At 67.7% G+C, this 54,258-nt stretch carries 42 protein-coding genes and 2 pseudogenes (1 of these 44 cut by a window edge); 20 read left to right on the plus strand and 24 right to left on the minus strand.

Translation table 11 applies throughout. The features are described 5' to 3' along the window. The 6 genes from BN10_RS02635 to BN10_RS02660 form a co-directional block, all read left to right on the plus strand. A protein-coding gene (locus BN10_RS02635; RefSeq protein WP_010849612.1) for a DivIVA domain-containing protein crosses the window boundary here: on the plus strand, window positions 1-797 show its 3' portion. It extends 379 nt beyond the left edge of the window; only the last 797 of its 1,176 coding nucleotides appear in the window; its start codon lies off the left edge, out of view; its stop codon occupies window positions 795-797. Between the two features lie 174 nt (window positions 798-971). Then, on the plus strand, window positions 972-1,622 hold the full coding sequence (locus tag BN10_RS02640; RefSeq protein ID WP_010849613.1) for a TraR/DksA family transcriptional regulator: 651 nt from the start codon (window positions 972-974) through the stop codon (window positions 1,620-1,622). Window positions 1,623-1,690: 68 nt separating this feature from the next. After that, window positions 1,691-2,179 carry a signal peptidase II gene (gene lspA, locus BN10_RS02645; RefSeq protein WP_233354245.1) on the plus strand — a complete coding sequence of 163 codons (489 nt, stop codon included), beginning with the start codon at window positions 1,691-1,693 and terminating at the stop codon, window positions 2,177-2,179. After that, the gene (locus BN10_RS02650; protein WP_010849615.1) at window positions 2,172-3,107 is read left to right on the plus strand and encodes an RluA family pseudouridine synthase; all 936 of its coding nucleotides are present in this window, start codon (window positions 2,172-2,174) and stop codon (window positions 3,105-3,107) included. The genes lspA and BN10_RS02650 overlap by 8 nt, the downstream gene beginning before the upstream one ends. Window positions 3,108-3,194: 87 nt before the next feature. Continuing rightward, window positions 3,195-6,785, plus strand: coding sequence for a DNA polymerase III subunit alpha (gene dnaE, locus BN10_RS02655; protein ID WP_010849616.1), 3,591 nt, complete (start codon window positions 3,195-3,197; stop codon window positions 6,783-6,785). After that, window positions 6,782-8,905 carry a S9 family peptidase gene (locus BN10_RS02660; protein ID WP_010849617.1) on the plus strand — a complete coding sequence of 708 codons (2,124 nt, stop codon included), beginning with the start codon at window positions 6,782-6,784 and terminating at the stop codon, window positions 8,903-8,905. Before dnaE ends, BN10_RS02660 begins: the two co-directional genes overlap by 4 nt. 12 nt (window positions 8,906-8,917) lie before the next feature. On the opposite strand, the gene BN10_RS17165 is transcribed toward BN10_RS02660, so the two are convergent. Both BN10_RS17165 and BN10_RS18200 read right to left on the minus strand, forming a co-directional pair. Further along, window positions 8,918-9,115, minus strand: coding sequence for a universal stress protein (locus BN10_RS17165; RefSeq protein ID WP_010849618.1), 198 nt, complete (start codon window positions 9,113-9,115; stop codon window positions 8,918-8,920). A 19-nt stretch (window positions 9,116-9,134) separates the two neighbouring features. After that, window positions 9,135-9,947 (minus strand): annotated as a pseudogene (locus tag BN10_RS18200) (universal stress protein); the annotation flags it as partial. Between BN10_RS18200 and mtnA the strand changes: the two are divergent. From mtnA to BN10_RS02690, 4 genes are all read left to right on the plus strand, one after another. Then, window positions 9,861-10,886 carry an S-methyl-5-thioribose-1-phosphate isomerase gene (gene mtnA / locus BN10_RS02675; RefSeq protein ID WP_010849619.1) on the plus strand — a complete coding sequence of 342 codons (1,026 nt, stop codon included), beginning with the start codon at window positions 9,861-9,863 and terminating at the stop codon, window positions 10,884-10,886. The pseudogene BN10_RS18200 and the gene mtnA sit on opposite strands and share 87 nt — an antisense overlap. 57 nt (window positions 10,887-10,943) lie before the next feature. Next, on the plus strand, window positions 10,944-11,585 hold the full coding sequence (locus BN10_RS02680; protein WP_198013991.1) for a SatD family protein: 642 nt from the start codon (window positions 10,944-10,946) through the stop codon (window positions 11,583-11,585). Continuing rightward, window positions 11,582-12,349: a hypothetical protein gene (locus BN10_RS02685; RefSeq protein WP_010849621.1), complete on the plus strand. Its 768-nt coding sequence runs from the start codon at window positions 11,582-11,584 to the stop codon at window positions 12,347-12,349. The genes BN10_RS02680 and BN10_RS02685 overlap by 4 nt, the downstream gene beginning before the upstream one ends. Window positions 12,350-12,439: 90 nt before the next feature. Continuing rightward, window positions 12,440-12,811: a VOC family protein gene (locus BN10_RS02690; protein WP_010849622.1), complete on the plus strand. Its 372-nt coding sequence runs from the start codon at window positions 12,440-12,442 to the stop codon at window positions 12,809-12,811. A 9-nt stretch (window positions 12,812-12,820) separates the two neighbouring features. Here the strand turns inward: BN10_RS02690 and BN10_RS02695 are convergent, their stop codons facing one another. Genes BN10_RS02695 through recC form a run of 4 tightly spaced genes read right to left on the minus strand, consistent with a single transcriptional unit; the run spans window position 12,821 to window position 22,132 of the window. Continuing rightward, window positions 12,821-13,447, minus strand: a complete 627-nt coding sequence (locus BN10_RS02695) for a class II aldolase/adducin family protein (RefSeq protein ID WP_010849623.1) — start codon at window positions 13,445-13,447, stop codon at window positions 12,821-12,823. Continuing rightward, a complete protein-coding gene (gene recD, locus BN10_RS02700; protein WP_010849624.1) occupies window positions 13,444-15,354 on the minus strand; it encodes an exodeoxyribonuclease V subunit alpha in 1,911 nt (636 codons plus the stop codon). Before recD ends, BN10_RS02695 begins: the two co-directional genes overlap by 4 nt. Next, on the minus strand, window positions 15,351-18,737 hold the full coding sequence (locus BN10_RS02705) for a UvrD-helicase domain-containing protein (RefSeq protein ID WP_010849625.1): 3,387 nt from the start codon (window positions 18,735-18,737) through the stop codon (window positions 15,351-15,353). The genes recD and BN10_RS02705 overlap by 4 nt, the downstream gene beginning before the upstream one ends. After that, window positions 18,734-22,132, minus strand: a complete 3,399-nt coding sequence (recC, locus tag BN10_RS02710; protein ID WP_010849626.1) for an exodeoxyribonuclease V subunit gamma — start codon at window positions 22,130-22,132, stop codon at window positions 18,734-18,736. The genes BN10_RS02705 and recC overlap by 4 nt, the downstream gene beginning before the upstream one ends. Window positions 22,133-22,204: 72 nt before the next feature. Here recC and BN10_RS02715 point away from each other — a divergent pair, with 72 nt between their 5' ends. The 3 genes from BN10_RS02715 (at window position 22,205) to BN10_RS02725 (ending at window position 24,137) form a co-directional block, all read left to right on the plus strand. Then, on the plus strand, window positions 22,205-22,720 hold the full coding sequence (locus BN10_RS02715) for a peroxiredoxin family protein (protein WP_040752346.1): 516 nt from the start codon (window positions 22,205-22,207) through the stop codon (window positions 22,718-22,720). Window positions 22,721-22,782: 62 nt separating this feature from the next. Next, the gene (locus BN10_RS17665) at window positions 22,783-23,025 is read left to right on the plus strand and encodes a GTP cyclohydrolase I (protein WP_010849628.1); all 243 of its coding nucleotides are present in this window, start codon (window positions 22,783-22,785) and stop codon (window positions 23,023-23,025) included. Next, window positions 23,022-24,137: an NAD(P)/FAD-dependent oxidoreductase gene (locus BN10_RS02725; RefSeq protein WP_010849629.1), complete on the plus strand. Its 1,116-nt coding sequence runs from the start codon at window positions 23,022-23,024 to the stop codon at window positions 24,135-24,137. The genes BN10_RS17665 and BN10_RS02725 overlap by 4 nt, the downstream gene beginning before the upstream one ends. A gap of 586 nt (window positions 24,138-24,723) precedes the next feature. Here the strand turns inward: BN10_RS02725 and BN10_RS16630 are convergent. Beyond that, entirely contained in the window at window positions 24,724-24,870 is a 147-nt protein-coding gene (locus tag BN10_RS16630) for a hypothetical protein (RefSeq protein ID WP_156917111.1), read from the minus strand. 427 nt (window positions 24,871-25,297) lie between these two features. Further along, window positions 25,298-25,915, minus strand: a complete 618-nt coding sequence (locus tag BN10_RS15495) for a helix-turn-helix domain-containing protein (protein WP_198013992.1) — start codon at window positions 25,913-25,915, stop codon at window positions 25,298-25,300. Between the two features lie 102 nt (window positions 25,916-26,017). Between BN10_RS15495 and BN10_RS02735 the strand changes: the two genes are divergently transcribed. Further along, window positions 26,018-26,803, plus strand: coding sequence for a hypothetical protein (locus tag BN10_RS02735; RefSeq protein WP_010849633.1), 786 nt, complete (start codon window positions 26,018-26,020; stop codon window positions 26,801-26,803). Window positions 26,804-26,835: 32 nt separating this feature from the next. Here BN10_RS02735 and BN10_RS02740 read toward each other — a convergent pair whose 3' ends face one another. From BN10_RS02740 to BN10_RS02780, 8 genes are all read right to left on the minus strand, one after another. Then, window positions 26,836-27,183, minus strand: coding sequence for a HepT-like ribonuclease domain-containing protein (locus BN10_RS02740; RefSeq protein ID WP_010849634.1), 348 nt, complete (start codon window positions 27,181-27,183; stop codon window positions 26,836-26,838). Beyond that, complete coding sequence (locus BN10_RS16635; RefSeq protein WP_010849635.1) at window positions 27,180-28,295, minus strand: nucleotidyltransferase domain-containing protein; 1,116 nt, start codon at window positions 28,293-28,295, stop codon at window positions 27,180-27,182. The genes BN10_RS02740 and BN10_RS16635 overlap by 4 nt, the downstream gene beginning before the upstream one ends. Window positions 28,296-28,345: 50 nt before the next feature. Further along, window positions 28,346-31,966 carry a MobF family relaxase gene (mobF, locus tag BN10_RS02755; RefSeq protein ID WP_051369608.1) on the minus strand — a complete coding sequence of 1,207 codons (3,621 nt, stop codon included), beginning with the start codon at window positions 31,964-31,966 and terminating at the stop codon, window positions 28,346-28,348. A gap of 201 nt (window positions 31,967-32,167) precedes the next feature. Next, window positions 32,168-35,650 carry a DUF4020 domain-containing protein gene (locus BN10_RS02760; RefSeq protein ID WP_010849637.1) on the minus strand — a complete coding sequence of 1,161 codons (3,483 nt, stop codon included), beginning with the start codon at window positions 35,648-35,650 and terminating at the stop codon, window positions 32,168-32,170. Window positions 35,651-35,672: 22 nt separating this feature from the next. Beyond that, a complete protein-coding gene (locus tag BN10_RS02765) occupies window positions 35,673-39,023 on the minus strand; it encodes a DEAD/DEAH box helicase family protein (protein WP_010849638.1) in 3,351 nt (1,116 codons plus the stop codon). A gap of 9 nt (window positions 39,024-39,032) precedes the next feature. Beyond that, window positions 39,033-40,112 carry a PDDEXK family nuclease gene (locus BN10_RS02770; RefSeq protein ID WP_010849639.1) on the minus strand — a complete coding sequence of 360 codons (1,080 nt, stop codon included), beginning with the start codon at window positions 40,110-40,112 and terminating at the stop codon, window positions 39,033-39,035. Between the two features lie 3 nt (window positions 40,113-40,115). Further along, entirely contained in the window at window positions 40,116-41,267 is a 1,152-nt protein-coding gene (locus tag BN10_RS02775; RefSeq protein WP_010849640.1) for a restriction endonuclease subunit S, read from the minus strand. Next, window positions 41,264-42,718, minus strand: a complete 1,455-nt coding sequence (locus BN10_RS02780; RefSeq protein WP_040750848.1) for a type I restriction-modification system subunit M — start codon at window positions 42,716-42,718, stop codon at window positions 41,264-41,266. The genes BN10_RS02775 and BN10_RS02780 overlap by 4 nt, the downstream gene beginning before the upstream one ends. A gap of 182 nt (window positions 42,719-42,900) precedes the next feature. On the opposite strand from BN10_RS02780, the gene BN10_RS02785 reads away from it, so the two are divergent. The 3 genes from BN10_RS02785 to BN10_RS17940 are packed head-to-tail and all read left to right on the plus strand — an operon-like array spanning window position 42,901 to window position 44,548. After that, window positions 42,901-43,122 carry a helix-turn-helix transcriptional regulator gene (locus tag BN10_RS02785; protein ID WP_040750850.1) on the plus strand — a complete coding sequence of 74 codons (222 nt, stop codon included), beginning with the start codon at window positions 42,901-42,903 and terminating at the stop codon, window positions 43,120-43,122. Window positions 43,123-43,130: 8 nt separating this feature from the next. Then, window positions 43,131-44,423, plus strand: coding sequence for a site-specific integrase (locus tag BN10_RS02790; protein WP_233354248.1), 1,293 nt, complete (start codon window positions 43,131-43,133; stop codon window positions 44,421-44,423). After that, window positions 44,420-44,548 carry a hypothetical protein gene (locus BN10_RS17940; protein ID WP_267878866.1) on the plus strand — a complete coding sequence of 43 codons (129 nt, stop codon included), beginning with the start codon at window positions 44,420-44,422 and terminating at the stop codon, window positions 44,546-44,548. The genes BN10_RS02790 and BN10_RS17940 overlap by 4 nt, the downstream gene beginning before the upstream one ends. A gap of 13 nt (window positions 44,549-44,561) precedes the next feature. Here BN10_RS17940 and BN10_RS17670 read toward each other — a convergent pair whose 3' ends face one another. From BN10_RS17670 to glnA, 3 genes and pseudogenes are all read right to left on the minus strand, one after another. After that, window positions 44,562-45,002, minus strand: coding sequence for a hypothetical protein (locus BN10_RS17670; protein ID WP_010849645.1), 441 nt, complete (start codon window positions 45,000-45,002; stop codon window positions 44,562-44,564). Window positions 45,003-45,102: 100 nt separating this feature from the next. Next, a pseudogene (locus BN10_RS18205) lies at window positions 45,103-45,465 on the minus strand (HNH endonuclease); the annotation flags it as partial. A gap of 186 nt (window positions 45,466-45,651) precedes the next feature. Continuing rightward, window positions 45,652-47,076, minus strand: coding sequence for a type I glutamate--ammonia ligase (glnA, locus tag BN10_RS02800; RefSeq protein ID WP_010849647.1), 1,425 nt, complete (start codon window positions 47,074-47,076; stop codon window positions 45,652-45,654). Window positions 47,077-47,258: 182 nt separating this feature from the next. Between glnA and BN10_RS02805 the strand changes: the two genes are divergently transcribed. Next, complete coding sequence (locus BN10_RS02805; protein ID WP_010849648.1) at window positions 47,259-47,705, plus strand: RDD family protein; 447 nt, start codon at window positions 47,259-47,261, stop codon at window positions 47,703-47,705. 76 nt (window positions 47,706-47,781) lie between these two features. Here BN10_RS02805 and BN10_RS02810 read toward each other — a convergent pair whose 3' ends face one another. Beyond that, window positions 47,782-48,516: a DUF4191 domain-containing protein gene (locus BN10_RS02810; RefSeq protein WP_010849649.1), complete on the minus strand. Its 735-nt coding sequence runs from the start codon at window positions 48,514-48,516 to the stop codon at window positions 47,782-47,784. A gap of 67 nt (window positions 48,517-48,583) precedes the next feature. After that, a complete protein-coding gene (gene lipA, locus BN10_RS02815) occupies window positions 48,584-49,603 on the minus strand; it encodes a lipoyl synthase (protein WP_010849650.1) in 1,020 nt (339 codons plus the stop codon). Between the two features lie 99 nt (window positions 49,604-49,702). On the opposite strand from lipA, the gene BN10_RS02820 reads away from it, so the two are divergent. Beyond that, a complete protein-coding gene (locus tag BN10_RS02820; RefSeq protein ID WP_010849651.1) occupies window positions 49,703-50,335 on the plus strand; it encodes a hypothetical protein in 633 nt (210 codons plus the stop codon). A 38-nt stretch (window positions 50,336-50,373) separates the two neighbouring features. On the opposite strand, the gene lipB is transcribed toward BN10_RS02820, so the two are convergent. Further along, entirely contained in the window at window positions 50,374-51,006 is a 633-nt protein-coding gene (gene lipB / locus BN10_RS02825) for a lipoyl(octanoyl) transferase LipB (RefSeq protein ID WP_010849652.1), read from the minus strand. A 68-nt stretch (window positions 51,007-51,074) separates the two neighbouring features. Then, window positions 51,075-51,809, minus strand: a complete 735-nt coding sequence (locus BN10_RS02830) for a Type 1 glutamine amidotransferase-like domain-containing protein (RefSeq protein ID WP_010849653.1) — start codon at window positions 51,807-51,809, stop codon at window positions 51,075-51,077. A 72-nt stretch (window positions 51,810-51,881) separates the two neighbouring features. Between BN10_RS02830 and BN10_RS15500 the strand changes: the two genes are divergently transcribed. After that, window positions 51,882-53,423 (plus strand): protein kinase domain-containing protein, encoded by a 1,542-nt coding sequence (locus BN10_RS15500; protein WP_010849654.1) that lies wholly within the window; start codon window positions 51,882-51,884, stop codon window positions 53,421-53,423. Between the two features lie 62 nt (window positions 53,424-53,485). On the opposite strand, the gene BN10_RS02840 is transcribed toward BN10_RS15500, so the two are convergent. After that, on the minus strand, window positions 53,486-54,258 hold a 773-nt coding region (locus BN10_RS02840; protein WP_084310887.1), incomplete at its 5' end, for a 2-oxo acid dehydrogenase subunit E2.

A 54,258-nucleotide genomic window follows, 5' to 3' on the forward strand; every position in this document is an offset into this window, starting at 1 on the left:
ACGAGCGGTCCGCCTGGGACCAGCAGCAGGCAGAGCGCGCGCAGGCTGGCGAGCAGCAGGCAGCCCACGACGAGCACGTGGCCATGTTGCGCGAGCGCGCCCAGGAGGCGCAGCAGGAGGCGGAGCAGCGCATTCAAGAGGCGCACGCTCGGGCCGAGCAGGCCGAGCGTGAGGCCGAAGAGCGAGTCGCTGCTGCTGCCCAGCGGACGGCAGAGGCGGCTGCTGCCCAAGCCTCGGGTGGCGAGGGTATGGGCGCCGCTGCCCAGGTCGGTGCTGGCGCTGCGGGTGCTGGCTCTGCCGCCGGAGTCCTGGCCCTGGCGCAGCGCCTTCACGACGAGCACGTTGCCGCGGGCGAAAGCCGCCGTGACGAACTCATCAACGCCGCGCAGACGCGCCACGACACGCTGATCTCCGAAGGTCAGAGCCGACACGACGAGCTCATCGCCACCGGTCAGCAGCAGTACGACGAGTTCCTGTCGACCGGCCAGACCAAGCACGATGAGTTGCTCGCCGCCGCCCAGTCGCGTCATGACGAGCTCATCACCGAAGCTCGCGAGCGATCGACGGGGATGGTCCACGAGGCCCAGCAGCGCAAGGCCTCCATCCTCGACGAGCTGACCAGTGCCAAGAACCTCCTCGAGCGCAAGATCGAGGAGTTGCGCAGCTTCGAGAAGGACTACCGCTCACGCCTGAAGGGCTTCATCTCCGAGCAGCTCGAAAAGCTCGAGCACACGGCCGTCGACCCGGCCGCGAACCAGGCCGAGGGTGACGCGGAGGACGACGCACAGCAGTCCTGACGTCAGCCACTTGCGCAGGGGTGGGGCATTTGCCCCACCCCTGCGGGTGTCTGCGGGGTGGGCTTCGTCCCACTTTGGTGTGTTCGCGTTGTGGCTGCGTTGGCGGACCCGTATCTTGTGCCGAACTGCACTTGCCCGCCACCACGTCATCGACGACGAAATGAGGATCCAGGGATGGTTGCCACGCGAGTCATGGCCGCGGCCAAGTCGGCTGTCTCGTCGGCCCGCAGGGCCGTGAGCAAAGCATCCGCTCCGGCCAAGCAGGCGGCGCCGGCCAAAAAGGCTGCCACCGCGGCGAAGAAGGCCGCGCCGGCCAAGAAGGCTGCTACCGCGAACAAGGCGGCGCCCGTGGCTCCGGCCAAGAAGGCGGCTCCCGCGGCCAAGAAGGTCGCCCCGGCGAAGAAGGTCGCCCCGGCGAAGAAGGCGGAACCCAGATCTCTGGTCGTCCTCGAGGACGAGACACCGTGGACCGCCGCCGAACTGAAGGCCATCCGGGCCGAGATCGAGGCGCACATCGCCGAGCTGCAGGCAGAGATCGACCAAGCGGAGTCCGAGATCGTCGACCTCATGCGTGACTCCGGCGACGGTGCCGGTGACGACCAGGCGGACGCGGGCGCCAAAACCTACGAGCGTGAGCAGGAGCTCGCGCTGGCCGACAACGCCCGAGAGGTGTTGCGCCAGAACGAACACGCGCTGGAGCGGATCGCCGACGGCACCTACGGTGTCTGCGAGTCGTGCGGCAAGCCGGTGGGCAAGCTTCGACTCCAAGCCTTCCCTCGTGCGACGCTGTGCATGCCATGCAAGACGAAGCAGGAACGACGCTGACCCCTTCCGATCCCATCGACTCGCGACCGGCCTCGGCAACTGCCAGGGGCCGGTCCGGTCTGTATGCCGTGCTCGGGTTCTTCGCGCTCGTCACGCTGGTCGCCGATCAGGCGAGCAAGATCTGGGCGCTGGACACCCTTGAGCCGGGCGTCGCCAAGCCCTTCATCGGCCAGTGGATCCAACTCCACCTGATCCGCAACAGTGGTGCCGCCTTCTCCCTCGGCAACAGCATGACCTGGGTTCTCACCATCTTGTCGGTGCTCATCGTCGCCGCGATCCTCGCGTCGTTGAGGCGCATCACGACGGGCGCCTGGGCCGCGACGATCGGCCTGTTGCTCGGCGGGGCGGCCGGCAACCTCGTCGATCGCGTCTTCCGCGCTCCGGGTCTGTTCCGCGGCCACGTCGTGGACTTCCTCGACTACTTCGGTCTGTTCATCGGCAATGTCGCCGACATCGCGATCGTCGTGGCTGCTGGCCTGGTCGTCATCCTCTCTTTCCGCAGCCCTCACCCGGGGGACAAGGGTGAGCCAACGGCATACCGGAGTGACGATGACTGACCGACGCACCATGCTCGTCCCGGATGGTCTGGCCGGCGAGCGGGTCGACGCGGCGATCTCCCGCCTCTTCGGGCTCTCCAGATCACGAGCGGCCGACCTCGCCACCGACGGCGAGGTGAGCGTCAACGGCTCCACCGTCTCGAAGTCACACCGGGTCCACGCCGAGGACCTGCTCGAGGTCGTCCTCCCGGGGACCGAGCCCAGTGTGACCCTCGAGATCGTCGCCGAACCGGTCCCCGGCATGCGGATCGTCCACGACGACGACGAGATCGTCGTCGTCGACAAGCCAGTGGGCGTGGCCGCCCACCCCAGCCTGAACTGGACCGGCCCCAACGTCCTGTCCGGGCTCAAGGCCGCGGGTTACCGGATCAGCACCAGTGGCGCAAGCGAGCGCCAGGGCATCGTGTCGCGCCTCGATGTGGGCACGAGTGGCCTCATGGTCGTCTGCAAGAGCGAGCGGGCCTACACGGTGCTCAAACGGGCCTTCAAGGAGCGCCGGGTCGACAAGACCTATCACGCGCTCGTGCAAGGCCTGCCCGATCCCCTGGTGGGCACCATCGACGCGCCCATCGGGCGCAAACCCGGTGCTGAGTTCAAGTTCGCCGTCATGGACTCGGGCAAGCCCTCGGTGACGCACTACGAGCTGATCGAGGCCTTCCGTTTCGCCAGCCTCCTCGAGGTCAAACTCGAGACCGGGCGGACCCACCAGATCCGCGTCCACATGGCCGCGATCAAGCATCCGTGCGTGGGTGACCCGCTCTACGGAGCCGACCCGAATCTGGCCAGGCGGCTCGGCCTGGAACGGCAGTGGTTGCACGCCATGGCCCTGGGTTTCGAGCACCCCGGCTCCGGCGAATGGGTCACCTTCGAATCGTCCTACCCGGCCGACCTGGACGAGGCGCTGGAGCGACTGGCGGCCGCCCACTGAGCCCCGCGGCATACCTCAGTCGCCCCATCCGTCACAGCGCGGCGAGGCGGTGAAGGCTGTCGGGGGAGCGACCTAGGATGGCTGGCGATGTCCGCGATCCCCGCCTCCGAGAACTTCGTGCACCTGCACGTCCACACCGAGTACTCCATGCTCGACGGCGCCGCGCGGATCGGGGACCTCTACAAGCGCGCGGCCGAGATGGGGATGCCCGCGATCGCGACAACTGATCACGGCTACCTCTTCGGCGCCTACGACTTCTGGAAGAAGTCCAAGGACACCGGCGTCAAGCCGATCATCGGCGTCGAGGCCTATGTGACGCCGGGGACGCACCGCACCGACAAGACGCGCACGTTGTGGGGGGACGAGCGCACTGCGCGGTCCGACGACGTCTCCGCGGGCGGCGCCTACACGCACATGACGATGTTGGCCACCGACAACGCGTCGATGGCCAACCTCTTCACGATGAGTTCGCTCGCGAGCCTGGACCAGGTCTACGCCAAATGGCCCCGCATCGACCGTGAGCTGCTCCATCGCTACGGCAAGGGGATGATCGCGACGACCGGCTGCCCCAGCGGTGAGATCCAGACACGCCTGCGGTTGGGTCAGTACGACCTGGCCCGGGAGGCAGCGGCGGAGTTCCGCGACATCTTCGGCGCCGAGAACTACTTCCTCGAGCTCATGGACCACGGCAACAGCATCGAGCGCCGCACCCGCGAGGACCTCATGCGCCTCGGCAAGGATCTCGGTCTGCCGCTGCTGGCGACCAATGACCTGCACTACGTCAAGCCCGAGGACGACAAGGCCCAGGACGCACTGCTCTGCATCAACTCGGGCAACACCCTGCTCGACCCGGGCCGGTTCAAGTTCGAGGGCACGGGCTACTACCTCAAGTCGCCCGCGGAGATGCGTCATCTCTTCCGGGAGCTGCCGGAGGCCTGCGACAACACCCTGCTCATCGCCGAGCGGTGCGAGGTGTCCTTCACCGAGCAGGAGGGGCGCTACATGCCGCGCTTCCCCTGCCCCGAGGGAGAGGACGAGCAGACCTGGTTCGTCAAGGAGGTCAACGCCGGGCTGCGCCGGCGCTTCCCCGAGGGCGTGCCGGAGTATGCCGCGACCCAGGCCACCTTCGAGATCGACGTCATCGTCTCCAAGGGGTATGCCGGCTACTTCCTCGTCGTCGCCGACTTCATCAACTGGGCCAAGGACAACGGAATTCGGGTCGGACCGGGCCGTGGATCGGGTGCCGGCTCGATGTGTGCCTACGCGATGGGGATCACCGACCTCGACCCCGTCCCGCACGGCCTGATCTTCGAGCGTTTTCTCAATCCCGAGCGCATGTCCATGCCCGACTTCGACGTCGACTTCGACGAGCGCCGCCGTGGCGAGGTCATCCAGTACGTCACCAGGAAGTACGGCTCCGAGCGCGTCGCGCAGATCGTCACCTACGGCACGATCATGGCCAAGCAGGCGGTCAAGGACTCCGCGCGGATCATGGGTCACCCCTTCGCGATGGGGGAGAAGCTCACCAAGGCGATGCCGGCCGTGGTGATGGGCAAGGGTGTCTCGCTCGCCGACCTCTACGACCCCGAGGCCAAGAGGTATGCCGAGGGCGTCGAGTTCCGCGGCGTGGTCGCCGAGGACCCGGCGGCCGGCGAGGTCGTCGAACTGGCCAAGGGCATCGAGGGCCTGAAGCGGCAGTGGGGCGTGCACGCCGCGGGCGTCATCATGTCGAGCGAGCCCCTCATCGATGTCATCCCGATCATGCGCCGGCTGCAGGACGGCCAGGTCATCACCCAGTTCGACTACCCCAGCTGTGAGTCCCTCGGCCTGGTCAAGATGGACTTCCTCGGCCTGCGGAACCTCACGATCCTCGACGACGCACTCGAGAACGTGAAGGCCAACCGGGGCGAGGACATCGACCTCGACGCCCTGTCCAAGGACATGACCGACAAGGCGACCTACCAGTTGCTGGGGCGCGGCGACACCCTCGGGGTCTTCCAGCTCGACGGTGGCGGCATGCGCTCGCTGCTGCGGCTCATGCAGCCGGACAACTTCGAGGACATCTCGGCCGCCCTCGCCCTCTATCGACCCGGCCCCATGGGCGTCAACGCCCACACTAACTTTGCCCTGCGCAAGAACGGCAAGCAGGAGCTCATCCCGCTCGACCCGCAACTCAAGGGCAAGTTGCAACCGGAGATGGTGGCGGCCCTCGAGCCGATCCTCGGCATGACCCATGGCCTGGTGATCTACCAGGAGCAGGTGATGGAGATCGCCCAGAAGCTGGCGGGCTACACCCTGGGCAATGCCGACCTGCTGCGACGCGCCATGGGCAAGAAGAAGAAGGAAGTGCTCGACAAGGAGTACGTCCCCTTCTCCGAAGGGATGAAGGCCAAGGGCTTCAACGAGGCGTCGGTCGCGGCGCTCTGGGGTGTCCTCGTCCCCTTCTCGGACTACGCGTTCAACAAGGCGCACACCGCGGCATACGGGCTGGTGTCGTACTGGACCGCCTACCTCAAGGCGAACTACCCGGCCGAGTACATGGCGGCCCTGCTCACCAGCGTCGGCGACGACAAGGACAAGTCCGCCCTCTACTTGGGGGAGTGCCGGCGGATGGGCATCAAGGTCCTCCCGCCGGACGTCAACGAGTCGGTCGCACGCTTCGCCGCCGTTGGCGCCGACATCCGCTTCGGCCTCCAGGCCGTCCGCAACGTCGGGCACAACGTCGTCGACGAGATCATCCGGGCCCGAGAGGAGAAGGGCGCCTTCACGTCCTTCAAGGACTTCCTCTCCAAGTGCGGCGCGGTCGTCGCCAACAAGCGCACCATCGAGTCGCTCATCAAGGGGGGCGCCTTCGACGGTTTGACCGAGAAGCGGATGGGCCTGCTGCGGATCCACGAGGAGTATGTCGACGCCTTCGTCGCGATCAAGAAGCAGGAGGCGATCGGGCAGGACAGCCTCTTCGGCTCCTTCGGCGACGACGACGGGGGCGGTTCGGAGACTGACATGCTCGGCCTGACACCCGTGCCTGCCGTGGAATGGGACAAGCAGACGCTCCTCACCTTCGAGCGCGAGATGCTCGGTCTCTACGTCTCCGACCACCCACTCTTCGGCGTCGAACACGTCCTGGCGCAGCACGCCGACACCGAGATCTCGGCGCTGACCGCTGAGGACGGCAAGCCCGATGGGTCGATGGTGACCGTGGCCGGCCTCATCACCGGTCTGCAGATCAAGCGGACCAAGAAGGGCGATCTGTGGGCCATCGCGACGGTCGAGGACCTTGCCGGCGCGATCGAGTGCCTCTTCTTCCCGAGCTCCTACATGACGGTCCAGACGATGCTCCATCAGGACGTCGTCGCCGTCGTGCGCGGCAAGGTCAACCGGCGCGAGGACTCCATCGCGATCAACGCCCAGGAGCTCACCCTGCCCGAGCTGACCGACGGGCCACGCGGCCCGGTCGTGGTGACGATGGAGACGCTGCGGGCAACGACCGGCCGGATCGAGGAGCTCAAGGGCATCCTCACCAACCACCCCGGGAGCACCGACGTGCACCTCCGCTTGGTCAAGCCGGGCCGGGTGGTCGACCTGCGCCTCGACGAGAACTACCGTGTGCTGGCCTCCGATGCCCTCTTCGGTGACCTCAAGGTCCTCCTCGGACCGCGCTGCCTGACCGGAGGATGATCATGAGTGAGGCAACTCCCCAGCCGCCTGTTGCGGCCACCGAGGACCACGTCCGGGTGTTCCACGGCGACCGGGTCCTCGACCCCTATGAGTGGCTTCGGGACGGCGAGTCCCCCCGGGTTCAGGCCCACCTCGAAGCCGAGAACGCGTATGCCGAGGAGCGCACCTCCCACTTGGCCCCCTTGCGGGCGGCGATCTTCTCCGAGATCAAGTCGCGGGTAAAGGAGACCGACCTGTCGGTGCCCGTTGCGGACGGTCCGTGGTGGTACTACGGACGCACGATCGAGGGCAAGTCCTATGGTCTGCACTGCCGAGCCCCGCGGGCGGTTCACGCCGAGCGTCCCAACCTGGACGCTGACCGGCCCATCGAGGGCGAGGAGGTGCTCCTCGACGGCAATGTCGAGGCCGGAGACAGTGAGTTCTTCTCGGTGGGCGCCCTGGCGATCGCTCCGGACCACAACCGTCTCGCCTTCGCGACCGACACCACGGGTGACGAGAGATTCGATCTCACCGTTCGTGACCTCTCGACCGGGGAGGTCCTTGACGACCGGATCCGGGGCATCGGCTACGGCGTGGTCTTCTCGACGGACGGTCAATGGCTCTTCTACACCCGACTCGACGACGCCTGGCGACCCTTCCAGGTCTGGCGTCACCGCGTCGGCGCCGACCCTGCCGGGGACGTGCTAGTCCATCAGGAGGATGACGAGCGGTACTGGATGGGTCTGGGAAGCAGCCGCGACGAGCGTTGGCTCACGCTCTCGCTCGGCACCAAGACCACCAGTGAGGTGCGCCTGCTGCCTGCCGACGACCCGGAGGGAGAGTGGCGGATCGTCTCGCCTCGACGCGAGGGCGTGGAGTACGACGTCGAGCCCCACGGTTCGCGCCTGTTCATCGTCCACAACCGTGACCACGTCGAATCCGATCTCGCGTGGGCTCCGGTCGACTCGACCTCAGATGCCGACTGGCGCCTCGTGCAGGCCTCGGCCGCGGGCGAGCGATTTCTGGGAACCGACGCCTTCGACGCCCACCTCGTGCTCAGCCTGCGCAAGGACGGCCTGACCTCGCTGCGGGTATTTCCGTTGTCGGACAGTGGAATTGGGACACCCGACGACCTCACCTTCGACGAGCCGATCCACTCGGTGGGCCTGGACGTGAACCCCGACCCGAGCAATCCGAAGGTTCTGGTGGGCTATGAATCCTTCGTCACGCCCGGCTCGGTCCTCGAGATCGACCTGGCCACCGGGGACCGTGAGCTGATCAAGCAGCAGCCCGTCCTCGCAGACTTCGACGCCTCTCGCTATGTCCAGCACCGAGCGTGGGCAAATGCACAGGACGGGACCAGGGTCCCGGTGTCGATCGTCCGGCGCACGGACGTCCCGGCGGACGGCAGCGCGCCCGGCCTGCTCACGGCATACGGGGCCTACGAGATCTCCAGTGACCCCTACTTCTCGGTGGCTCGCCTCTCCGTGCTCGACCGCGGGGTGGTGTATGCCGTGGCGCACGTGCGTGGTGGCGGCGAGATGGGTCGGCACTGGTATGACCACGGCAAGTTGCTCGAGAAGCCGAACACGTTCTCCGACACCGTTGCTGCGGCGCGGTTGCTCGGCGACGAGGGCTGGGTGGATCCGAAGCGCCTGGGTCTGGAAGGCGGGTCGGCCGGTGGCCTGCTCGTCGGGGCGGTCGTCAACCAGGCTCCCGAGCTCTTTCGGGTGGCCCACGCCTCGGTGCCCTTCGTCGACGCCCTCAACACGATCCTGCGCCCCGAGCTGCCGCTGACCATCGGCGAGTGGGAGGAATGGGGCAACCCGATCGAGGACCCCGAGGTCTATGCGTGCATGAAGGCGTACACCCCGTATGAGAACGTCACGGCGCGGGACTATCCCGCGATCCTCGCGACGACGAGCCTGCACGACACCCGCGTCTTCTTCACCGAGCCGGCCAAATGGGTGGCGCGGCTGCGGGCGACGGTCACAAGCGACCCGGAGACCCGACCGATCCTGCTGCGCACCGAGATGGCAGCCGGGCACGGCGGTCGCAGCGGCCGGTATGCCGCGTGGGAGCAGATCGCGTGGGAGTGGTCGGTCGTGCTCGACCAACTCGGCGCGACTGAGACCCTCTGAAGCCCGGGAGGGTCAGCGGACGAGGATGACCGGGCTCGCCGAATGTCCCATGAGGTGCAGGGCGACCCGTCCGATGTGCATGCCGGGGAAGCCGCCGTCCCCGCGGGCGCCGAGCACGACGAGGTCGGCGTCCGCGCTGCGATCGGCGAGCACCCGCCGGGGGTCGCCCTTGACGACCTCGACCCGCCACGTCGGTGCGCGGGTGTTCACGACGCGAGGACTCCAGGGTCTGGTCGACGATGGCCTCGAACTTCTTGGCGTAGGCATCCCAGGAGCCGCTCTGCCCCCGGGCGGGATTGTCGGCGCCTCGCGGGTTCCAGGCGTGCACCACCTGGAGGGCGCAGCCTCGGACCACGGCATGGTCGAAGGCGCGCTGGAGGGCGCGGCGAGCCGTAGTGGAGGTGTCCACACCGACGACCACCACACCGTGCTCGGCCTGGGCCGGTGACTCGCGGGGGATCACGGCGACGGGGCACTTGGCGTAGGTCGCCACCTGCTGCGCCACGGCACCCACCGAAGCCCGCGACAGGGTCCCGTGCCCATTGGTGCCCAGAACGATGCCCGCCGCGCCCGTCGAGGCCCGCACGAGTGCCTTGCTCGCGAAACCCTTCTGGCAACTCGTGGTCACGGTGAGGTCGGGGTCCACAGCGTGCGCTTGGGCCTTGGCGGCCTCGAGGGTGGCCTGTGCCTGCCGCCGTATGGGATCGAGGTCGTCGCGGGCGCCGAAACCCAGCAGCGGCATGTCTCCGGCGAGAGCGTGCACGAGGTGGAGGTCGAGGCCCCGAAGTTGCGCGCTGCGGGCCGCCCAGCGCACGGCCGCGTTGGACAGGTGTGATCCGTCGACGCCGACGATGAGTCGCTTGCTGTGATCGCTGCTCACGAGAACTCCTTTGGTCGCCTCCCTCCACTGTGCTCCCGTTCCGGGACAAAGGCCAGAGGCCGTAGGGTTCGCGTCGTGACCGTGCGCGCCATCGAGTGGGACCCTGCGACTGACCGGCTTCGCCTGCTCGACCAGACCAAACTGCCCGGGGAGAGCGTTCACCTCGACATCAAGTCCGTCGATGCATTGGTGGATGCCATCGCGATCCTGGCCGTGCGGGGTGCTCCCGCGCTCGGCGTGGCTGGTGCGATGGGCGTTGTCACCGCGCTGGACGAGGGCGCCGAGCGCGGCTGGTCCGCCGACGAGGTGCTGGAGGCAGTCGACCGGATCGCTGCGGCGCGGCCCACCGCCGTCAATCTCGCGTGGGGTGTCGACCAGGTCCGCGGTCTCATCGACCAGGGCAGGGACGCCGTGCTCGAGGCCGCCCGTCGTGTCGCTGTGGAGGACGAAGCAGCCAATCGCGAGCTGTCCCGACTGGGGGCGGACTGGCTGCTGGCGCGCGTCGACCGGCCGCGTCTGCGGGTGCTTACCCATTGCAACGCCGGCGCGCTCGCAACCGCAGGGTGGGGCACGGCCCTGGGGTTGGTTCGCGAACTGGCCAGCCGCGACCGCCTGGAGCTCGTGTATGCCGATGAGACGCGGCCCCTGCTGCAGGGGGCGCGCCTGACGGCCTACGAGCTGGCGCAGGAGGGAATTCCTCATGTCGTGCAGGTCGACGGCGCGGCCGCGTCGACCATTCTGCGCGGCCTCGTCGACTGCGCCATTGTCGGCTCGGATCGGATCGCGGCCAATGGCGATGTCGCGAACAAGATCGGCACCGTCGCTGTGGCGTTGGCCTGCCGCGAGGCGGGCGTGCCATTCGTCGTGGCGGCACCGTGGTCGACCGTCGATCTGGCGACGGCGTCAGGGGAGGACATCGAGATCGAGGAGCGCTCGGGTGTGGAGGTCACCTCATATGCCGGAGTGCGGGTGGCGCCTGCTGGAAGCGAGGGCTTCAACCCAGCATTCGACGTGACCCCCGCACGCATGGTGTCGGCGATCGTCACTGAGCGCGGGGTCGTCGAGCCGGCCACCGGCCAGCGAATGATTGAGGAAGGATAGAGCTTCATTCATACAGACTATAGAGAATGACTAAACATTAGATATATGCTTCAAAGTGTGACAAACAAGGGGATGGCTTCCTACCAACTCCTCGGTGACATCGTGAACTCACGTGCGGTGGACGATCGGTCGCGGTTGCACCGCGACGTCGTGGGTGCCCTTGGTGCCGTCAATGCCGAGGTGTCCGGCATCGATGGGCTCGACGTCACGGTCGGTGACGAGTTCCAAGGGCGATATCGCACCCTCGGCGCGGCCCTCGACGCAGCCCTGCGGATCCGACTGCACCTGTTGCCGCCGGTCGACGTCCGCATCGGCATCGGGTATGGCGCGGTGGAGAACCTGGACGACACCGGTCGACTCCAGGACGGTCCGGGCTGGTGGGCCGCCCGGGAAGCGATCGAAGGTGTCGAGTCGAGCGCTCGGCGAGCCGGCCTGCGAAGTCTGCGCACGGCATACCGGGGGGCGGCCGAGCCGGCGACCGAGGCAAGCGTCAACGCCGCCCTGGTCTGTCAGGACCAGGTGATTGGATCGATGCCGGAACGACCCGTGCGGATCCTGCATCGCCTGCTCCTCGGTGACACCCAGGCGGCGATCGCCGCCGACGAGGGAGTGAGTCCGTCCGCGGTCTCGCAGCAGGTGCGCGCCCACGGGATCGGTGCGATCCTGCACGCCCACGACCTCTTGAAGGGAATGTCATGAGCTGGCTGGCGCTGTGGCTGCTCGCGATCGCCGTGATGGACCTCGTGCGCCCTGTCGTCGAGGGACGACGGGAGCTGGCGCCGGCCTTCGGGGCCGGCGTGCTGGTCGTCCTGACGGCCCTGACGGGAATGATCGGGGTCGCCGACATCCTGGTGCTTGCTGCCTCGCTCGCGCCGATGGCCGGGTGGTGGTGGTTCTCCGAGAGAGCCCAGGGCTCGCGCGGACGTGACCACCTCCTCGCGCTCGGATCCCTCGGTGGAGGTGGACTTCTCCTGCTCGCCCTGTCCGGTTGGGCCGGCCTGCCGGGCGGCGCCCTGGGCACGTGGCTGGGCTGGTCTGACCTGCCTCTGCTCGGTGGCCCGATGTCGCCGGAACGCATGCGATTCGTCCTGCTCGTCGCCGCCCTGCTCCTGGCCAACCTCGCCACCGGCAACATCGTCGTGCGGCTGGTGCTCGTGGCGATCGGCGCCCTACGCCCTGGGGCGAGGGTCGGCACCCAGCCGGCCGACCGGCTCAAGGGTGGTCGTCTCCTGGGACCGATGGAGCGGCTGCTCATCCTCGGGCTGGGCTTGGCGGGCCAGCTGACCGCGGCCGGCCTGGTCATCGGTGCCAAGGGACTGATCCGGTTCCCCGAGTTGCAGTCCCGGGCCAAGGACGGCACGGCCATTGACGGGCTGGGCATCGACGAGATGACCGAGTACTTCCTCATCGGATCGTTCGCGAGTTGGCTGCTCGCCCTGGGATCACTGGCGCTCCTGCACTGACGCAGAGCCCCGGTTGTCGGTGCCGCATGCCATGGTGGAGTCACCCGGCGAAGCCGACGACGGCGTCGCCACGAGCACGGGAGACACACCATGCCGCATGGCGACATCACCCACATCGACATCCCGGTTGCGGACCTGACCCGGGCCCAGGAGTTCTACTCCGGCCTCTTCGGCTGGCAGATCGCCGCACCTCCCGGCTTCGAGGACTACCCGATGTGGCAGGCCCCGAACAAGATCAGTGGGGGCGGGCTCGCGCCGCGCAGCGAGGGCTTCGAGCAGCCGCGGTCTTATGTCGAGGTGGACTCGATCGACGACACGCTCGCCAAGGTCGAGGCCAGCGGAGGCACGGTCCTCATGGCGAAGTCCCCGATCACCGACACGAGTTGGTGGGCGATCTTCGAGGACCCCGACGGCAATCACATCGGGCTCTACGAGGGCATCACCGACACCGCGGGCCAGTGAGGCAGGTCCTCAGATCGAGATGATCCGACCCAGGAACTCGGCAGGGAAGTCGGTGTCGGTGTCCCCGGCGAGAATCAGTCGATAGGTCATGGTCGCTGCCTCCTCCAGGTTCATCGCGCGGCGCAGGGCCATGCTCGTCGAGTCGCCGAGTGCCGAGCAGCCGTGGTGGGCCAGGACGACGGCGTTCGTGCCGTCGCGGACCGCCTCCGCGGCCAGAGTGGCGATCTCATCGCTGCCGGCCGGCCGAAAGGGCACGCGAGCCACGGCCCCCACGTAGTAGGCGTGGTCCAGGGTGGTGCAGCGGATCCGGTGCCCGAGCATGTCGACGAGCAGCGCGTGCTGGGGGTGCAGGTGCACGATGGCGCCGGTGTCGGCGCGCGCGGCATACGTGTGGTGATGCAATTTCCACTCGACACTGGGCCGTGGGTTTCCAGAAACGACCTGCCCGGTGGTGTCGATGACGGAGAAGTCATCGGGCCCGAGGCGGTCAAGCCAGGTGCCCGAGGCCGTGACGACGAATTGGCTCTCATCGAGACGGGCCGACAGGTTGCCGCCGGACGCCAGGACCAGTCCCCGCTGGACGACGACGCGGCCGGCCTCGACGAGGTCGGCAATGGCGGCATCGAGTGGGCTCACGGCGTCATCGTAGGGGGGCCGGCCAGGCGGGTGCGCAGTCCGCTGCTGCGGACGACCCGCCGACCGACGGCCGCCCGCACCACGGCCTCGGAGCCGACGATCCGCACGGTCTGTTGGGCCCGGGTGACAGCGGTGTAGAGCAGCTCACGGGTCAACAGTCGCGAGTCGGCGTCGGGCAGCAGGACGGTGACTTCCGCCGCCTGGCTGCCCTGCGCCTTGTGCACGGTCATCGCGTGCATGGTCTCGATCTCTCCGAGGCGGCTCGGGGCGAAGCGCTGCTCGCCCCGAGCACCCTCGAAGGCAGCCATCCGCACCGGCGTGCCGTCGGGGCGCCGTGAGGCCACGATAACTCCGGTGTCGCCGTTGAGCACGCCCACGGCGTAGTCGTTCTTCGTGACGAGCACCGGCCGCCCGAGGTACATCGTCTCGTAGGGGCTGGTGCCCGTCTCTTCCTGCAGCCAGAGCTGGGTCAGCTGGTTCCACCGGCGCACGCCATATGGGCCCTCCCGGTGGGCGCACAGCAGTCGGTGAGCACCCAGGGCTGCCAGGGCGCTCCCGGAATCCCCGGCACTGGCAGCGTCGTGGACAGTGCGTGCGTGCGCGGTCAGGAGCGGACGCAGGACCAGGGGGTCGGCCTCCTCGATCCACTGCACACTGCCGTCCGGATCAGGTCCGGGGGAACGTGCCGAGGAGGCGTCCGTGGACGGGGATGCCCCGGTGGCCGACTCGTCGGGGGATCGGAGGGTCGCGACCACCAAGTCGGCGTCCCCACGACGGAGCGCCTCGGCGAGTCTGCCGATCCGGGCGCCGAAGCGATGCACAGTGCGCAGCCGAGCCAGGGCGATCGGGGGGTTCGAGGAGTCCTCGGCGGCCGCGACGAGGTCGGCAAGAACGGCTCCGGCGTCCACCGACACAAGCTGATCGGCATCGCCGACAAGGATGAGCGTTGCCGTCGGTCGCACGGCCTCGAGCAGGCGGGCCATGTGCGTGAGGGAGACCATGCTCGCCTCGTCGACGAGGATCACGTCGTGCGGGAGGCGATTGCCCCGGTGGTGACGAAACCGCGTGCGCGAGTGCGGATTCCAGCCGAGGAGTCGATGCAGGGTGGTGGCCTCCACGTCGCCGATCGGCGCAATCACGGCACGGGTCGCCTCCTCCGGGGTGCGGCTGAGGATGCCGGACAGGGCTTCGGCCACGGCTCCCCGGACGCGCGCCGCGGCCTTGCCGGTCGGCGCGGCCAGCCCGACGTGGAGGGGGCGCTGACCCGAGGCGGCCGCCTGCTCGGCGAGCAGAGCCAACACGCCGGCGACGGTGGTCGTCTTCCCGGTCCCCGGCCCGCCCGTGATGATGCTCGTCCACGCGTGCACTGAGCTTTTGGCAGCGGCGCGTTGCTCGGCAAAGCCGGCCCCGGGAAAGACCCGGGCCAGGCCCCGATCCAAGAGGTCGCCGTCCACGGGGGGCGCCACCTGGGCGGCCCGGGCGTGCAGGTCCGCGACGACCTGCACCTCCTGATGGTGGTAGCGCTGGAGGTAGACGACCCCGTGCTCGACCACGAGGGCGCGCTGCTGGGCCAGGGAACTGACGGCGACGACATCGGTCCACGTGGCGGCGTCCGGCCAGGGCAGGAGTTCGAGGTCGCCGTCGGCGTCCTCGAGCGGTGGCGGGGCGGCGTCCGTCGCGATGGTCCGAAGGTCGACGGCCACCGAACCGTGTCGGACGGCGCGGGATGCGAGAGCGGCCGCGAGCGCGACGTGCTCGTCGGGTTCGCTCGCGAGCCGGGCGAGCGTGGTGGCGACGTGGACATCGGCGGCAGAGAGCACTCCGGCCTGATTGAAGGTGGCCAGGAGACCGGTGGCGCTTCGTGCCGTCGCCCGGTCGCGGTCGTGGTGAGGCATCGAGGCGGTCATGAGGTGGCCGTCCGGTCACCGTCGAGCAGATCCGAGACGGCCAGCACGAGCGCGACCGGTGGGCGCCAGGAGAAGACGCCGCAGGGGTGACCGTCGACGCTCGGAGTGTCCGGCCCACACATGCCCCGGACGTAGAGGTAGAGCACACCGCCGAGATGGACCTGCGGGTCGTAGTCGCGCAGCCGCCACCGAAGGAATCGGTGTGCCACAACGGCATACAGGAGAGCCTGGAGGGGATAGGAGGAGTGGCCCATCGCCTCCGCCAGACGCTCCGGGCGGTAATCGGCGGCGGTCAGCGGAGCGTCGGGTGCGCCCAGCCAGTTGGTCTTGTAGTCCACCACGAGGTAGGTGCCTCCGGTGCGCAGGACGACGTCGACCGACCCGGTGAGGTAACCCCGCAGGTGCTGGGCAGCCAGATCGGGAGCGGCGGCGAGCACCTGTCCCCAGGCCAGCACGGGATCGTCGGTGTGGAGGTGGGCCTGCAGCAGGGGAACGAGATCACCGAGCGTCGCGGTCGAGGCCGAGAGGGCGTCGCGTCGCAGGTCACCACCGCCGAGGGGGAGCTCGAAGTCGAGTTCACAGAGCCGGTCCGAGCGCCCGATGTCGGCGAGGGTGACACTCCCGGCGAGGGGACCGAGCGGGGTCCGACAGACAGTGACGAGGGCGTCCGCGAGGTCGCCACGGTCGAGGTCGACCGGCCATTGGAGCAATTGCTCCTCGAGAGTCGCGAGCAACTCCGCGCGCAGGTCGGTGGCCTGGGGATCGGCGTGCTCAAGGACCGCGTGGACGAGGGAACCGAAAGTGGCACCGACAGGGAGGTCGGCCATCGGAGAGGGCAGGTCGGCGAATTCGACCTTGCCGGCCGACGAGGCGACGACGCCGTCCGCTCCCGGATCGACACCGTCCGGCTCGTCCTCGCGCGCTGTGAACTCGGGCTCGCTCTCCACACCTGGACGCTGGGATGGGGCGCCGGCCGCGGCACCGTCACGTGGTGTCGACAGGGCGGTGTAGGAGGTTCGTGTCCACGCCCGGTCGATGGTGCGGGACCAGTCAGCGATGCGGAGATCGGGCACGCGGTCGTGGGAGGCGAGCCCGACGGCCGTGCGCGGATCAGCCCGCTCCAGGACCAGAGCTCCCTGATCGGCCCACGCCGTGAAGCGAACCGTTGCGTCGTCGTCGCGTTGGCTGCGGAAGGAGTCCGGCACCTGACCGACCCCGGGTCCTCGACCGAAGGCGAGTCGGTGCAGCGCGGAGTTCGTGACCGTCGTGTTGGGTGACCACCACAGCACAACCTGGCTCTGGGCCCGGGTCAGCGCGACGTAGAGCAGCCGGAGCGACTCCCCGGCCTCCTCGGCTCGGTGTGCGGCCACCGCGTCGTCCCAGTCGTTCTCCGGCCGTGGACCACCGACGTCGATGCAGCGCACCAACTCTCCGGCGGCATCACGCTCGTGGAAGAGCGGGATGGCGGGGCTGTCGGAGATCCAACGGTTGGCGACCGCCGGGAGATAGACGATGGGGTACTGCAAACCCTTGCTGCCGTGGATGGTCACCAACTGGACGGCCGCCGCGTCACTGTCGAGGCGGCGGGTGCGGGCCCCACTGGTCCCGGGGGCGTCCTGCGCCATGGCGGCCCGAAGCCACTCCAGCAGGGCGTTGAGTCCGAGCCCGTCTCGTTGCGCCGCCTCATGGAGCACCTCTGCCACGTGGCGCAGGTCGGTCATCGTGCGCTCACCACCGACCAGGCGCAGGACGCGCTCCGGCAGTCCCTCGGTCGTCAGCACCTCGAGCACGGCCGCAACGCCCTGACGCGAATAGGTCCCGGCAAGGTCGCGGCAGCGCTGCGCGAGAAGGTCATCGAACTCCTCGCCGGCTTGGTCCAGCTCGGTGGCGCTGTGGCCCAGCAAATCGGTGAGCGCGGCTCCCCGGGTGAGCAGGCTGCGGTGGGGCGCAGCCATGGCCTCGAGCAGTGCCAACCAGTCATGGGCGGCGGCGCTGGTCAGCACGCTCGCGCCACCGCCACTGACCGCCGTGATCCCGACCCGGGCGAGCGCACGCTGGGCATCGACGAGATCCTCGCCGCGATGGGCGAGCACCGCAATGTCGCGGGCGCGAAGAGGCCGACCCTCGAAGGTGGCCGATGAGGAGAGCAGGTGGGCGATGTCGCGCGCCAGGTCATCGGCGATGAAGTGCCGGACGCCGCCAACGGTGGCCTTGCCACCCAGGTGGTCCTCGAGCAGGACCTGGCGCAGGCGGACCGGGCCGCCGGACGGCATACCGGCCAACCGTGAGCCGTGATGGGCTGCGTCGACGGGATGGACAGCGATCCGAGGGTCGCCGAGTTCGGCCCCGCCGAGAAAGGCACCCAGCGCCCTGACGACGGGCTCGTCGGAGCGATGGTTCGTCGCGAGCGTCTGGGCCGTCCCTGCCGTTGCTGCTGCACGCAGGTAGGTCACGACGTCGCCCCCCCGGAAGGCATAGATGGCCTGCTTGGGGTCGCCGATGAGGACCATGGCCAGGGCATGGCCGGTGAAGGCCCGGTCGAGCACCTGCCACTGAATCGGGTCGGTGTCCTGGAACTCGTCGACGAGCACCACTCGCCAACGATCCCGCATGCGCTGTCGTGCAGGCGAATCCGGCGCTTCGAGGGCTCCCGCGAGTTGGGTGAGCAGGTCGTTGTAGTGCATGACCTGGAGCCGGCGTTTGCGCACGTCGACCTCGTCCCGCACGGCTTGGGCGAAGCGCACTCGGCGCCCCACGTCGCTCGTGGGGTCGGCGCCTGAGGGCCGCAACTGCGCATGGATGTCGTCGACGGCTGTACGAGCGATGGTCAGGGCCTCGGAACGCCCGAAAAACGGGGCGTCCGATGCCTGACCGAAGGCCCGCAGGTAGAGATCGTCGACGACGTCGACGAGCACGTCGTCGAGGTCCTCGACGAGGACCGCGGACGCATCGGTCGTGCCGGCCACGCCCAAGCTGCGGAGCACCTGCTGGCAGAACTGGTGCGTCGTGGCGATGGTGGCCGCGTCGAATTGGGTCAATGCGGTGCGAATGCGCCGCCGTCGCACCGCGATCTCGTCGTCGGTCGTGTCGAGAAGGAGGGCGACCAGGTCGTCCCGCTCGTGCATCGGCGGTGGCTCGCCCAGGTCGTGCTCGACCTCGGTGAGCCGCTCGCGCACGCGGGCCCGGAGCTCCTGGCTGGCGGCGCGGCCGAAGGTGACGATGAGCATCTCCGGCAGGGTCACGAGTCCCTCGGCCACCCAACGGGTCACCAGGGCCGCAATCGTCCAGGTCTTCCCGGTGCCGGCACTCGCCTCGAGCAGCACGGTGCCGGTCGGCAGCGGATCGGTGATGGAGAAGGGCGTCGCCGCCAAGGGTGCGGTCATCGGGTCACCCGCTCCCTGCCGTCGGCGAGGATCGGGGTCCACAGGCGCAGGGCGAACTGCCCGAGCCGGCCGCCGACATCGGGCACCCATTCCTCGTCGGCGCGTCGGGCTCGGGTCAGGTCGGACAGTGGTGCCCGGTCACCGAGCACGTGCCGCCAACTGGCGTCGTCGCGCTCACCGGGGAAGTTTCCCCCGACCCACTCCTTGTCCGCGGCCGCATCCGCCTTCGGCTCATTGGGTATGCCGCGCAGCCAGGTCTGCGCCCACGTCAGGCTGGTCTTGGGCGGGAGCGGCACGACCTCGCGCAGACCGCGATCTCGCAGGTCGATCAGCCGGTCGAGCACCTCGAGGGCGGCGCTGGGCTCGTGCGGGCCGGCGGTGGCCATCGACTGCCGCCCGATGGCGTGACTGGTCGCCGGGCCGTGGCCATCCGCCGACAGTGCGAGGGACAGGATCCACGACCGGATCCGGTGCTTGGCCGCGAGTGCGGAGTAGCTGAACGCCACCGCGTGCCCGCCGACGAGGTCGCCGATCGTGCCGGTGAGGCGGCGCCCACTCGGAAGGTCGATGTCGATGTCGATGCTGGCGCGATCGAGCCGCGCACCCGGCGTGGTGCCCGTGACCTGCCAGACGCGGTTGGCCACCGGCTGCACCTTGGTGAGCAGGCCCTGGAGCACGCGCTGTCCGAGCATGCCCGGGGGCAACTCGCCCCGCCACAGTTCGGCGTCGATGACCATCATGGGGTCGCGGCCGTCGAGAACGGCGGTCAGGATCCGGTCGGCGACCCCCCATAACTCCAGGCTTTCGAGTTCGATCGGGATCCCTTCGCCCTTGACGTCGGGGACGTACGGCAAGGTCATGGCCAGGCGGTCGCGCAGGAAGGCCTTCGCCGGGTTGTCGAAGAATCGGCAGAGATCGGCCAGGTCGACGACGGCGCGATCTGCGGCTGCGAGCTGCTGCCCGCCGAGCAGGACGCGATCCTGACGGACGCCGAGGGCGCTGCGGGCCCCGACGAGCGCACCGGGGTCGTGACTGAAGGGTCGATCGTCGGGCAGCAGGGCTGCGGCACCATCGGGTGCAGCACCGAGATTGCGGGGGTCGAAGGGTTGGAGCGGGTGCTCGGTCACCAGCCGATCGACACCCGCACCGGATGCCGTGGCCCGCACGGCGTCCAGGAGTTCACCCAGGGGCACCGACGGCGGGCGGACCTGCCCCGAGTGCTCGTCGAACCCGGCATACGTGACGACCAGCGTGTCGGTCGCCGACATGACGGCATCGAGGAGGAGTTGGCGGTCCTCGCTCCGTGGGTCGCGCTCACCGGTCATCGGCGAGCGCGCCATCGCATCGTCGCCGTCGGGGTTGGTGGTGCGGGGGAAGACGCCATCGTCGATTCCGATGAGCGCGACCACCCGATGGGGAACCGAGCGCATCGGGACCATCGTGCACACCGTCAGGGTGCCGGTGCGGAAACTCGAGCGAGTGGGACGCCCACCGGCCTGACTGGTGAGCATGGCGCGAATGTCGCTGAGCGACAAGGTCGTCAGGCCGGATGACGTTGTGGCGGCCGCGCGGATTCGGGCCAACTCGCGGTCGAAGGCGGCCGCCTGCCACCGGTCGGCCAAGGGCACGTCCGCGAGTCCGTGGACGCCGTCGCGCAAGGCGTCGACCCAGCTGTCGACCTCGGTGGCGGTCCGAAACGCGCGCAACGTGGACCCCAGCCGGTCGATGAGCTCGGCGAGCGAGCCGGCGAGCTCGAGGTCGGCGCTGTCGAGGTCGTCGAGGGCGAGAGTCGTGCCGAGATGGTCGACGTCCACGCCATCGACTGCGGCACCGACGAGGATCCGGTCGACACCCGCAGCCCAGGTGTTCTGGGAGAGGCCGGCGAGTTGGTAGTCACCGCGGTGCTCGCCGTCGAGGCCCCAGCGGACGACAACGGAGGCGACCCAGTCGCTGATCCGGTCGAGATCGTCCTCACTGAGCGCGAAACGACGGCGCACCGGTGCCGTGCGGACGACGTCGAGGACCTCACTGGCGGTCAATCGGCCCCCGGCCAACTCGACCAGTCGCACCGCGAGCCCGATGAGCGGGTTGGTGTGCACCGGTGCCCGATCCGCGAGGTGGACGCGCAACTCGTGCGCCGGGTGGGCCGTGGCGTCGCGGACAGACTCGCCGAGCCCGAAGCCTGCGTGCAGCAGCGGCGCGAAGGCATCGATGTCCGGACACATGACCAGGATGTCGCGAGGCTCCAGCGTCGGATCACGCTGCAGGAGGTCGACGAGCACATCACGCACCACATCGACCTGGCGGGCTGTGCCGTGGCAGGCATGGACCTGCAGGCTCCGGTCCACGATCGGTATGCCGCGGGCCGCCCGATCCGCGGCCGTCGGTGAGTGGTCGGCGGCGATGTCGGCCTGCAGCAGCCCGAGAAGGGACGTCCTGGGGGCGGTGTCGCGGGCACCGAGTGCGTTTTCCTCACGGTCCGGCGCGAGGGCGAGCGTGCGCTGCAGCTCGCGGGCATCGCGGCCGAGCGACGCAAGGAGGGAGTGCTGCACGATGACACCCGAGTCGTCGTCCCGACGCCGCACCGGCCCCTGAGATGCGCTGTTTCGCAGCCTGTCCCAGGCGGCCGGTGAGGATTGAGGCAACCAGAGGTGGACCTCCCGATGCTCACTGAGCGCCCCGATGACGGCCATCTCGCTGCGGGCGATCCGGGTGTGTCCGAAGAGGGACAGACGGCCGGGGAGGTCCAGGCCACCGGCGTCGTGCGTGTCGGCGCTGAGGGCCGCAACGACACGGTCCAGCCGAACGTCCGGCGGCTCGCCGCCCACCTGTTGGAGCACCAGTCTCCACAGGTGGGGCTGCCACGACAGATCGGCGGCCAACTCTCCGTCAAGGCCGTCGCCATGCCCCCCGGTGCGCCAGTCCGCGATCATGCCGGGACGCTGGAGGGCATAGTCGGAGAAGAGTCCCGCAAGCCGACGAGCCACGGCATACCTCCGGCCGCGGCGCAGCTCGCCCTCGATGCCCGCCACACCGTGACCGAGATGGGTCGCCAGGGTGTGTGCCCACCCCTCCGTCACGGAGGCATCGAGCGCACGCAGGACCGGCCAGGCGAGTTGCTCGGGCTGCCAAGGGTCGTCGCGCTCGATGCCCAGCACGAGCGCCACGAGCGAGTGCGGGTTGAGGAAGCGGACACCGGCACAGATGCCGTCGTCGCGCCCGGGGCCTGCCCCCAGACGATGGGAGAGTCGCTGGGCCAGCCAGCGCTCGACACCCTTGGCCGGCACCGCGACGACCTCGGTCGCGAAGGGATCGTCGAGCGGGTCGCACAGCAACTCGGCGAGGCCGTCGGCCAGAGCCGCGGTGCTCGCCGCCCGGTGCACGGTCAAGGTCACGGCCTGACCCTAACCGGGCCCACCGACGTCATGGGTGGGCCCCTCGCAGCGCTTCGCGGCTACCGTGGCAACATGCATCGGTTGCCCGTCATGGGTCCTGCCCCCGAGTGGGATGTGAGCCAGTGGCTGGGGCCGGAGCCGCCGGCCCGGACCCTCGGCGGACTCCGCGGCAAGGTGGTCGTGATCGAGGCCTTCCAGATGCTCTGCCCGGGGTGCGTGAGCCACGGCATACCGCTGGCGAAAAGGGTGCACGCGAGCGTCGGGGATGAGGTGGTGGTGATCGGGTTGCACTCGGTCTTCGAGCACCACGAGGCAATGACTCCGGTGTCGCTCGCGGCTTTCCTGCACGAGTACCGGGTCACCTTCCCGGTCGCCGTGGACCGGCCCGAGGGGACGGGTATGCCGGCGACGATGCGGACCTATGGCCTGCAGGGCACGCCGTCGTTGCTGGTGATCGACAAGTCAGGGATGTTGCGCGCGAACGCTTTTGGTGCCGTCGACGAGGTGGCCCTGGGGGTGCAGCTCGGTCTGCTCCTTGCCGAGCCCGATCCCAGGGGTCAGGAGCCTGAGTCGAGATCGTCGGACTGAACGCAGGTGACGCAACACTCTCCCGGGGTGGGAGTCAGGGTGGCGCGGGTGTCGTCGCAGCCGTGTGCCTCGACGAGGCCTTGGACGAGCTGGCCGAGCACTTCGAGGAGCACGTCGCTCCGCGCGGAATCGGCGTCGTGGTCGTTGCGGAACACACGTGTATGACCCTGCGTGGAGCCCGTGCCGGCGGAAGTCGCACCGTGACGACCGCCGTGCGCGGAGTCCTGGGGGAGAATGGACAAGAGCGCGAGGAGTTCCTCGCGAGCACGCGCCAACTGGCGCGGTCGGACAGGAGGCAGGCATGAGCACGATCGTCGTCATCGGTGGAGGTTTGGCCGGAGGGACCGTGGTCACCTCGCTGCGTGAGGGAGGTTTCGAGGGCGACATCGTCCTCCTCGCCGCCGAGCCGCATGCACCCTACGAGCGGCCGCCGCTGTCCAAGGACTACCTCATGGGCAAGAAGCCGATCGAGAAGGCCTACGTTCACGACGAGGGTTGGTATGCCGCGCACGACGTCGACCTCCGCACCGACACCGAGGTCGTGGCGATCGACCGGGACGCCAAGGTGGTGCGCACGACCGACGGGGCAGAACAGCCCTATGACCAGTTGGTGATCGCCACCGGGGCGGTGCCCCGGCACCTGGCCCTCGCCGATGGCTCGGGTGCGCACACGGCATACCTGCGGACCATCGAGGACAGCGATCGGATCCGCGAGTTCTTCGGCGAAGGAAGGAGGATCGTCGTGATCGGGGCCGGCTGGATCGGCCTCGAGGTGGCGGCGGCGGCCCGGGAGGCCGGCAGCGAGGTGACGGTCTTCGAGAGTGCCGAATTGCCCCTATTGCGGGTCCTGGGACCGACCGTTGCGCAGGTCTTCGCCGACCTGCACTGCGAGCACGGGGTGGACCTGCGGCTGGGCGCGACCGTGACCGCCGAGGACCTCCGGGGCGCGGACCTGGTCGTCGTCGGTGTCGGGGTCGCTCCCAAGGCGACACTGGCCGAGCAGGCCGGGCTCGACGTCGACAACGGCATCCTCGTCGATGCCCGTCTGCGCACGTCCGACCCGTCGATCTTCGCCATCGGGGATGTGGCGAACCACGATCACCCGGTCCTGGGCCGGCGCATCCGGGTTGAGCACTGGGACACCGCCATCGAGCAGGCCAAGGTCGCGGCGGCGAATCTGCTTGGCGGAGACCAGGACTACGAACGGCAGCCCTACTTCTTCACTGATCAGTACGACCTGGGGATGGAGTACTGGGGCCACGGCTCGGCCGACGACGACGTCGAGGTCGAGGGTGACCTGGCCGCGCGCGTCTTCCGGGCCTTCTGGGTGCGTGATGGGGTCGTGGTGGCGGCGATGCAGGCCAACGACTGGGACGCCAGCGGCGAGGTCAAGGCGACCGTCGGCAAGCCGCGCTGACCGATCGACTCGGCCCGGGTTTCACGAAAGTCGAGTGGAGATCCTCGCCCGGGCGCCTCTGCCTTCAGCCAAACTCGGCCGCCGCGGGTCCGACTGTCGGGGTTGGGCGCACCGCGTTGAGAGTCCGGTCGGTGCAGACCTGACCATCGTGACCGGAGTCGAGGATCGTGTTGCGTGACGAAGCCGAGCACATGAGGCCGCGGCAGATGACGGTTGCCTTGCCAGCCCGTTCTGCTCGAGTGCCCGCTGGTGGAGCGAGGATCGGTCGCACCTCCGGCCTGCGCCTCTCGTCGCCGGCGGCGCCACGGCATACGAGGGGATGGGCAATGTGGCCCCAAACGGGAGTTTGCCTCTGAACCTGCCCAGAGGCGGTCAGAGGCAAACTCCCTTTGCGCGAGAGGCGAACTCAGATGTCGAAGTACATCTCGTTGTATCCCTGCGGTATTGGCTGGTGTTGTGCGGTCCTGAATAGTGCCGCTGACCTGCACCGACGCTGAATGTCGTCATTGGGATGAACTACGACAAGTTGGCTCGTGACGGATCTGCTGCGGTATCCCTGCGGTATTTGGCGAGCGGCCGTGGGCGCTCAGTCGTCCTGGTCCTCGCCCATTTCGTCCTCGGCTTCGCACCAGTGATCTCCGGCGTGGTCGGGCTCAAGGCGGCAGAAGACACCGCCCAACTTTCGACGGCCGTACGGGAAGTAGAGCGCATTGCACCAGTCACTGTCGGTCATGGATCACAGTCCTCGTTGGGGGTGCCTGGGTGCGGACGCGCGGCTACGTGCAGCCGTCACGGGCAGTCGGTGTCACAACTGGTGCAGTGCCATCCGTTGCGCTGCTCGCACCAGAGGTAGGTCTTGGCGCCACAGTCCACGCACTCCCCGTGCGGGACGTCTTCAAGGTCCACGGGCTGGTTCTACTTCTTCACGATCGTGCTGCAGTCCGAGCACTTCAACTGGTTGGTCGTGTACGGCTGGAGCGTGTTCTTGCCACACTTCGGGCACTTGTGGCCTTTGGCCATCGGGTTGCCTCCTGGGTTGATCGCGAACGTCGGGGCGCCAGTCTAGGGAGGAAATAATGATTGCGCTCAAAAACGCCCTATGACCTGCAGCTTTAGAAGTAATGCCGAATCTGGGACTCGGGAAGCCGTCGGGATCGTCCTCACGGTGTCGCGTGGTTGACCACGTCGACCGCCGTGCGCCGTGTGTCCTCGCCCCGGCGGGCAAGTTCGTGCTCCGAAGGGATCGGTGCCTGCATCGTCGCCTCGATGACCGCCGCCCAATGCGTCCGCATCGGCTCGGGCACGTCCATCTCCGGCCACAGGTCGATGAGGAGCGCGGCGTCAAGGTAGAGGCGCAGGCTCGCCTCGTCGCCGTAGGTGAGCAGGCGTTCGTAGACGAGCTTGCGGTCGGCGCGGATCGATAGATCCCACCAGTACTTGTTGTTGTCCTCGTCGACCAGGTCGAAGAACGTGATCGTGCGGAAGCAGGCAGGGGCTTCGAGGCGCCACAGCCGGTCCGGGACGGTGAACGGGAAGCGGAATCCCTCCGGCGCCGGATGCTCGGTGAAGCTCACCCGCGGCTGGAGCGCGATGTTCCAACCGGCGGCGTTCGCGATCCGCTCGGCCACGGCGAGCCCCGGCATCTTCTTGCCGCGTTCGTACGCCGACAGCGTCGGCTGCGACGTTCCCGCAAGCGCCGCAAGTTCGGATTGACCGAGGCCGCTCGCCAGGCGGGCTTCCTCGATCACGGTTCGCGGTTGAGGTCTCCAGTTCGCCACACCAGCATCGTACATATCCAGCAGGATCTAATCTCGTCCGATTGGCATGGCCTGCACGCCTTCCTGTCGCCCATCCCTGGGCCGACAGGAAGGAGCAGCCTGATGAGCGTTGCGAAGTGCCTGGGCGTCGACGATCTCGACGCCCCGAACATGAGGGAAGTACACGCCGAGTGGCCTCGATGGCAGACGGTCGAGGTGTCGCTCAACGTGGTCGATGACATTTGGGAGCTGCCGCGATGGTTGAAGCGGGCAGAACCGGTCGAGCGGGACGCCGTCCTCGCTGGTCTCAATCGGGTGGCCATCAACGATCCGCGCGCGTACCTCGCACTTGCCTGGCTGCTGATGCCCGGCGCGTCGAGGATCGCGGGCCGGCTGCGCAGGCTCACGGAGGTGATCGAGGAGGTCGTCGCCGGCCAACTATGGATCCAGATCTGCGAGCACGATCCGGCCGACGACAGCTACGTCGCCACGACCATCCTCAGGCGCGTGAAGTGCGAGTCCATGGCCGAGCTTGGCGTGGGCGAGCTGGCCAAGCGTCGCGATCCCACGTGGGCGAGCTCGGTCCTGATCGAGCGGTACGACGAGACGATGCCGGCCGAGGAACCGGATGCTGAGGAGCCACGAGAGCAACTGATCCAGCTCCTGCGGCAGGCTCTCGACTCAGGAGCACTGTCCGACCGCGACCGCGGCCTGCTCCTGGACCTCGCGGTCGCCGCCAACCTCGCAGACGCACCCCTTCGGCGTGGCCGGGCTGGGCTGACCACACCGTCGGTCGCCCAGATGGTGAGTGATGATCATGCGCTCGCAGCCCGGACGATCCGACGCCGCGCCTCGAAGGCCCTCGACAAACTGGGGGAGGTCGCCCGGCGGAATGGCCTGGCGATGTGACCGGGCCGCATGGAAGTTCATCGGGACCGGGACTACGCCCCGTCCTCCGGACCTCGTAGTCGGGCCCGCATGCGCTCGACTGCGTCGGCGAGGGGCTGCAGGTCCTGGTCGATCACTGCCTGGACAACCTCGGGGTTGGTTGCGAAGTAGTGGTGGGCGAGGAAGTCCCGCATGCCGGCGATCGCGCGCCACCGGATCTCCGGTTCGGTGTTGGTCGTCTCGGCGTCGAGAGCCTTCACCGCCTCGCCGATCTCCAGGAGCCGCATAGCCACAGCGTCCATCACGATCTCCACGCTGATCGGCCCGTGCTGCAGGTGAGAGCGGATCGAAGTGATCGCTGCCGCAATGTCCTCGAGGACCTCTGCATCGGATCGGCTCACAGTGGAAGCAGGTCCTTCGCCGCCCGGGAGCGCACGCGCTCCTTCAGCCCGCTGCGGGGGACCAGATCCACCGGCACATCAAGGAGATCCTCCAGTTCGTGCTGGATGCCGATGATGTCGATAATGCTGGTCCCCGGAGGAAAGTCGACCAACATGTCGACGTCACTGCCCTCGTGGTCGTCACCACGCGCAGCACTTCCGAAGATCTCCGGGTTCGTCACACCGTGACGGCGCAGCACCTCAAGCAACTCGCCGCGGAGGGCCACGACGCGGCGTCCGGTCGGGCCGCTGAGGGGCTTGCGGTTCGGCGCTGCCGTCTCGGCCATGACTCCATCGTATCGGCGAGCATGCGCAGCAGTTCCCTTCGTGCCGGTGAACGCATCGACGTTGCCGACAAGCCTGGCCACCTCGGCGAGAGCGCTGTACGTCGGTGAACTCGCGATGAGCCGCGTGAGCGAATCGACGTCGATGCCGGCGATCTCCATCAGCCGATCCAGCAGGGCGGCGCCATCGCCCTTCTTGAACCCGTTGCGGTGGGCAAGGGGAGCGAGGAGTGCCCGGAGCCGCTCCAGGTCGAGATCCCGCTTACGAAAGCCGTCGCGCAGTGCATCGGCGACGAGGCTGAGGTCACCCACCTCTTCGACGAGGTCGGCGATGGTGCGCTCCATCGTCATGACCGGCAAGCCATCGACGAGCGTGACGTCGCGCGAGTTCAGAGTGCGCTGGCGGTAGCGAATGGTGCTGCGTTGGCTCTGCCGGCGGGCGGGGGAGGTGAACTCGTGCCGCAGGGCGCGGAAGTCGCCGATGTCGTGAAGGTCGGCGGCGGTCTCTCCGGCCACGACCACAACGTTGGCGAGGTCCTTGATGCGCGCCTCGCCCATCGTCTTCGGCTCCGTGCTGAGCCAGGCTGCTTTCAGGTCGTCGTGCTGGCCGGCGGGCGCGCCGGCGTCCTTGTAGACCCCGTGGGCGAGACGCTCTAGCTGGCCCACGGCGGCGAGTCGGGAAAGGTCGAGGCGCGTGATGCCGTGCATGCTGGCTTGAGCCGACGTCACCATTCCCCACTGGTAGGCGGTGACCTCGGCTAGGACGCGGAGAGCATCCTTCGACCTCATGCTTGGAGTGTATCTCCTAAATAGATACATTCCAAGCAACGGATAAGAGATCACAGTCCCAAGGTAGGTCCAGTGGAGGGCGTCGCGCGGCGGAAGTCGTCGACAAGTCCCGCGTTCCGGTCTCGCCGTGCAGCGAGATCCTTCACTCGGTAGGCGAGGGCAGCGGTGGGGTGGTCGACAGGCAGTGGCTTGCGGGCGACGGCGAGCTCGAGGAACCGCTCGGCATCGACGCCCTTGGGCTGCAGCCCGTCGAGGTACTTCGCCAACTGGCCGGTCTGCTCGTCACGGTGCCCGACGTACGCGACGATCCGATCCTGCCAAGCCCGCAGCGCCTCGCCGTAGCGAGCGTTGATCCGGTTGGTGAGGTTGCGGTGGTACGCCGCTTCGGCGTCGTCGTTCGGCGGCGGCCCGACGAGCGACCGTCCACCGTCGGGTACGCCGGTGGCCGCCCGCCACACGGCAAGCTCACGGCGCAGGTCGGCCGTGAGGACGTCGTCGTACCGCTTGATCCAGCGCGGCAACACCGCTCGGTGCGACACCTCCCCGGCCAACGCGCTCACTCGGCGCGAACGCACGGCCACGTACGGCCCCCAGCTCGGATGGTCGGCCACAACCTCGGGGATGCCTGCCAGCCAGGGGAGGGGGCCGGCTCCGGCTCTGTCCGGGGCGGCTAGAAGCTTCGAAGCGGCGAGGGCGACCGCGTCGCCGTACCGCGTCACGGCGTCGTGCAGCTGGGCCTCAGGGGTGGCGGCTGCGGTGCGAGTCGAGGTGGCGGAGACGGCGGCGCCGTCACGGGCGAGGATTCCTTCGAGCACCTCGGTCGCAGTCAGCGCACGGTCGTCGGCCGGGCCGGGCAGCGCGTGTGTCTCCTCGCGGCCGAGGACGAGGTGGGCGTGGTTCTCGACGCGGCCGCGGGTGAGCATCGTGTAGAGCAACTGCCGGTCCTCCACGCCGGTGACGATGCCGTGGAGTACGTCGGTGGTGATGCCCTGGGCGGTGCGCACCGTGGAGGCGTAGCCAAGCTCGACGTGGGCGGCGACGTAGCCAGCTGGCAGATCCACATGGAGTCGCGAGGCGAGGTGTCGTACCGAGAGGCTGCCGTTTGCCCGCACGGCCTCGACCTTCCAGCGGTCCCCGTTCTTGACCCAGTCCGTTGCGCTGACTCCGAGGCGTCGGTCGTTACGGCGGGTGATCACTACATCGCCGAGGTGCGCCGCGCAGCCGTCCGACAGCGGTGCGGATGCTCCGGCTGGGACGCGGGCAGCTTGGGCTTGCAGGTTCAGCTCCCGCACGAGTTCACGGGTCGGCGCGAGCATGAGGCAGTCCCGACCGCCAGTGCGCTCGCGTTGCCAGGCCTCGAGGACTTCGTGCACGCAGCCGTCGATGTCGCCGACGTGAACTCGATCGTTGTCGAGGTAGTAGCCGAGCGCGGATCGGTCGCCGTCGCGCATGGCCAGCGACGCCTCGGCCTCCGCGGGATCGGCGAACCGGACCAGCTCGTCCAGCCGCACGGCACCGTGAGTAGCGGCGATGTCCCGCAGCACACCACCGGCACCCACAGCAGCGAGCTGGCGGTCGTCCCCGACGAGACGCACCGTGGCGCCGCGCCCGACGGCGTACTCGATCACAGCCGCGAGAGTGAGCGTGTCGGCCATGCCGGCCTCGTCGATGACGACCAGAGTGCCGGGCCCGATGCTTGTCACAAGGGACGAGGTGGCGTCGTGGCGCAGATCGTGGACGACCTTGGCGAGCGTGTCGCACCGCATTCCGGTCGCCTCGGCGAGCGCTCCAGCTGCCGCAGCGTACGGCGCGAGCCCGACCGCATTGCTCCCGCCCTCGGTCCACACGTTCGCCAGCACCTGCATCGCAGTGGTCTTGCCCGACCCGGCAGGCGCGAGGGCCAGCTGGACGCGCGCGCCGCTGGTCGCCAGCGTGGTCACCATGTCCTGCTGGCCGCTGTTGAGCGGTACGCCGTCGAGGATCGCGGCGAGGACAGACAACTGCACCTCGTCGGCAGACCACGCGAGGCCGTTGAGGCGCCCCGCAGCTTCGACGATGCGCTGCTCGGCCTCCAGCACTCGAGGGCTCGTGTAGTGATCGCGGCCGGTGTGCTGGTAGACGCTGGTGCCGTCCGAGCGGCGCAGCGCGGGCGGCTCGGTGATCGGGTCAAGCTCCGGCGTCAGGTAGATTGACAGGCGACCGACGGCGTCATCGACGATCCATTCGGCGATCTCAGCGACTTGGTCGGCAGGTACAACGGCCGTGCGCACATGCCGCTGCGCCTCAGCCCGCAGGTGCTGGATCTGCCAGGTTGCACGCCGCGACTCCACCTCAGCGATCACCTGTTCAGCTGACTCCCGCACCCACGCCGAGGTCACCTGCGGTCGACTGCCGACTGTGGGGCGACGTACCGAGACCAGGATGTCGTCGACGGCCCGGGCCGACCCTAGCAACTCCACCGCCTGGGCCCTCCACGCCTTGCGTTGCTCGGCCTCGGAGCGCGGCTCGTGCTTGGTTTCGCGCGTTTCCAGGTTCGCCTGCTGCGCCAACGCGACCGCCTCCACCGCCGACGGCGACCGCCCGTGGGTGGCCTTGAACTGCTGTGTCAGTTCCCGCTGCCGCACGGTGATCGCCTTGCGTCGCTCGGACCACCGCTCGCACAGTTCGGCAGGCACCCCGACGATCTCCCGCACCGGCCGCTTGCGATCTCTGGCGGTTGAGCCCGTCGAAACCCCCGGGCGATCGGCGAACTCTACCCCGAGCGCCTCGACGAGTCGTAGCTCCAGCGCGGTGTTGTAGGTCTCCGATGCGGCGACGGTGTGCTCGAACAGCACCGTTCCATAGATCGACAACCACTTGCCATTCGCGGTCTGCACCCTGTTGGCAACGGCGACGTGCGTGTGGAGGTCGGGGTCGCCCGCCCGGGAGTCCCGGTGGGTGAACGCCGTTGCGACCAGTCCGTGGGTCTCGACCTGCCGGGCGCCGTTACGCCCCTCCCGCGTGAACAAGGCGTGCTGCTCGATGAACTCAAGCGCGTCGCTGACGGCGCCATCGTGGGCCGCTTGAATCACGCGCGCGATCTCGGGAGGCGCGATCGCCCACACCGTCGAGACCGACTTCATCGGCGAGAAGGTCAGGTCGAACCCGGCCACAGCCGACCGTCGCGGCCGCGAGTAGCGAGCCAGGGCATCCGACAGCTCCCGAGCGTTCTTCGGCTCGCGCCCGTGGTCGGCGACGAAGCGTTCACGAGCGACCTCCGCGCGCACCCGGGCGAGAACGTCGTACGGCGGCCTCCCGGCGATGGAGCCGCCCTCGCCTGCGGTTGCGCTTGTCGACACTCCGCCGGCCTTCACCCGCCGAGCGACCTCGGCGTTGAACCCGTCGATGCCAGAGTTGTCGTAGACCCTGTAGGGCGCACCGAGCGGGTCGCCGGTGAGCGGGTGCACACCGGTCCCGAACAAGCGCTTCATCTGCTCCGCAGTCACCACGTCGCCGACCTCCAGGCCGTCGACCCCGGAGACCCCAGAGCCGACCCATCGGCCGGGGGACTCGCCCTTCGCTGAGTAGTAGTCGGCCAGCGGAGTGGCACCCTTCTCGGTCGAGTCGAGCGCAGCGACCTGCCGTGTCAGGTACTGATACCCCGACCCCGCCGAGAGCTTGTGAATCGTCATCGTCACATCCCAAACGGCCGCGCGCAGGATCCGAGTGGCCACCGGACGAGCTGTGGATGAAAGAGGTGTGTCTGGAGAGGGGGAGGAGTGAGAGGAGGGACGGGAGGCGGGAGGCGGGGAGGCGGGGAAGAACGAGGTGGAGGGCGAGGACGGCGAAAGGGAGAGTGACGATGGATGGAGAGAAATCGTAGAGAGGGTGGACTACCAGTCGGCGGCATCCGTTGCGCCGAGTCGCATCGCCTCGTTGATCAGGCCTGTGAGATCGGGCTGGGGATCGCCTTCGCGAAGTCGGGGGACGATCTCTTGCAGTCGATAGCCGATACCCCACTGCTGGCCGGTCGTGTTCTTGAGGAGATGGGTCAATAGTCGAGCCCAATCCCTTGCCTCTGCTGCAACGTCGACGTCCTTGAGGCGGTAGAGGAACCCGCCGTGCTGATCGAGACCTGCCTCGGAGCCCAGCACGAGATCGATCGCCTGGTTCCGCACGTCGGGCAGCTCGACGACCCATTCGGCTGTCGCCGATGCCTCGGTGGGTGTGAACGGCAGGGGAACAGACTGATTGCGGCCGGACCAGTACGCACGGATCCATCGGTCCCACTGGCCGGGGGCGTCACCAGGTTCGAGGTGCGCCAGCGTGCGGCCGACTTCTTGCGCCCAGGAGACTCTGAGGTCCTCTGACGCTGCGCCGATGAAGCGTGTCAACCAGGTCGCAGGGTCGACCGGGGCGAACATCGCAATTGACGTCAGATGACCCGCGAGCTGGCTGCGGAGGCCGTTGGGAAGTTCCTCGAAGTGCGTCGTGGTCGTCATATAGGCGTCGAGCAGTCCGGATTGGAGCAGACCGTCGTTCCATCGCCCCCAGGTGAGGAAGCCCTGCCATGCGGCCGCGGACTCGGCGTCGTTCGTCCAGTCAAACAGTGGGAGAAGCCGGTCTTGACACCACTCACGATCTGCACCGAAGAAAAAGTGCAACTGTGAGGCGAGAAAGGCGCGAGCGAGCAGGCCGTTGCGACCGTTGGCCAACACCAGCCGATCTAGCTGTGCGGCAACGCGCTGCGGGAGGCCGTCCCAGGTCGACTCGCTCTCGGACCACTCCCACTGAACTACCTTCGTCCAGAACTCAGCGAGGTCACCTGCGGGATGGTTGATCGCTTCCATGACGATGTCGGCCCCGCTGACGACGGCGCCGTCGATGTCAGACGACGGCCAAAGATCAGCCGCGAGGCGGTGAGCCTGTTCGAGCTGGTGCCACGGTGTCGGGTGTTCCGGACCGCCCCCGTTCGACAACATTGCGCATGCTGGCCTCCGAATCTCGTCGTGATCCCAGCTAGCAATGATCGTCAACACATTCTCGATCAACTCCACCTCGAGAGTTGCGCGGTCCCAGCCGTAGATCAACGACGCGCGGAAGTCGCTGTCCTCAGTCTCCAGGACTTGAGCGAGCTGTGTGCCATCCGCCGGGTATGCCGTGACACAGGCCTGAAGGGAGCGAAGTGCGCCGGTCCAGGACGGTCCCTTCAGGGAGGTTTGCTCCGTCTGGAACTGTCGCAGGCGAGCGAGGGCCGTAGTTGGATCTTGGTCCACCAGCTCGTGGAGTTCCGCGGCGGTGAACGGAAGTGCATCTTCGACGAAGCCGGATGAACCGTAGCGGTTGAGGTCGGGATGCTCCCTCTTGGCGTACTCGGGGTGCGCCTCCTGCACCTGCTCAAAGGCAGCCGTCGCGATCTGAAGATCGGGTGCGGAGTCTGCGAGCCAAGCGAGCAGGTTATAGCTCCGGTACGGCGAGTGCTCATCGTCATCGTCGCCAGGAGGACCAGCGATAGCGACGTCGACAAGCCTGCGGGCCACGTCGCCGCCCGAAGTCGGGAGTGTGTCCCGGATCAGCTGGAACACCTCGTGCTGTAGCTGAACGTCCCACAGACGGTTCTGATTGAGAACCCAGTTCAGCTTCTCGTCGGGACCGACGTCGTTGCGCACGCGCCAGCCGTGCGCGGCGAGGCGTTGAAGGATCGTGTTGGGCGAGGACCACCAGACCGCCAGATAGGCCTCTGCGAGGGGAATGGCATGGGAGAGGGCGGCCTCGATAGAGTCACGCGCCGCATCGATGAGGGCATCTACGGAGTCGCGATGACTGTCTTGCTCGTGGCGTTCAATGGCTGATCGCGAGAAGGAGACCGGATCGAAGCTGCTGTCAGGATTCACGCCACGAAGGCTTCGATAGACACTCGAGATCTGCTGAGTTGTCAGGCTGAGGACCTGGGCGAAGTGCTTGTCGAGCAGTGGTACGAAGATCTTCGTCCAGTTGTCCGTGAGCCAGTGCTCGTCACCGCAGAGGTCGACCTCGAACCGAGGCTGGGCTGCTGGTCCGCCGAGGTCGAATGCTCGCCTCAGGCGTGGGCGGGTCCGATCCTCGAACACCATGAGGGCTATATCGAAGTTTGCGGACCAGTCCTTGTCGACGAGCATCATGTCGAGCAGGTCCTGCTGATGGGTCGGGGCGTTCTGAAGGACAAGCTGGAGCCATGGGTTGAGCCACTTCGGGAACGTGCCTTTGTAAGCGAAGAGCGCCCGTGTGATGGCGTACCACGTATCTGGTGGCCAGGGCCTGTCGCGGAACGCGCGTAGTGCCATCCCCGAGACTTCTTCCGAGAGGATGTACTGGTCGGCAATCCACCACATGATGGTGCGGACTGTCGGCTGGCTTGCGGCGTCCTGCGAGAACAGGGAGAGGAATGCGGGGCGGGCTTCGAGCCATGCGAACCATCGCTGGCTGCGGTCGGCGTCATCGAACTTTGCCTTCTCCGTGAAGTACCTCACCCGCTCCGGGTGTGCGAGTGCAGCCTCGACGTACGAGACTTCTTCCGGGATGGTGGGCGGTTCCGCGGAAACGAGTTCGGCAAGTCGGGCGCGATGCTCGACTTGCCCCATCGTCGCCAGGACTTGCCATCGCTCGAGCGATTCTGGCAGGGCCGAGTGGTCCCCTGAATCGTTCGTATACGAGATCGGCGTCAGACCGAGACGGCGCCACTCTGCGTTCTGCTCGTCGTCGGTGAGTACGTATCGGCTTTGATCCGGCCCGAGGGAACGTGCCAAGTACTGCATCACGACGTCGCCGTGGCTGTAGCCGATGAAGACGACCGTGAACTTCGAGAACATCCTCTCGAGGAACCTGGCTGCCCATGCCTCTCGGAGGTAGGCGCGTCCGAAGTCGGTGTCCGTAACGACGAGCCTGCGGCTGGGCTGAGACAACGAACCGTGGAGGTGAACCACACCCTCGAAGTCATCGCCGACAGGTAGAGCCGGAGCCTCGTAGACGCCCAGGTCTACGGACGTCGCAATTGCCGACGAGGTGAGATGCCGGTCGTAGTTGGTGGTGACTATTCGCGGGCTCGGATACGCAATTGCAAGCCCCGTGATCGCTTCATGAAGGGCGTTCGGCTGCGATCCAGGCAGGTCAATCGCATTCGCCACCAGCTGATGCACGTCGTTGCCGTTGTCTTCAAGTCGACCCAGAAAGACATCGGGGTGGCGGACCTCATCGTCTGACGGTTCGCGCCCAACGAGGGCGCCAATCTTGCGCACCAGTTGCGCGAAGTCCGGAAGGTCGGCCGGATGGGCGCGGGAGGCACCGGCTCCAAACAAGATCGCCTGTCTCGGCAGCGTCGAGTACGGCCTGCGGCACATCGATGTCACCGATCCACATTGGTCAGGCCACATCGCTCGGAACGGCAGTCCGTTTGATCTGCTGCAGCGTGTCGACGATGACCTCGACATCCGCGTCGGGGAAGAAGTAGTCGGGGCCGGTGGGGGCGTGGTCGGTATAGGGCGACTCAAAGAGGCGTGCAGGCTCCATGACGCCGTTCTTGGTCAGCTCGTCGATGATGAGGTTCACGAAGCGGACCTGATCGGCGGAGAACTTCGCGCCGTCCAGGTAGCTCTCGAACGCCTCGATCGCGGCCGAGCGGTCGAGGCCGACGAGGCTGCGGACGAAGATGCCCAGACCGCCGGTTTGCTCGTTGGCCCAGACGAGGTCGACCTGCTGGCCGCCGGAGGCGACAAGCATCTGCTCCAGCTCGCTGAGGTCGTTGGTGGTTAGCTGCTTGTTGCGGCGGAGGCGCTGGAGGGCGAGGTTGTCGAGGTGCTCGCGAAGGTACGCCTCGGCCTTGGCGCGGAAGCGCTCGAAGTTGGTGCCGGGGGTGACGCGGGGGAGCACCACCTCGACGCCTTCGCCGATCGTGTCCTCGAAGTCGGTGTAGATCGGGTTGCGTGCCGTCTTCTCGATGAATCGGGCGAGACCCCGGATGCGGAGTCGGGCGAGCTCCAGCATCGGCAGCGTCACGTCGATCCACCACTCGTCGCTGGCCACCGACTCCAGCAGCACGGCCTGCTCCGCGACGCTCGGGATCGTGGTCTTGCCGAGCAGTGCGGCGGCGATGGCTTGGACGGACTCGCGCAGCCGCTCGACCAGCACGGCGTCGCCGTCGAGCTGGGCGAGCTGTCGACGCAGGATGAGGAGGTCGAAGCGCTTGGCGTCCTCGTCGTCGTCACGGACCGAGGACGGCAGTCCGGCGAGCGTGAGCAGCGCCTCCGCGTCATCAGGCACGATCTGGTCCCACGCCTCTGCGGACGCGTACTTCTCTACGGCTCGGCGGTGCGGGCGGACGACAAAGTTCTCGAGGTTCATCCCGGCGACGACCTCGTGCAACGTCTTCACGGCGGACGAGCGTAGATCGGGTTCGGTGTCACCGAGTGCGGTGACAAGTCCGAGTCGGGCCTCGAAGAGGCGCTGGGAGAGTGACTTCTGGGTCTGCCCCTGGGATCCGGGGAGGTCCTGGATGAAGTACTCGAGGTTGCCGCAGAAGTCGAAGACCAGGAAGTCCTGCTTGTCCTCGCCTGGGCCGAACAGGTCGGGGCAGAGGCGGGTGCCGCGGCCGATCATCTGCCAGAACTTCGACTTCGAGCGCACCATCTTGAAGAAGACGAGGTTCACGACCTCGGGTACGTCGATGCCTGTGTCGAGCATGTCGACGCTGATCGCGATGTGCGGCGCTTTGTCCTTGATCGAGAAGTCGTCGATCAGCGACTGGGCGTACGGCGTGCCGTGGATGATCACGCGGGCGAAGTGGCCGGCAAGTTCGGGGTAGGCGAGGTTGAACCGCCTCTCGATGAACTCAGCGTGCTTCTGGGACTTGGCGAAGATGATCGTCTTGCCCACACGGTCCCCGCCGGCCACCTTGTAGCCCTGCACCATGAGGGTTTCGAGGACCTTGTCGACGGTGTCCTCGTTGAAGAGGAACCGGTTGATCTCCTCGGCACCGACCTCGTCGGGCGGACCGTCCTCGCCCCAGTCGAGGACGTCCCACTGGTCCTTTTCCTCCTCGGTGAGGTCGTCGTACTTGATGCCGGAGCGCAGGAACTGGGTGCCGACGCTGATGCCCTTCGGGGGCACGAGGTAGCCGGAGTCGACTGCTTCGTCGAGGGAGTAGTTGTCGGTGGGGACACCGTCCTCGAGGTGGAACAGCCGGTAGGTGTTGTGGTCGACCTCGTCCTTGGGTGTCGCGGTGAGGCCGATGAGAAGTGAGTCGAAGTAGTCGAAGATCGCGCCGTACTTGGCGTAGACGGAGCGGTGGGCTTCGTCGATCACGATGAGGTCGAAGTAGCCGGACCCGAAGCGGCGAGTGCCGTCGTCGATCTCGTTGATGAGGTTCATCATCGTGGGGTATGTCGAGACGTAGACGCGCCCCTCGATCGCCTTCTCGGTCACGAGGTTGACCGTCGTCGAGCCAGGCAGGTGTTGCTTGAACGCGTTGGCCGCCTGGTTGACAAGGGCGGTGCGGTCAGCGAGGAAGAGCACGCGCTTGACCCAGTTCGCCTTCTGCAACAGATCGACGAGCGCGATGGTGGTGCGAGTTTTGCCCGAGCCGGTAGCCATCACGAGGAGGGCCTCGCGCTGCTTGCGGTCGAACCCATCGCCCACTGCCTTGATAGCCCGCACCTGGTACGGACGGCCAGCGATGTCGGTGTTCGCCTGCGCGGACGCCAACGGGAGCTTGGTCTGGCGGCGCTGGATCAACAGCTCCAGCTCGTCGCGGGTGTAGAAGCCCTGGGTCTCGCGGGGTGGGTAGCCGCCGGCGTCGTCCCAGATCCGGTGCTCGTACCCGTTGGTGTAGAAGATCACCGGCCGACGGCCGAACTGCTGCTCCAGGCAGTCGGCGTACAGCTTGGCCTGCTGTTGGCCCACCTCGGGTGACTTCGCTGTGCGCTTGGCCTCGACCACTGCCAGGGGCAGCCCATCGGCGCCCCAGAGGACGTAGTCGACGAAGCCGCTCCCCTCAGCGTTGGGCATCCCCGTGACGGGGTACTCCCGGTCGCGCTCCTCATCCAGCGCCCAGCCGGCCTCATGCAGGAGGACGTCGATGAACAGGTCCCGGGCGGCGGCCTCGTCGTAGTCCCGCGTGTCCGGCGCTGCTGCTGCCTGGGCGGCTGCGATCTGAGTCTTCAGCTCGGCGATCTCCGCCTCGTGGGCGGCCAGTCGCTCGTCCTTCTCGGCGAGCTCGCGGGCGTGGGCCTCGTCCTGCTCCTTGAACTTCGCAGCGAGGCGGGCGACCTCCTCCCGCGACAGCGGCGCGGCTTTGGCGGCGAGGGCAGGATCGAACTGGGCCTGAAGCGGCACCACTGTCGGCGTAGGGGAGTGGTGGTACGACGTCCACACGACGACGTTGAACAGCTCGCGCAGCACTGCCAGCGACACGTCCGGGCGGATCTGGCGGTTCTCATGCACCGCGGTGTTGGCGATGCGACGGATCGCGGTCAGCTTCTGGGTGATGCCCTGCGGCACCTTGGCCTTGAACGCAGCGTCGTTGATCTTCGCCGCGAGGTCGTCGCGGTACGGGAGGGGCAGCGAGAGGACGTCGTACAAGTAGCCGACGAGCTCCTCGACCACCCGGCGACTGTAGAAGCACGCCGATCGCGGGTCGGACGACAGGTACGACTCAGCCCGGGCGCAGTCGCCATGTAGTGACGGCAGCGTCTGACGGACGAAGTCGAAGTTCCCCATGAGCGTCGATCACTCGCCGTCGTCGATGTTGAAGTGGTCGGCCAGGCGCCCGAGGGTGAACTCCTGGCGGAGCTTGCAGGCGCTGTGCTGGCTGGCGAACATGCCCTTCTCCCAGAACCCAGCCTCGAGAGGCCGAGCATCGATCCACTCGACCGGCACGACCCATTCGGCGAAATCGTCGTCCCTCGTCGGGTCGCTGGAGTAGACGCCCTCCAGGTTTTGCGTGGCCAGCGGAGCCCAAGCGTCGTCAACTCGAACTTCGGCGACCTCGAAGCGCGTGGCCGGAGCCAGCACCCTCCCGACTGCCACGTAGCGCATGGGCGGCACGTTGACCCAGATGCGGGCACCCGTCGGCAACGCCCGCATGTCCTGCGACCACATCTTCCCGCCACCGCCGGAGACAAAGCCGAACTGCCGCGCGTCGTCCCAGACGCGCTCTCCGCCGCTGAATGAGATGTACCAGTCCTTGCCGTTCCACGCGGCGCGCTTGCTCTTCTTGTTTCCCGTAGCCGCGGTCGGCGTCTCGTCGTCCGACGCGGTCAGCCAGGAGCGGGCCAGGTAGCGTCGTCCGTCGTCCTCGAGATAGGAGAAGAACACCGCGTTGACCGGTACACCGAAGTCGCGAAGGTAGTTGACGATGCGCTCAGAACTGGCGTCGAGCTCGGCAGCCACGATGGTGAGGCTGAGGTCGCCGTTGAGCTCGTCGGGTGGCGCGCTTCCGAAGACGTCCTCGAACGCGGCCTCGAACGGCTGGTCGAGATGCTTGGTGGCGATGTCGATGATGTCGTCCCGCGACAGGGTTGAGGCCCAGGAGCCGTAGTCGAGTACCTGGGCGACGACCTCGCGTGGCGTCTTGTCGCGCTTCAGCTCCAACAGATTGAGATTGCCGTCGGCATCAATGGCGAGCAGGTCGAGGCGCGGGCCGTATGGCGTGATCACCTCACTGCCGATCACCAGCAGGCGCTCGCCGAGCAGAGAGGGGTCGCGCTTGAGGAACTCGTGCAGGTCCTTCTCGGCAGGCAGGACCGAGGTGGTCAGTGGCTTCGGCTCGTTGCCGTCGATGCGCCACATCCTCATCTCAACGGGCATCGGTCACAGCTCCCCTCGGAAGGCGCGGGATTGAAGGGCACCAACGAGGCCGAACTCAGACATTGCTTGTGCGCGGAGGCTGACGCGGAGCGCGTTGATCGACGCGATGCGCTCCGAGAACCGCTCTTGGTCGCTCATCGGCGCGACTGGGATCTGGAAGTTTCGGCAGGCGGGTAGAGGAAGGTGCTTGACGGTAGAGCCCGAGCCGAGCCGATTGAACTGCTCTTGAAGCACCGGGCTGCGGAAACAAGCTGCCAGGTAGTCGGGTGTCATCTTCGCCGCGTCCACCCGGTAGAGCATCAACCGCTGGCCGAGAAAGACCTTGTCATCGCTGAGCAACACGCCAGCCTCTCCGACTGGCGCCTCGCGTGTCAGGATCACGTCATCCCGGCGAGGGGTGGCTCGCCGATTCCACTTCTCGAAGACAGCCTGATCCACGTACCGCACGTTCGTCGTGTCGACAGCCCCGTTTCGAATGTTCGTGGTGCGAAGCATCTTGTACGGCGTCACGTTCTCGACCACCGGCGCCGTCCTATTGACGCAGTCGACCACCAGATGGCAGAGCTCGGCCACGGATCGGAGCTCTCGGTCGTGGCCGAACATCGAGAGGAAGATTGCCTGTTCAAGCTCGTCGAGCTTCGTGAGAACTTGGCGGCGCTTGGCGCGGAGAGCGTCGGCGTGGTCGAGGATCGCTGCGATGCGGCGCTGCTCGGGGAGAGGTGGGAGGGGGACGGCGATCTGCTCGGTCGTCTTCTTCGACAGTTCCTTGAACGTGGCGCCGTTGCCGAGCGACTGAAGGTAGGCGGTCTTCGACTTCAGCCAGTAATACAGGTACTTCGCATCAAGGTCCGGTCCCGGGACGAGGCTCTTGAATCCCTGGTTCGTTGCCATCGGGACGGTGTTGATCGCAACGTGGCCGATCGGCGCCCGCGAACTCAGAAGCACTGAACCTGCAGGCAAGACTGTCGTCGGGCAACTCCTGACGCCTATCGCTGTCAGCTTCCTCGGGGTTTCGGAGATGTACGGCCCGTTGAGCTTGCTGAGGTCGGCAGGCGTGGCCCACTGCACCTCGCCGTCCCAGTACTCAGCAACACCGGTCTTCGGCGTCGCTCCTGAAACGATCTTGGCGATGTCGCCCAACGGGGCGGTCTTCACGAGAGCATCGCCTTGAGCTCGGCGAGACCCTTGGCGATCTCGTCCTCAAGCGTCTCGATGTCGGCGATGATCTCCAGTGGATCGCGGTGTTCGATCTCGTCGTGGACGATCTCCTTGTAGCGGTTCAAGGAGAGGTCGTAGCCATAGGCGACGATGTCGTCCTTGGGCACGAGGAACGACTGCTGGGTGCGGGCACGATCCTTCTCGTCCCCGAGGGTCTGCCAACGGGCGAGCACGTCGGGGAGGTCGTTGGCTTCGACCGGGTTGCGCTTGTCATCGAGACTGAAGCCGTCGGCCTGGACGTCGTAGAACCAGACGTCGTCGGTGCCGCCGGAGTTGGTCTTGGTGAAGAACAGGATCGCGGTGGAGACGCCGGCGTACGGGCGGAAGACACCTGACGGCAGCTTCACGACGGCGTCGAGCTTCTGCTCTTCGACCAGCATCTTCCGCAACGCCTTGTGCGCGGTGCTCGAACCGAAGAGGACACCGTCGGGCACAATGACGGCCGCTCGTCCGCCGGGCTTGAGCAGCTTGAGGAACAGCGCGAGGAATAGCAGCTCGGTCTTCTTCGTCTTCACGATCCGCTGCAGGTCCTTGGCGGTGGACTCGTAGTCGAGTGAACCAGCGAAGGGTGGATTGGCGAGGATGAGCGTGTACTTGTCGGCGTCCCCGGCTGCGCCCTCGGAGAGTGAGTCGCGGTAGCGGATGTCGGGGGACTCGATACCGTGCAGCAGCATGTTCATGCTGCCGATGCGGAGCATCGTGGAGTCGAAGTCGTAGCCGTGGAACATCGAAGCGTGGAAGTGCTTGCGCTGCGCGGAGTCGAGCAGGGCGTCGGCGTGCGTGTCCCGGACGTACTCGCTGGCTGCGACGAGGAAGCCGGCGGTGCCGCATGCCGGGTCGCAGATCTCGTCGGACGGCTTGGGCGCGGTCATCTTGACCATCAGCTCGATGATGTGGCGCGGCGTACGGAACTGACCGTTGACGCCAGCTGAGGCGATCTTGGAGAGCAGGTACTCGTAGAGGTCGCCGTTGGTGTCCCGGTGGGCCATCGGGATGTCGTCGAGCATGTCGACGACCTTGGACAGAAGTGCCGAGGTCGGGATCGTGTACCTGGCGTCCTTCATGTGTTCGCTGTAGGTGGTGCCGTCGCCCAGACCGCGCAGGAGCGGGAACACCTCGTCGGCAATGGTCTTGTGCATCACCTCGGGGGAGGCGTTCTTGAACTGACTCCATCGCAGGTGCGCCTGGCCGGGCAGGAACACGGGGCTCTCGATTTGGTCGCCGGTCACACGCGCCTTCTTCTCCGCCAGCGTCTGGATGTCGTCCAGGCGGCGGATGAAGAGCAGGTAGGTGATCTGCTCGATGACCTCGAGCGGGTTGCTAATGCCTCCCGACCAGAAGGCGTCCCAGACGCGGTCGATCTTGCTCTTCAGCTCACCAGTGATCACAGGCGTAACTCTAGTAAGAGCCGGGCCTTTGGGCTGGGACATGGGCGACCCTCCGCCGCCCGGTCCTTCCGGACAGCCCTTCAGGATGCCCGATGCCTCCGACACTTCTCCGAGGCGTGGCCACTCGCCTCGGCTCCTCGGCCATTGGGGGTAGGACCAACCTCAACCCTTTGGAGCCGACCATGACCGACGACACCACCCGTGACCCCGAGCGCATCGACGCGCTGCTGACCATCGAGGAGGTCGCCGAGTTGCTGCGCATGCCGGTGGCTTCGCTGCGCTACTGGCGGGTGCTGGGTACCGGGCCGCGCGGGTTCATCATCGGGCGGCGGCTGCGCTATGTCCGGGCCGATGTGTTCCGGTGGCTCGTGGAGCAGCGCGACGGCGACCCGACGGCCGCGTGAACGGCTACGTGTCTCCGAAGCAGCGGCTCAATCAGCGCGGCTCCGTCGAGGACCGCTGGCGCAAGCGCGTCAAGGACGCCGACGGGAACACCGTCGAGGTGCCCTCCGCCGTTGCGGGGAAGGTCACTCGTTGGCGTGCCCGGTACGTCGACGACGGCGGCCGTGAGATCCAGCGGTCCTTTGGGCGCAAGGTCGACGCGCAGAAGTGGCTCGATGGACAGCTCGCCTCGCTCCTGCGTGGCGACCACGTCGCGCCTGCCGACGCGAAGGTGACGGTCGGGCAGTGGCGCGACACCTGGTTGGCCGGCTACGGCAACCGGCGGGAGTCGAGTGTGCGGATGGCCGAGGTCCATCTGAAGATCATCAAGGTGCACTTCGGCGCCGTGCCGCTCTCGGCGGTGAAGCCATCGGATGTGCGGGCGTGGACCGCGCAGCTCCAGAAGGAGGGCCGGGCGCCGTCGTACGTCTATGCCCTGCACTCGCGGCTCTCGCAGCTTTTCACCGACGCCGTCCACGACGGGCTGGTCGCCCGCAATCCGTGCTCGCGGCGTACATCACCGCCGATGGGCAAGCAGCGGCCTTACGTCGCCACGACCGAGCAGGTGTGGGCGCTCTACGACGCGTTCCCGCCTGGGGTGCAGCCCGCGATCCTGATGGGGGCACACGCCGGGTTGCGACTGGCGGAGTGCGCCGCACTGCGGATCACCGACGTCGACCTGGAGGCGGGCGTCATCCATCCGGCGGTGCAGTGGCCGGAGAAGGAGCTGAAGAGCGACAAGTCCCGCACCGCCATCCCGATCCCGCGCGAGATGGCGCAGATCCTGGCCGAGGCGGCACGTACGGGGAACGGGCGGACGTTCCTCGACGACGAGTGGGGCAACCCCGGCAGCCCGTGGACGATCCAGCGCGCCATGAGGGATGCCCGCGACAGGCTCGACCTGCCCGACGACTTCCGATTCCACGACCTGCGGCACTACTTCGCCTCGTTGTTGATCGCGTCGGGCCTCGACGTCAAGGTCGTCCAGGGCCGGCTCCGGCATGCCTCGGCGAAGACCACCCTCGACACCTACGGCCACTTGTGGCCGGACAGAGACGACACTTCACGCGCCGCCGTCGCGGCGGTCTACCAGGAAAGGGACGAACGATGGGCTCCTACGAACCAGGGATCTACGTCGACTCGTTCGACACCGACGCCGACGGCAACATCCGGGCGCGCCGCGAGGATGTCTACGGCACCGTCGAGGTGGGAGAGGTCGTCTCCGTCGACTGCGACGAGCTCGGGACCTTCGCTCGGGTTGTGAAGTTCGAGGGCCACCCCGAGACGGGTTTCGTGTTCTTGAAGGAACTCACCGGCAAGGAGTGGGAGCAAGCTTCCGAGGACCTTGCACTCTCCTACGAGGAGTGGTGCGACCTGCGCGCCGACTGAAGTTGGCGTCGCCTCAGGCGGCCCGCAGTCGTGGGCTGAGCATGGGGTCGAGGTCGGCGAACGGCCACTCGACGAGGATCGTGCCGGCGAGCGAAATTAGATAGGTGCTGGTGCCGTCGTGGTCAGAACGGAGGAGAGCCAGCGACGGGCCGTTCGCGGCGAGACCAGTCCGATGTACTCGCAGGCCCTCCGCGACTGGTCCAAGTTGAACGTGGCGACGAGACTTCGCATCCCTCGCCTGCAGAAGCTCGTCGCGCGCGGCCATCACGCTATGAGAGTGCACGACGCCGCCGAAGTGCAGACATGCAGCGAGGTAGGCGCTCTTGAGTAGGCCGGTCATGTATTCGGCAGGGCGAGGGATCGTGTAGTGAATCGCGACGTTCGGGTCCCTGAGGCGGTCGAACGGCGACGCGCCCTCGGGGGAGGACTTCTCCGCGAGGATGAACCACTTCATCCGAGTCGGTCTTCAGGAGCAGGATCCGGTCGTGCCCGAATGGTTCTGGGCTCGCGTCCGACGTGAAGTGTGCGCGAATCGCGTCGTCGTACCAGTCTTGAAGGGCGGCCTCGGTGCGAGAACCCAGGCGGTTGTTGCAGTCGGCGCAGGTGTTTGCCATTACTGTCCCGCCGAATGCCGTCGGTGGGACGTGTTCCATCGTGTCAGCTGGCACATCCTCGCGAAGGCAGATCGGGCAGTACGGGAACTGGCCACGCTCGATCGCGCAGACACCGGTTGCGGTGCGGGCACCATCTCCGGCCGGTGGCTGGTGACCTCGCGCCGAGATCAGCTTGCCACCGGCGTGCTCAAGGTCGAGCTCATGAATCTTGGGCAGTCCGGTTCGCTTGCCACCCTTGGCCTGCCGACCGATCACCTGCCGAATCTGGCCGCGGTACGGCGGCTGCGCGGGCTGGTCGGTCACCCCACCATTGTCGCTGGTGACACCGACACGCAAGGGACGCCGCGCGGGCCATCACGAGCCGTCGCCAGCAGCTCAACGGATCTCCTGCGGTATTTCTGCGGTACTTGGCCCCGATCGGGCCAAGCGGAAGGGCCCCTGACACTGCATCACTGCAGGTCAGGGGCCCTTTCGGGTCTACGACGTCTGTCAGATGTCGTAGTACATCTCGAACTCGTGCGGGTGCGGGCGGAAGCGGATCGGGTCGATCTCGTTCTTGCGCTTGTACTCGATCCACGTGTCGATGACGTCCTGGGTGAAGACGTCACCCTCGAGCAGGAACTCGTGGTCCTCCTCGAGCGCGTTGAGCACCTCGGGGAGCGAGCCCGGCACCTGCTTGATCTCCGCGTGCTCCTCCGGGGGCAGCTCGTAGAGGTCCTTGTCGATCGGCTCCGGCGGCTCGATCCGGTTCTTGATGCCGTCCAGGCCAGCCATGAGCTGCGCGGCGAAGGCGAGGTACGGGTTGCACGACGGGTCCGGGATCCGGAACTCGATGCGCTTGGCCTTCGGCGAGGTCCCCGCGATCGGGATGCGGATGCACGCCGAGCGGTTGCGCGCGGAGTAGACGAGGTTGACCGGCGCCTCGTAGCCCGGAACCAGGCGGTGGTAGGAGTTCACCGTCGGGTTGGTGAAGGCGAGCAGCGCCGGGGCGTGCTTGAGCAGGCCGCCGATGTACCAGCGGGCCATGTCGGACAGGCCGCCGTAGCCGCGCTCGTCGTAGAACAGCGGCTCGCCGTCCTTCCACAGCGACTGGTGCGTGTGCATGCCCGAGCCGTTGTCACCGAAGATCGGCTTCGGCATGAAGGTGGCCGTCTGGCCGTGCCGCCAAGCCTCGTTCTTGATGACGTACTTGAACTTCATCATGTCGTCGCCGGAGTGGAGCAGGGTGTTGAAGCGGTAGTTGATCTCCTGCTGCCCGCCGGAGGCAACCTCGTGGTGCGAACGCTCGACGGTGAGGCCGACCTCCTTGAGGGTCAGGCACATCGTGTCGCGCAGGTCGGCGAAGTGGTCGACGGGGGAGACCGGGAAGTAGCCGCCCTTCATGCGCGGCTTGTAGCCGAGGTTGCCGCCCTCCTCGACCTTGCCGGTGTTCCACACGGCGGCCTTGGAGTCGAGGAAGTAGAAGGACTCGTTGGCGCTGGTCTTGAAGCGCACGTCGTCAAAGACGAAGAACTCGGCCTCGGCGCCGAAGTAGGCGGTGTCGGCGATGCCGGTCGACTTCAGGTAGGCCTCGGCCTTAGCCGCGATGTTGCGCGGGTCGCGGCTGTAGGGCTCGTCGGTGAACGGGTCGACGATGGAGAAGTTCATGATGAGCGTCTTCTCGGCCCGGAACGGGTCGAGGTAGGCCGTCGCGACGTCCGGCAGCAACTTCATGTCGGACTCGTGGATCGCCTGGAAGCCGCGGATCGAGGAGCCGTCGAAGGCCTGACCGACCGTGAAGAAGTCCTCGTCGAGGGACTCCGCCGGCACGTTGAAGTGCTGCATGATGCCGGGCAGGTCGCAGAAACGGATGTCGACGAACTTGATGTCCTCGTCCTTGATGTAGGCGAGAACTTCGTCAGCGGAGCTGAACAAGGTGGAGCCTCCTGATCGGTGGTGGGCCGTGCGCCGGCCCGGTGCGTTGCCACAACGCTAGAAGCGGGCCATTTCTCGACCGTGACCCGGATGTTTCGGCGGTGTAACAGACCGCTGTGTCCCAGGATGCGAGATGCCCTGACCATGCGTTGGGCATCGGCGGGTGCCCCTAGAGTAGTTCGGTGCCCCCGCCCCCCGCTGACCGACCCACCGAGTCCACGCCCGCCCCCGATGGGTATGCCGGTCAGCTCCTCGGGCTTCCGGCCGCCGGGCCGGGGTCGCTGGCCCCGTTCGGCAGGCGACTCCTGGGCATCTTCATCGACTGGCTGGTCGCCGACCTGGTCGTCTTCCTCTTTGCCCGCCAGGCCTTCGGGGCTGTTGAGGGGATCGAGGTCTTCTATCGTCTCTTTGCCTGGATCGCCCTGACCGTGCTGTGCCTGAGTGTCGTCGCCGCGACCTTCGGCCACTACGTCACCGGACTGCAGTTGCGCCAGGTGCGTCCCGGGTTCTACCCCCTCCAGGTGCTGGTGCGCACGCTCCTGCTCGCGCTCGTCGTCTTCGCCGTCCCGTCCCGCGACGGTCGTGGCTTCCACGACGTCATCGCCGGGACGGTCCTCGTCCGGCGCTGATCGTTGCGTCCGGCGCTGATCGCTACGTCCGGCGCGTGGACGGCATACCAACCACCTTGCCGGACGCAAGGGAGGGTTACTTGCCGCGCAGCGAACTCCGGCTCATGCGCACCTTGGTGGGATCCACGCCGGCGGGGATCGCTGACCGCACACTCGGGAGCGACTTGAGGCGCTTGTTGACGACCGAGACCTCGTCCTTGGTGAGCACTGGACGCATCCGGGTCATCTTGCTGCCGAGTTTGCGCACCGAGACCATGTCCTCGCCCTCGCCGGCGACCCAGAGGTGGATCGGCACGCCTGGAGCGACCCGCGAGACCTTCTTCTCCTCGGCCTTGAGCAATTTCTGCACGCGACCGGCGGGGCCCTCCCCGATGAGGATGATGCCCGGGCGCCCGAGCGCGCGGAAGACCATGGCGGCGCCGGTCATGTCGGTGACCTTCGTGCCGCGCATCGCGTCGACGGCAACCGGCTCCTGCGAGGTGAACCAGCCGCGCTTGCCCATGCCCATGAGGGCGGCACCGGAGGCGCCCGGTTGTCCGTCGAGCGCGTTGTACATCGCGGTGTTGCCGCGCCGGTTCATGACAACGACCGCCGCGAGCGCCGCTGCCGGGAGCGCGACGAGGATCATGTACCAGCGCCAGAAGCCGCCCAGGACGAACCCGATCCCGGCGATCACGACGAACGTCGCGACGGCGGCGAGCAGCATGAACCACCCGATCTTGGGGTCGATGCTCTTGATCGCCTGATAACTCTGGCGGATCTGCGCGATCCGGCCGGGCTGCTTCTCGCCGGTCTTCTTGTCGTCGGCCACGGTGGCTCGCTCCTGCTGCGGTCTGGGTTGGGGCCGTGCGCCCCGAGAGATCAGGTGGGGACCAAGTTTACGGGCGCGCCGCGCGGGCGACCAAGGATGCGGCCTCTTGGCGGGCCGGCTCCGTATTGCCCTCGCCGAGGTGCGCCAGGTGCGCCGGGAGAGGGCGACCCCACTTGGCCATCGCCGCGGCATACAACCGGCCGGCGCGATAGGAGGACCGAACCAGTGGGCCGGCCATGACGCCCTTGAACCCGATGTCGGTGGCGACGTCGCTCCAGTGCACGAACTCCTCGGGCTTGACCCACCGGTCGATCGGGTGGTGCAGCTTGGAGGGGCGCAGGTACTGCGTGATCGTGAGGATGTCGCAGCCCGCATCGTGAAGGTCGCGAATCGCCTGCTCGACCTCGTGCTCCTCCTCGCCCATGCCCAGGATGAGATTGGACTTGGTGACGAGTTGGGCCTCGCGCGCCATCGTCAGGACGCGCAGTGACTTCTCGTAGGTGAAGGCCGGGCGGATCCGCTTGAAGATCCGCGGCACCGTCTCCAGGTTGTGCGCGAAGACCTCCGGGCGGGCGTCGAAGACCTGGCCGACGAGCTCGGGCACCGCGCCGAAGTCGGGCGGGAGGATCTCGACGCCGGTGTTGGGGTTGAGGGCGTGGATCTGCCGGATCGTCTCGGCATAGAGGTATGCCGCACCGTCGGGTTGGTCGTCGCGCGCCACACCCGTGACGGTCGCGTAGCGCAGGCCCATCCGCTGCACCGACTCCGCGACGCGGCGCGGCTCGTCGAGATCGAGCGCAGTCGGTCGGCCGGTCGCAATGTCACAGAAGTCGCAGCGGCGGGTGCACACGTCGCCGCCGATGAGGAAGGTCGCTTCGCGGTCCTCCCAGCACTCGAAGATGTTCGGGCACCCGGCTTCCTGGCAGACCGTGTGGAGCTTCTCGGTCTTCACCATCGAGTGGATCGCGGTGTACTCGGGCCCCATCTTGGCCGTCGTGCGAATCCACTCGGGCTTGCGCTCGATGGGGGTGTCGGAGTTGCGGGCCTCGACGCGCAGCAGGCGGCGTCCCTCGGGTGCGACAGTCATGGTTCTCCAAGCCTACGCCCGGCCGAAGGGTGCCCGACTGGAGCCGGAGCCTGTGGAAAACCGGGAGGCGGCTTCGGGGATTTCCCTAGCGTGATCGACATGGACAACGAACTGACTCTGGGGTGGGCGACCACCGATGACGCGGCGGTCGGCGCGGACGAGGGTGCGATCGAGGGGGACCGGGAGTTGCGGCCATGGCAGGCGTCCACGGTCACCGATCCGGACGGCCGGGAGTGGACCGTGCGCGGCCGGGTCCTGCCGTGGGTGCCCGGGTGGTGGCTCATCGGGAGATCCACGTCGGTCCCTGGTTTGGGCAGGCGCCGGCTCATGCACGACCTCTTCGACGAGCTTCCCCTCGTCGCGGTGGCTCTCGCGGTCTTCCCGATCGCCCTCCTGATGGTCGAGATGGGGATCGTGGCGATCCTGGCTCCCGCGGTCTGGCTGCTCCGGCGATGGTCGGGTCGCCAGGCCCTGATGGTCGTGACCGCACCCTCCGGCGTGGTGGTCCAGACCCCACTGACGGCCGAAGGTCGCACGGTGGCTCGTCGTCGTGAGGCCGTCGCCGCGCTCATCCGTCGCGGCGCGGTCACCGACCCCGTCGACGAGCTGCCCGAGCAGCAGACCGTGAGTGCGATGCTCGCCGACGACCCGACACTGTCGTGCGCCGGTCCGGGCCAGCCGATCATCCGGCGGCGACGACCCATCCCGGCGGGGCCCGAGGATCGGCGGTGACGCGCTGAGAGACGAGCCCCGGATCACGTCGACCGGCTTCACCCCAGGACGTCGATGAGGTGCTTCTCGGCGTGGGGGAGCACCTCGGGGACCGTGATGGTCCGGCCCGCCTCGCGGGTCAGGGAGGAGACGCCGGCATCCTCGATGCCGCAGGCGATGATGTTGTCGGCCCACGAGAGGTCGGCATCGCAGTTGAGCGCAAAACCGTGCATGGTCACCCGGCGACTCACGCGGACCCCGATGGCCCCGAGCTTGCGATCACCGCCCCCCTCGTCGGCGCGCACCCACACGCCGCTGCGCCCGTCGACCCGCTCGACGGCCACCCCGAAGTCAGCGCACGTGCGGATCATGACCTCCTCGAGCCGGCGCACATGGGCGACCACATCGATCGGCACGGCCCTGAGGAAGACGATGGGGTAGCCGACCAGCTGGCCCGGACCATGCCAGGTGATGAGGCCGCCACGGTCGACCTCGATGACCGGCGTCCCGTCCACCGGTCGCTGTCGGTCCTCGGTGCGCTTACCCGCCGTGTAGACCGCCGAGTGCTCGAGCAGCAGGGTCGTGTCGGGCAGGTCGCCGGCGACCACGGCTGCGTGCACCTCGCGTTGGTACGACCAGGCCGTCTCGTAGTCGACGAAGTTCGGGGCGAAACCGAGGTGCTCGAAACGCATGAGACCAACCTAGCCGCGCCGGGTGGGAGGTATGCCGCGCCGGCGGCTCACGGCACACCTCCTCGGCGTCAGGGGTTCTTGAGCCGACGCGGCTCGATCCGCGTTTCCACGACCTCGGCACCTGAGCGTTCGACGACGTAGGCGCCCTTGCCGTCCACCTCGGCGACGGCTTCGACCAACTCGGTGCCGTGGTAGACCAAGCCGACGCCGTCGTCGCTGCAGTGGGTGACCGGGAGGGTGCCGTTGCCGACGAGGCGGTGGATGGTCGGGCGCCGCGAAGCCTCGGAGTCGTAGTGCACGCCGTTGCCATAGGGGAGCAGCCCCAGGGCGTTGGTCACGGGGCGCAGCTCCGGCCCGAAGGAGTCCGTGCAGCCCCCGACGAACCAGCAGATCGATCCGGCCGATACCCCGGCGAGCACCACGCCGGACTCCCAGGCCGCCCGCATTGCCGGACCCAGGTCATGCACCGCCCACACCGCGAGCAGGTTCGCGACCGAGCCGCCCTGCACCCACACGACGTCACTGCCCAGCAGCAGACCGGGGACGTCGTCGCTGCTCGGCATCGGAAAGAGGTCGAGACAGGTCACCTCGATGCCGGCGTGCTGACCGGCTTGGACAATCCAATGATTGGCGTGGGCCTGGTCGCCGCTCGCGGTCCCCACGAAGGTCATCCGGGGCCGCCGGCCGTGGACACCGGAGAGATCGACCGCGTGGTGCACCAGCGCGTTGAACTCGAGCCGGATGCGTTCGCCATAGCGATAGCCGCCGGAGGTCGCGACGATGGTGGGCTGGTCTGCAGGCATGCCGGTCAGTCTCTCAGGCCGGTGCCTGTGGACAACCTCCGCGGCACCTGTGGTCTGCGTCATCGTGGAGCCATGGACAGCACACCCGAGCCCCAACCACCCGTCGTCCCGGGGTACGTCCTGACCCTCCCGCTCGGCACCGGAGCGCAGGGCACGGTCTGGCGGGCCACTCGAGTGGCCGATCGCGCCGACCGAGCCATCAAGGTCGTGGCCTCGTGCGGCGCCGATGCGTTGGGCGGTTCGATCGACAATCCGGACATGGTGCGGGTCCACGAGGTACTCACCCTCGGCGATGGTCAGGTGGCGGTCGTCATGGACCTGATGGACGGAGGATCCCTGCGTGGCCTGGTCGACGCCAGAGGTGTCCTCACCTCGGGCGAGACGGTCTCGCTGCTCGTGCCCTTGGCCCAGGCTCTGGCACGGCTGCATGCCCTGGGTCTGGTCCACGGTGATGTGTCACCGGACAACGTCCTCCTCGATGCCGACGGGCGACCCCGGTTGATCGATCTCGGTGCGGCCCACGGGCGCGGACTGGGCGCACGCGAAGTCTGGGGCACGGGCGGCTTCGTTGCCCCCGAGGTCGCCGTGGGAGGGGCCGACCCCACCCCCGCCTCCGATGTATATGCCGTGGGGGCCCTGGGGTGGTTCGCCCTCACCGGGCGCGAACCGCGGTTGGGCGTTCCACCGTTCGGTCGCGACCGAAAGGAGGGCGTGGTGAGCGAGCCACTCCGACGAGCCCTGGCCCGTGCCGCCGATCTCAACCCGGCGGAGCGCCCTGACGCCGATCGATTGGCAGAGCAGGTGTTTGCCGCAGCCACTGCCGAACCACTGCCCACGACAGGGACCGACCCCGGCCACGGGATCACACGTCGGATCCGCGCGGCCATGGCCGAGGGTGCCGCGGCGCCGACCCCACCTGGTCGACGCGACCGCCTGATCGCGGCCCGGAGGTCGATGCTCGGCCGCCGCGCGCAGCAGTCGGCTGACCGCGATACCGAATCGGCCATGACCAGGCTCGTGCGTGGTCTGCGCGTCTGGCTGGTGCCCTTGGTGCTCACCGCGGGCCTGCTCGTCCTGGCCGGTGGCGCCTGGGGCGCGATCGCGGATCGTGCCGCCGCAGGTGGGGGTGCACGCGCGGGCACATCGGCCGGATCGGTCAAGCGCGTCATGCCGACCGCGGCCGATTCCGCGCCTGAGCCGATGGTGGACCCCTTGCACCTGCGCAGCATCGATGTGGCGACCGCGACGGGTCTGGTCCAGGCCCTGGCCGATCTGCGCGCCCGTGCCTGGTCGGACCCGGCTGGGCAGGCGTGGCACGACCTCAGCGCGGCCGGCAGCCCGGCTGCCACCGCTGACACCGCGGACCGCGAGGCCTTGATCGCCGCAGGGGAGCGTGCCGAGGCACTGACCATGACGGCAGGAACGGTCACGATCCGTGAGGGTGCTGGGACCGATCGGCTCGTCCTGCGCTCCCGGATCGACGTCGCCGCACATCGAATCAGCGGCCCCCGCGGGACGCGGGAGGTGGCGCCGACGGCCGGGGATCCCCTCGATCTGGAGGTTCGCTGGCTCGACGGCCGGTGGCAGCTCTGGTCGGTGTCCGAGCCTGCGTGACACCAGTGAGCGGCCCATCCCTGCCGGGGGATGGGCCGCTCACTGGTGTGCCGTGATGCGGATCAGACCTCGAAGTTGCCGTCCTCGAGACGAGCCTTCATCGCGGTGAGGAAGCGCGCGGCATCCGCACCGTCGACGATCCGGTGGTCGTAGGACAGGGCGAGGTACACCATCGACCGGACTGCGATCGTCTCGCCACCGTCGGCGTCCTTGACCACGACCGGCCTCTTCACGACCGAGCCGGTGCCCAGGATCGCGACCTGTGGCTGGTTGATGATCGGGGTGTCGAAGAGCGCCCCACGCGACCCGGTGTTGGTGATCGTGAAGGTTCCGCCACCCAGGTCGTCCGGGGTGATCTTGTTGTTGCGGGTGCGATCCGCGACGTCAGCGATCCCGCGGGCCAGGCCGGCAATGTTGAGGTCCCCGGCGTTCTTCAGAACCGGGACGAGCAAGCCCTTCTCGGTGTCGACGGCGATGCCGAGGTTCTCGGAGCCGTGGTAGGTGACCTCGTCACCGTCGATGCTCGCGTTGACGGTCGGGTAGGCCTTGAGCGCTTCCACCGCCGCGAGAGCGAAGAACGGGAGGAAGCTGAGCTTGGTGCCCTCACGCTTCTCGAAGTCACCCTTGGCGCGGTCGCGCAGGCGGGCCACCTTGGTGACGTCCACCTCCACGACCGTCGTCAACTGGGCAGAGATCTGCAGGGACTCGACCATCCGCTTGGCGATCACCTTGCGCAGGCGCGACATGGGCTGGGTGGTGCCGCGCAGGCCGGACGTGTCAGCGGCCGGAGCCGCGGGAGCAGCCGGGGCCTGCGCAGGCGCCGCGGCGGCGGCCG

Origin of the sequence: Phycicoccus elongatus Lp2 (genome assembly GCF_000367525.1) — a bacterium.
GTDB lineage: Bacteria > Actinomycetota > Actinomycetes > Actinomycetales > Dermatophilaceae > Phycicoccus_A > Phycicoccus_A elongatus.

Bases quoted from the DNA above. Each gene is read 5' to 3' on its own strand.
- lipA (WP_010849650.1), bottom strand. From the start codon at position 49,603: ATGACTGTCGCACCCGAGGGACGCCGCCTGCTGCGCGTCGAGGCCCGC.
- BN10_RS15500 (WP_010849654.1), top strand. From the start codon at position 51,882: ATGGACAGCACACCCGAGCCCCAACCACCCGTCGTCCCGGGGTACGTC.
- BN10_RS02640 (WP_010849613.1), top strand. From the start codon at position 972: ATGGTTGCCACGCGAGTCATGGCCGCGGCCAAGTCGGCTGTCTCGTCG.
- BN10_RS02725 (WP_010849629.1), top strand. From the start codon at position 23,022: ATGAGCACGATCGTCGTCATCGGTGGAGGTTTGGCCGGAGGGACCGTG.
- BN10_RS02765 (WP_010849638.1), bottom strand. From the start codon at position 39,023: ATGGGGAACTTCGACTTCGTCCGTCAGACGCTGCCGTCACTACATGGC.
- BN10_RS02770 (WP_010849639.1), bottom strand. From the start codon at position 40,112: ATGCCCGTTGAGATGAGGATGTGGCGCATCGACGGCAACGAGCCGAAG.
- BN10_RS02705 (WP_010849625.1), bottom strand. From the start codon at position 18,737: ATGACCGCACCCTTGGCGGCGACGCCCTTCTCCATCACCGATCCGCTG.
- BN10_RS16635 (WP_010849635.1), bottom strand. From the start codon at position 28,295: ATGAGGTCGAAGGATGCTCTCCGCGTCCTAGCCGAGGTCACCGCCTAC.
- BN10_RS02760 (WP_010849637.1), bottom strand. From the start codon at position 35,650: ATGTGCCGCAGGCCGTACTCGACGCTGCCGAGACAGGCGATCTTGTTT.
- BN10_RS02715 (WP_040752346.1), top strand. From the start codon at position 22,205: ATGCATCGGTTGCCCGTCATGGGTCCTGCCCCCGAGTGGGATGTGAGC.
- dnaE (WP_010849616.1), top strand. From the start codon at position 3,195: ATGTCCGCGATCCCCGCCTCCGAGAACTTCGTGCACCTGCACGTCCAC.
- lipB (WP_010849652.1), bottom strand. From the start codon at position 51,006: ATGCGTTTCGAGCACCTCGGTTTCGCCCCGAACTTCGTCGACTACGAG.
- BN10_RS02685 (WP_010849621.1), top strand. From the start codon at position 11,582: ATGAGCTGGCTGGCGCTGTGGCTGCTCGCGATCGCCGTGATGGACCTC.
- BN10_RS02650 (WP_010849615.1), top strand. From the start codon at position 2,172: ATGACTGACCGACGCACCATGCTCGTCCCGGATGGTCTGGCCGGCGAG.
- mobF (WP_051369608.1), bottom strand. From the start codon at position 31,966: ATGACGATTCACAAGCTCTCGGCGGGGTCGGGGTATCAGTACCTGACA.
- BN10_RS16630 (WP_156917111.1), bottom strand. From the start codon at position 24,870: ATGACCGACAGTGACTGGTGCAATGCGCTCTACTTCCCGTACGGCCGT.
- BN10_RS17670 (WP_010849645.1), bottom strand. From the start codon at position 45,002: ATGAAGTGGTTCATCCTCGCGGAGAAGTCCTCCCCCGAGGGCGCGTCG.
- BN10_RS02690 (WP_010849622.1), top strand. From the start codon at position 12,440: ATGCCGCATGGCGACATCACCCACATCGACATCCCGGTTGCGGACCTG.
- BN10_RS02660 (WP_010849617.1), top strand. From the start codon at position 6,782: ATGATCATGAGTGAGGCAACTCCCCAGCCGCCTGTTGCGGCCACCGAG.
- BN10_RS02830 (WP_010849653.1), bottom strand. From the start codon at position 51,809: ATGCCTGCAGACCAGCCCACCATCGTCGCGACCTCCGGCGGCTATCGC.
- BN10_RS02820 (WP_010849651.1), top strand. From the start codon at position 49,703: ATGGACAACGAACTGACTCTGGGGTGGGCGACCACCGATGACGCGGCG.
- BN10_RS02735 (WP_010849633.1), top strand. From the start codon at position 26,018: ATGAGCGTTGCGAAGTGCCTGGGCGTCGACGATCTCGACGCCCCGAAC.
- recD (WP_010849624.1), bottom strand. From the start codon at position 15,354: ATGACCGCCTCGATGCCTCACCACGACCGCGACCGGGCGACGGCACGA.
- BN10_RS02785 (WP_040750850.1), top strand. From the start codon at position 42,901: ATGACCGACGACACCACCCGTGACCCCGAGCGCATCGACGCGCTGCTG.